Source organism: Streptomyces sp. NPDC027672 (assembly GCF_055566335.1).
Window position 1 is genome coordinate 723,932 of record NZ_JBVHSO010000001.1, and the last position, 53,439, is coordinate 777,370.

General features: G+C 71.4%; 63 protein-coding genes (2 of these 63 only partly in view). 12 read left to right on the plus strand and 51 right to left on the minus strand.

Features of this window, described 5'->3' with window-relative positions; translation table 11 throughout:
• A protein-coding gene (locus tag ACZ4SV_RS03180; protein WP_365880838.1) for a nucleotide sugar dehydrogenase crosses the window boundary here: on the plus strand, positions 1-88 show its end. The gene continues 1,121 nt to the left of window position 1, outside the view; only the last 88 of its 1,209 coding nucleotides appear in the window; its start codon lies off the left edge, out of view; its stop codon occupies positions 86-88.
• 461 nt (positions 89-549) lie between these two features.
• On the opposite strand, the gene ACZ4SV_RS03185 is transcribed toward ACZ4SV_RS03180, so the two are convergent.
• The 4 genes from ACZ4SV_RS03185 to ACZ4SV_RS03200 all read right to left on the minus strand — a co-directional run bounded on the left by ACZ4SV_RS03185 (position 550) and on the right by ACZ4SV_RS03200 (position 5,288).
• A complete protein-coding gene (locus tag ACZ4SV_RS03185) occupies positions 550-1,674 on the minus strand; it encodes a GuaB3 family IMP dehydrogenase-related protein (protein ID WP_365942249.1) in 1,125 nt (374 codons plus the stop codon).
• Positions 1,675-1,811: 137 nt separating this feature from the next.
• Positions 1,812-3,320, minus strand: coding sequence for an IMP dehydrogenase (gene guaB / locus ACZ4SV_RS03190; protein ID WP_365881246.1), 1,509 nt, complete (start codon positions 3,318-3,320; stop codon positions 1,812-1,814).
• A 162-nt stretch (positions 3,321-3,482) separates the two neighbouring features.
• Positions 3,483-4,070: a sigma-70 family RNA polymerase sigma factor gene (locus ACZ4SV_RS03195; protein WP_365881248.1), complete on the minus strand. Its 588-nt coding sequence runs from the start codon at positions 4,068-4,070 to the stop codon at positions 3,483-3,485.
• A gap of 606 nt (positions 4,071-4,676) precedes the next feature.
• A complete protein-coding gene (locus tag ACZ4SV_RS03200) occupies positions 4,677-5,288 on the minus strand; it encodes a response regulator transcription factor (RefSeq protein WP_003948568.1) in 612 nt (203 codons plus the stop codon).
• A gap of 381 nt (positions 5,289-5,669) precedes the next feature.
• On the opposite strand from ACZ4SV_RS03200, the gene ACZ4SV_RS03205 reads away from it, so the two are divergent.
• A complete protein-coding gene (locus ACZ4SV_RS03205; RefSeq protein WP_365881250.1) occupies positions 5,670-5,999 on the plus strand; it encodes a WhiB family transcriptional regulator in 330 nt (109 codons plus the stop codon).
• Positions 6,000-6,091: 92 nt separating this feature from the next.
• Here the strand turns inward: ACZ4SV_RS03205 and ACZ4SV_RS03210 are convergent, their stop codons facing one another.
• Positions 6,092-6,991 carry a LysR family transcriptional regulator gene (locus tag ACZ4SV_RS03210; protein WP_365881252.1) on the minus strand — a complete coding sequence of 300 codons (900 nt, stop codon included), beginning with the start codon at positions 6,989-6,991 and terminating at the stop codon, positions 6,092-6,094.
• Between the two features lie 80 nt (positions 6,992-7,071).
• On the opposite strand from ACZ4SV_RS03210, the gene ACZ4SV_RS03215 reads away from it, so the two are divergent.
• Positions 7,072-7,740 carry an MOSC domain-containing protein gene (locus tag ACZ4SV_RS03215; RefSeq protein ID WP_468000976.1) on the plus strand — a complete coding sequence of 223 codons (669 nt, stop codon included), beginning with the start codon at positions 7,072-7,074 and terminating at the stop codon, positions 7,738-7,740.
• A gap of 109 nt (positions 7,741-7,849) precedes the next feature.
• Positions 7,850-8,623 carry an SDR family NAD(P)-dependent oxidoreductase gene (locus ACZ4SV_RS03220; protein ID WP_468000978.1) on the plus strand — a complete coding sequence of 258 codons (774 nt, stop codon included), beginning with the start codon at positions 7,850-7,852 and terminating at the stop codon, positions 8,621-8,623.
• 114 nt (positions 8,624-8,737) lie between these two features.
• Here ACZ4SV_RS03220 and groL read toward each other — a convergent pair whose 3' ends face one another.
• From groL to ACZ4SV_RS03240, 4 genes are all read right to left on the minus strand, one after another.
• Positions 8,738-10,363 (minus strand): chaperonin GroEL, encoded by a 1,626-nt coding sequence (gene groL / locus ACZ4SV_RS03225; RefSeq protein WP_468000980.1) that lies wholly within the window; start codon positions 10,361-10,363, stop codon positions 8,738-8,740.
• 115 nt (positions 10,364-10,478) lie between these two features.
• Positions 10,479-10,787 carry a co-chaperone GroES gene (gene groES / locus ACZ4SV_RS03230; protein WP_004955293.1) on the minus strand — a complete coding sequence of 103 codons (309 nt, stop codon included), beginning with the start codon at positions 10,785-10,787 and terminating at the stop codon, positions 10,479-10,481.
• Positions 10,788-11,045: 258 nt separating this feature from the next.
• Positions 11,046-11,858 (minus strand): polysaccharide deacetylase family protein, encoded by an 813-nt coding sequence (locus ACZ4SV_RS03235; RefSeq protein WP_468000982.1) that lies wholly within the window; start codon positions 11,856-11,858, stop codon positions 11,046-11,048.
• Positions 11,855-12,754 carry a polysaccharide deacetylase family protein gene (locus ACZ4SV_RS03240; RefSeq protein WP_468000984.1) on the minus strand — a complete coding sequence of 300 codons (900 nt, stop codon included), beginning with the start codon at positions 12,752-12,754 and terminating at the stop codon, positions 11,855-11,857. The genes ACZ4SV_RS03235 and ACZ4SV_RS03240 overlap by 4 nt, the downstream gene beginning before the upstream one ends.
• 90 nt (positions 12,755-12,844) lie before the next feature.
• Between ACZ4SV_RS03240 and ACZ4SV_RS03245 the strand changes: the two genes are divergently transcribed.
• On the plus strand, positions 12,845-14,011 hold the full coding sequence (locus ACZ4SV_RS03245) for a THUMP-like domain-containing protein (RefSeq protein WP_468000986.1): 1,167 nt from the start codon (positions 12,845-12,847) through the stop codon (positions 14,009-14,011).
• 64 nt (positions 14,012-14,075) lie between these two features.
• Here ACZ4SV_RS03245 and ACZ4SV_RS03250 read toward each other — a convergent pair whose 3' ends face one another.
• From ACZ4SV_RS03250 to tsaB, 5 genes are all read right to left on the minus strand, one after another.
• A complete protein-coding gene (locus ACZ4SV_RS03250) occupies positions 14,076-15,113 on the minus strand; it encodes a LacI family DNA-binding transcriptional regulator (RefSeq protein ID WP_365880148.1) in 1,038 nt (345 codons plus the stop codon).
• A 309-nt stretch (positions 15,114-15,422) separates the two neighbouring features.
• Positions 15,423-15,680: a hypothetical protein gene (locus ACZ4SV_RS03255; RefSeq protein ID WP_365880146.1), complete on the minus strand. Its 258-nt coding sequence runs from the start codon at positions 15,678-15,680 to the stop codon at positions 15,423-15,425.
• A complete protein-coding gene (tsaD, locus tag ACZ4SV_RS03260) occupies positions 15,677-16,771 on the minus strand; it encodes a tRNA (adenosine(37)-N6)-threonylcarbamoyltransferase complex transferase subunit TsaD (RefSeq protein ID WP_365880144.1) in 1,095 nt (364 codons plus the stop codon). The genes ACZ4SV_RS03255 and tsaD overlap by 4 nt, the downstream gene beginning before the upstream one ends.
• Complete coding sequence (rimI, locus tag ACZ4SV_RS03265; RefSeq protein ID WP_365880152.1) at positions 16,764-17,264, minus strand: ribosomal protein S18-alanine N-acetyltransferase; 501 nt, start codon at positions 17,262-17,264, stop codon at positions 16,764-16,766. Before rimI ends, tsaD begins: the two co-directional genes overlap by 8 nt.
• Before the next feature lie 29 nt (positions 17,265-17,293).
• Complete coding sequence (gene tsaB / locus ACZ4SV_RS03270) at positions 17,294-17,950, minus strand: tRNA (adenosine(37)-N6)-threonylcarbamoyltransferase complex dimerization subunit type 1 TsaB (RefSeq protein WP_468000989.1); 657 nt, start codon at positions 17,948-17,950, stop codon at positions 17,294-17,296.
• Between the two features lie 113 nt (positions 17,951-18,063).
• Between tsaB and ACZ4SV_RS03275 the strand changes: the two genes are divergently transcribed.
• Positions 18,064-18,624 (plus strand): hypothetical protein, encoded by a 561-nt coding sequence (locus tag ACZ4SV_RS03275; RefSeq protein WP_468000991.1) that lies wholly within the window; start codon positions 18,064-18,066, stop codon positions 18,622-18,624.
• Between the two features lie 660 nt (positions 18,625-19,284).
• Here the strand turns inward: ACZ4SV_RS03275 and tsaE are convergent.
• The 5 genes from tsaE to ACZ4SV_RS03300 all read right to left on the minus strand — a co-directional run bounded on the left by tsaE (position 19,285) and on the right by ACZ4SV_RS03300 (position 24,499).
• Positions 19,285-19,803, minus strand: a complete 519-nt coding sequence (gene tsaE / locus ACZ4SV_RS03280; RefSeq protein WP_365880138.1) for a tRNA (adenosine(37)-N6)-threonylcarbamoyltransferase complex ATPase subunit type 1 TsaE — start codon at positions 19,801-19,803, stop codon at positions 19,285-19,287.
• Positions 19,763-21,028 (minus strand): alpha/beta fold hydrolase, encoded by a 1,266-nt coding sequence (locus tag ACZ4SV_RS03285; protein WP_397938252.1) that lies wholly within the window; start codon positions 21,026-21,028, stop codon positions 19,763-19,765. The genes tsaE and ACZ4SV_RS03285 overlap by 41 nt, the downstream gene beginning before the upstream one ends.
• 105 nt (positions 21,029-21,133) lie before the next feature.
• Positions 21,134-22,297, minus strand: a complete 1,164-nt coding sequence (gene alr, locus ACZ4SV_RS03290) for an alanine racemase (RefSeq protein WP_468000993.1) — start codon at positions 22,295-22,297, stop codon at positions 21,134-21,136.
• 343 nt (positions 22,298-22,640) lie between these two features.
• Positions 22,641-24,074 carry an NAD(P)H-hydrate dehydratase gene (locus ACZ4SV_RS03295; RefSeq protein WP_468000995.1) on the minus strand — a complete coding sequence of 478 codons (1,434 nt, stop codon included), beginning with the start codon at positions 24,072-24,074 and terminating at the stop codon, positions 22,641-22,643.
• 53 nt (positions 24,075-24,127) lie between these two features.
• Positions 24,128-24,499, minus strand: coding sequence for a holo-ACP synthase (locus ACZ4SV_RS03300; protein ID WP_365880130.1), 372 nt, complete (start codon positions 24,497-24,499; stop codon positions 24,128-24,130).
• Positions 24,500-24,566: 67 nt separating this feature from the next.
• On the opposite strand from ACZ4SV_RS03300, the gene ACZ4SV_RS03305 reads away from it, so the two are divergent.
• Entirely contained in the window at positions 24,567-25,349 is a 783-nt protein-coding gene (locus ACZ4SV_RS03305) for an SDR family NAD(P)-dependent oxidoreductase (protein WP_468000998.1), read from the plus strand.
• 111 nt (positions 25,350-25,460) lie between these two features.
• Entirely contained in the window at positions 25,461-25,811 is a 351-nt protein-coding gene (locus ACZ4SV_RS03310; RefSeq protein ID WP_468001000.1) for a hypothetical protein, read from the plus strand.
• A 63-nt stretch (positions 25,812-25,874) separates the two neighbouring features.
• Here the strand turns inward: ACZ4SV_RS03310 and glmS are convergent, their stop codons facing one another.
• Positions 25,875-27,722 carry a glutamine--fructose-6-phosphate transaminase (isomerizing) gene (gene glmS, locus ACZ4SV_RS03315; protein ID WP_468001002.1) on the minus strand — a complete coding sequence of 616 codons (1,848 nt, stop codon included), beginning with the start codon at positions 27,720-27,722 and terminating at the stop codon, positions 25,875-25,877.
• 163 nt (positions 27,723-27,885) lie between these two features.
• Between glmS and ACZ4SV_RS03320 the strand changes: the two genes are divergently transcribed.
• The 3 genes from ACZ4SV_RS03320 to ACZ4SV_RS03330 all read left to right on the plus strand — a co-directional run bounded on the left by ACZ4SV_RS03320 (position 27,886) and on the right by ACZ4SV_RS03330 (position 30,554).
• Positions 27,886-28,491 (plus strand): hypothetical protein, encoded by a 606-nt coding sequence (locus tag ACZ4SV_RS03320; protein ID WP_468001004.1) that lies wholly within the window; start codon positions 27,886-27,888, stop codon positions 28,489-28,491.
• A 142-nt stretch (positions 28,492-28,633) separates the two neighbouring features.
• Entirely contained in the window at positions 28,634-29,602 is a 969-nt protein-coding gene (gene coaA, locus ACZ4SV_RS03325) for a type I pantothenate kinase (protein ID WP_397938549.1), read from the plus strand.
• A gap of 22 nt (positions 29,603-29,624) precedes the next feature.
• The gene (locus ACZ4SV_RS03330) at positions 29,625-30,554 is read left to right on the plus strand and encodes a DUF389 domain-containing protein (RefSeq protein ID WP_397938262.1); all 930 of its coding nucleotides are present in this window, start codon (positions 29,625-29,627) and stop codon (positions 30,552-30,554) included.
• Positions 30,555-30,617: 63 nt separating this feature from the next.
• Here ACZ4SV_RS03330 and glmM read toward each other — a convergent pair whose 3' ends face one another.
• From glmM to rplM, 3 genes are all read right to left on the minus strand, one after another.
• A complete protein-coding gene (glmM, locus tag ACZ4SV_RS03335) occupies positions 30,618-31,976 on the minus strand; it encodes a phosphoglucosamine mutase (RefSeq protein ID WP_397938264.1) in 1,359 nt (452 codons plus the stop codon).
• A gap of 217 nt (positions 31,977-32,193) precedes the next feature.
• Positions 32,194-32,706 (minus strand): 30S ribosomal protein S9, encoded by a 513-nt coding sequence (gene rpsI, locus ACZ4SV_RS03340; protein WP_003998795.1) that lies wholly within the window; start codon positions 32,704-32,706, stop codon positions 32,194-32,196.
• Positions 32,707-32,748: 42 nt separating this feature from the next.
• Positions 32,749-33,192 carry a 50S ribosomal protein L13 gene (gene rplM / locus ACZ4SV_RS03345; protein WP_365873994.1) on the minus strand — a complete coding sequence of 148 codons (444 nt, stop codon included), beginning with the start codon at positions 33,190-33,192 and terminating at the stop codon, positions 32,749-32,751.
• 268 nt (positions 33,193-33,460) lie between these two features.
• Here rplM and ACZ4SV_RS03350 point away from each other — a divergent pair, with 268 nt between their 5' ends.
• A complete protein-coding gene (locus tag ACZ4SV_RS03350; protein WP_468001008.1) occupies positions 33,461-34,339 on the plus strand; it encodes a hypothetical protein in 879 nt (292 codons plus the stop codon).
• Between the two features lie 91 nt (positions 34,340-34,430).
• Here the strand turns inward: ACZ4SV_RS03350 and ACZ4SV_RS03355 are convergent, their stop codons facing one another.
• From ACZ4SV_RS03355 to rpsC, 28 genes are all read right to left on the minus strand, one after another.
• Positions 34,431-35,174, minus strand: a complete 744-nt coding sequence (locus ACZ4SV_RS03355) for a polyprenol monophosphomannose synthase (protein ID WP_365873990.1) — start codon at positions 35,172-35,174, stop codon at positions 34,431-34,433.
• Positions 35,175-35,211: 37 nt separating this feature from the next.
• Positions 35,212-37,236, minus strand: coding sequence for a glycosyltransferase family 39 protein (locus tag ACZ4SV_RS03360; RefSeq protein WP_468001010.1), 2,025 nt, complete (start codon positions 37,234-37,236; stop codon positions 35,212-35,214).
• A complete protein-coding gene (locus ACZ4SV_RS03365; RefSeq protein ID WP_468001012.1) occupies positions 37,236-38,252 on the minus strand; it encodes a glycoside hydrolase family 26 protein in 1,017 nt (338 codons plus the stop codon). Before ACZ4SV_RS03365 ends, ACZ4SV_RS03360 begins: the two co-directional genes overlap by 1 nt.
• Positions 38,252-39,670 carry a glycosyltransferase family 2 protein gene (locus ACZ4SV_RS03370; protein WP_397970111.1) on the minus strand — a complete coding sequence of 473 codons (1,419 nt, stop codon included), beginning with the start codon at positions 39,668-39,670 and terminating at the stop codon, positions 38,252-38,254. The genes ACZ4SV_RS03365 and ACZ4SV_RS03370 overlap by 1 nt, the downstream gene beginning before the upstream one ends.
• 385 nt (positions 39,671-40,055) lie before the next feature.
• Positions 40,056-40,919, minus strand: a complete 864-nt coding sequence (truA, locus tag ACZ4SV_RS03375; RefSeq protein ID WP_468001014.1) for a tRNA pseudouridine(38-40) synthase TruA — start codon at positions 40,917-40,919, stop codon at positions 40,056-40,058.
• Positions 40,920-40,991: 72 nt separating this feature from the next.
• Entirely contained in the window at positions 40,992-41,483 is a 492-nt protein-coding gene (gene rplQ / locus ACZ4SV_RS03380; RefSeq protein ID WP_365873982.1) for a 50S ribosomal protein L17, read from the minus strand.
• 128 nt (positions 41,484-41,611) lie between these two features.
• Positions 41,612-42,634: a DNA-directed RNA polymerase subunit alpha gene (locus tag ACZ4SV_RS03385; protein ID WP_003966937.1), complete on the minus strand. Its 1,023-nt coding sequence runs from the start codon at positions 42,632-42,634 to the stop codon at positions 41,612-41,614.
• 145 nt (positions 42,635-42,779) lie between these two features.
• Positions 42,780-43,184, minus strand: coding sequence for a 30S ribosomal protein S11 (gene rpsK, locus ACZ4SV_RS03390; protein WP_003956432.1), 405 nt, complete (start codon positions 43,182-43,184; stop codon positions 42,780-42,782).
• A 65-nt stretch (positions 43,185-43,249) separates the two neighbouring features.
• The gene (rpsM, locus tag ACZ4SV_RS03395; protein WP_067240336.1) at positions 43,250-43,630 is read right to left on the minus strand and encodes a 30S ribosomal protein S13; all 381 of its coding nucleotides are present in this window, start codon (positions 43,628-43,630) and stop codon (positions 43,250-43,252) included.
• Between the two features lie 192 nt (positions 43,631-43,822).
• On the minus strand, positions 43,823-43,936 hold the full coding sequence (rpmJ, locus tag ACZ4SV_RS03400) for a 50S ribosomal protein L36 (RefSeq protein ID WP_003998809.1): 114 nt from the start codon (positions 43,934-43,936) through the stop codon (positions 43,823-43,825).
• A 60-nt stretch (positions 43,937-43,996) separates the two neighbouring features.
• On the minus strand, positions 43,997-44,218 hold the full coding sequence (infA, locus tag ACZ4SV_RS03405; protein ID WP_003948620.1) for a translation initiation factor IF-1: 222 nt from the start codon (positions 44,216-44,218) through the stop codon (positions 43,997-43,999).
• Between the two features lie 151 nt (positions 44,219-44,369).
• Entirely contained in the window at positions 44,370-45,206 is an 837-nt protein-coding gene (map, locus tag ACZ4SV_RS03410; RefSeq protein WP_365873979.1) for a type I methionyl aminopeptidase, read from the minus strand.
• 100 nt (positions 45,207-45,306) lie between these two features.
• On the minus strand, positions 45,307-45,969 hold the full coding sequence (locus ACZ4SV_RS03415) for an adenylate kinase (protein WP_365873977.1): 663 nt from the start codon (positions 45,967-45,969) through the stop codon (positions 45,307-45,309).
• Positions 45,969-47,282, minus strand: a complete 1,314-nt coding sequence (gene secY, locus ACZ4SV_RS03420; RefSeq protein WP_365873975.1) for a preprotein translocase subunit SecY — start codon at positions 47,280-47,282, stop codon at positions 45,969-45,971. The genes ACZ4SV_RS03415 and secY overlap by 1 nt, the downstream gene beginning before the upstream one ends.
• A 189-nt stretch (positions 47,283-47,471) precedes the next feature.
• A complete protein-coding gene (gene rplO / locus ACZ4SV_RS03425) occupies positions 47,472-47,927 on the minus strand; it encodes a 50S ribosomal protein L15 (protein ID WP_301972792.1) in 456 nt (151 codons plus the stop codon).
• Positions 47,928-47,929: 2 nt separating this feature from the next.
• Complete coding sequence (gene rpmD, locus ACZ4SV_RS03430) at positions 47,930-48,112, minus strand: 50S ribosomal protein L30 (RefSeq protein ID WP_003998814.1); 183 nt, start codon at positions 48,110-48,112, stop codon at positions 47,930-47,932.
• Between the two features lie 2 nt (positions 48,113-48,114).
• Positions 48,115-48,720: a 30S ribosomal protein S5 gene (gene rpsE / locus ACZ4SV_RS03435; RefSeq protein WP_324936594.1), complete on the minus strand. Its 606-nt coding sequence runs from the start codon at positions 48,718-48,720 to the stop codon at positions 48,115-48,117.
• 36 nt (positions 48,721-48,756) lie between these two features.
• Positions 48,757-49,140, minus strand: a complete 384-nt coding sequence (gene rplR / locus ACZ4SV_RS03440) for a 50S ribosomal protein L18 (RefSeq protein WP_365873971.1) — start codon at positions 49,138-49,140, stop codon at positions 48,757-48,759.
• Between the two features lie 3 nt (positions 49,141-49,143).
• Positions 49,144-49,683 (minus strand): 50S ribosomal protein L6, encoded by a 540-nt coding sequence (gene rplF / locus ACZ4SV_RS03445; protein WP_397938279.1) that lies wholly within the window; start codon positions 49,681-49,683, stop codon positions 49,144-49,146.
• A gap of 24 nt (positions 49,684-49,707) precedes the next feature.
• Entirely contained in the window at positions 49,708-50,106 is a 399-nt protein-coding gene (gene rpsH, locus ACZ4SV_RS03450) for a 30S ribosomal protein S8 (protein WP_014674378.1), read from the minus strand.
• A 244-nt stretch (positions 50,107-50,350) separates the two neighbouring features.
• Positions 50,351-50,536 (minus strand): type Z 30S ribosomal protein S14, encoded by a 186-nt coding sequence (locus ACZ4SV_RS03455; RefSeq protein ID WP_003948630.1) that lies wholly within the window; start codon positions 50,534-50,536, stop codon positions 50,351-50,353.
• Between the two features lie 5 nt (positions 50,537-50,541).
• Positions 50,542-51,099, minus strand: a complete 558-nt coding sequence (gene rplE / locus ACZ4SV_RS03460) for a 50S ribosomal protein L5 (RefSeq protein ID WP_030345436.1) — start codon at positions 51,097-51,099, stop codon at positions 50,542-50,544.
• On the minus strand, positions 51,099-51,422 hold the full coding sequence (gene rplX / locus ACZ4SV_RS03465; RefSeq protein ID WP_365873966.1) for a 50S ribosomal protein L24: 324 nt from the start codon (positions 51,420-51,422) through the stop codon (positions 51,099-51,101). The genes rplE and rplX overlap by 1 nt, the downstream gene beginning before the upstream one ends.
• 2 nt (positions 51,423-51,424) lie before the next feature.
• Positions 51,425-51,793: a 50S ribosomal protein L14 gene (rplN, locus tag ACZ4SV_RS03470; protein ID WP_003998823.1), complete on the minus strand. Its 369-nt coding sequence runs from the start codon at positions 51,791-51,793 to the stop codon at positions 51,425-51,427.
• Positions 51,794-51,889: 96 nt separating this feature from the next.
• Complete coding sequence (gene rpsQ / locus ACZ4SV_RS03475) at positions 51,890-52,174, minus strand: 30S ribosomal protein S17 (RefSeq protein ID WP_365873964.1); 285 nt, start codon at positions 52,172-52,174, stop codon at positions 51,890-51,892.
• Positions 52,171-52,395 (minus strand): 50S ribosomal protein L29, encoded by a 225-nt coding sequence (gene rpmC / locus ACZ4SV_RS03480; protein ID WP_007494763.1) that lies wholly within the window; start codon positions 52,393-52,395, stop codon positions 52,171-52,173. The genes rpsQ and rpmC overlap by 4 nt, the downstream gene beginning before the upstream one ends.
• On the minus strand, positions 52,395-52,814 hold the full coding sequence (gene rplP / locus ACZ4SV_RS03485; protein WP_009190136.1) for a 50S ribosomal protein L16: 420 nt from the start codon (positions 52,812-52,814) through the stop codon (positions 52,395-52,397). Before rplP ends, rpmC begins: the two co-directional genes overlap by 1 nt.
• A 5-nt stretch (positions 52,815-52,819) precedes the next feature.
• Positions 52,820-53,439: the 3' portion of a 30S ribosomal protein S3 gene (rpsC, locus tag ACZ4SV_RS03490; protein ID WP_030839666.1), read on the minus strand. Its footprint extends 208 nt past the window's final position; the window shows 620 of its 828 coding nt (coding positions 209-828); its start codon lies beyond the right edge, outside the window; its stop codon occupies positions 52,820-52,822.

Consider the following 53,439-nt stretch of genomic DNA (forward strand, 5'->3'; position numbering starts at 1 on the left):
GTACGACTTGCAGGCCCTGTCGGTGAAGGCCCAACTGCTGCTGGACACCCGGGGCGCCACCCCGACGGGGGCGGCGCACCGGTTGTGACGGGGGGCGCGCGGGAGTGCGGGGGCCGCGAGGCGGTGGCACGAGAGGCCCGGCGCCGGTACGTTGGAATCAGGTGGAGCCCACCGCAGCGGGCACTGCGGCAGGCTCCTGGCCGGTTTCCGGGTGTCCGTCCCTAGTCTCTATAGGGACGGCCGCTCACCGGCCGTGGATCCGCAAGATCCACCTCCTCCGGAATTTCACCAGCCGAAGCCGAATGAGATCCCAGCGGTCGGGCTTGCGGTGACGGCCCATTGGCGCGCCCCCTTCCACGTTGCCGCCCAGTGGCCCCGGTAGACGGTCCGTTGGAGTTCGGGCCGGGCCCCGAGGGCGGGGTCCGGTCCGTGTCCTTGGAAGGGGGCGGCCCAGAGAGCTCCCCCCGCGGCGCCGGTCGCGGGCATGCGGAAGGCCGGCCGCCCGTGTGGGGCGGCCGGCCTTCCGGGTGCCGTGGGTGCCGGCGGCGGTCAGCGTCGGTGCTGGCTGTCCGCCACCGTGACCTCGACCCGCTGGAACTCCTTCAGCTCGCTGTAGCCGGTGGTGGCCATGGCGCGGCGCAGGGCGCCGAAGAAGTTCATCGAGCCGTCCGGGGTGCGGGACGGGCCGGTGAGGATCTCCTCGATCGTGCCGACCGTGCCCAGGTCGACCTTCTTGCCGCGGGGCAGCTCCTCGTTGACCGCCTCCATGCCCCAGTGGTGGCCCTTGCCGGGCGCGTCCGTGGCACGGGCCAGCGGGGAACCCATCATCACCGCGTCGGCACCGCAGGCGATCGCCTTGGCCAGGTCGCCGGACCAGCCGACACCGCCGTCCGCGATCACGTGCACGTACCGGCCGCCGGACTCGTCCATGTAGTCCCGGCGGGCCGCGGCCACGTCGGCGACGGCCGTGGCCATCGGGACCTGGATGCCGAGGACGTTGCGCGTGGTGTGCGCGGCGCCGCCGCCGAAGCCGACCAGGACGCCCGCGGCACCCGTGCGCATCAGGTGCAGCGCCGCCGTGTAGGTGGCGCAGCCGCCGACGATCACCGGGACGTCCAGCTCGTAGATGAACTGCTTCAGGTTCAGCGGCTCGTGCGAGGACGACACGTGCTCCGCCGAGACCGTCGTGCCCCGGATGACGAAGAGGTCCACGCCCGCGTCCACGACCGCCTTGGAGAACTGGGCGGTGCGCTGCGGGGAGAGCGCGGCGGCCGTGACCACGCCGGAGTCACGCACCTCCTTGAGGCGGGCGCCGATCAGCTCCTCCTTGATCGGCGCCGCGTAGATCTCCTGGAGGCGGCGGGTCGCCTGCTCGGCGGGCAGCCCGGCGATCTCGTCCAGCAGCGGCTGCGGGTCCTCGTGGCGCGTCCACAGGCCCTCCAGGTTCAGCACGCCGAGGCCGCCCAGCTCCCCGATGCGGATCGCGGTGGCCGGGGAGACCACCGAGTCCATGGGAGCGGCCAGGAACGGCAGCTCGAAGCGGTAGGCGTCGATCTGCCAGGCGATCGAGACCTCCTTCGGGTCCCGCGTACGGCGGCTGGGGACGACGGCGATGTCGTCGAAGGCGTACGCCCTGCGCCCGCGCTTGCCGCGCCCGATCTCGATCTCAGTCACGTCTTGGCCTTTCCCTGATGCGTTGCAGCGTCTTCCAGTATCGCCGACGGCTGCGACAGCGGACCTCCTCAGGCACGACGAGGGCGGCCCCGGATGCTCCGGGACCGCCCTCTGGGCACCTCAGGCGTGCGCGTGCGTCACTTCTTGCCGCTGTAGTTCGGCGCCTCGACCGTCATCTGGATGTCGTGCGGGTGGCTCTCCTTCAGGCCCGCCGAGGTGATCCGCACGAACCGGCCGCCCTCCTGCAGCTCGGGCACGGTCCTGCCGCCGACGTAGAACATCGACTGGCGCAGACCGCCGACGAGCTGGTGGACGACCGAGGACAGCGGGCCGCGGTAGGGCACCTGGCCCTCGATGCCCTCGGGGATCAGCTGCTCGTCGGAGGCGACGCCCTCCTGGAAGTAGCGGTCCTTGGAGAAGGACCTGCGGTCGCCACGGGTCTGCATGGCGCCGAGCGAGCCCATGCCGCGGTAGGACTTGAACTGCTTGCCGTTGATGAACAGCAGCTCGCCCGGGGACTCCTCGCAGCCCGCGAGCAGCGAGCCGAGCATCACCGTGTCGGCGCCCGCGACCAGGGCCTTGGCGATGTCGCCCGAGTACTGCAGACCGCCGTCGCCGATCACCGGGACACCGGCGGCCTTGGCGGCGAGCGCGGCCTCGTAGATCGCGGTGACCTGCGGGACGCCGACGCCGGCGACCACGCGGGTCGTACAGATGGAGCCCGGTCCGACACCGACCTTGATGCCGTCGGCGCCCGCGTCGACCAGGGCCTGGGCGCCGTCGCGCGTCGCCACGTTGCCACCGATGACGTCGACGCCGCCGGAGTTCGACTTGATCTTGGCGATCATGTCGCCGACCAGCCGGGAGTGGCCGTGCGCGGTGTCCACGACGATGAAGTCGACACCGGCCTCGATCAGGGCCTGGGCGCGCTCGAAGGCGTCACCGGCCACACCGACCGCGGCGCCGACCAGCAGGCGGCCCTCGGCGTCCTTGGCGGCGTTCGGGTACTTCTCCGCCTTGACGAAGTCCTTGACCGTGATCAGGCCCTTGAGGACGCCCTCGTCGTCGACCAGCGGCAGCTTCTCGATCTTGTGCTTGCGCAGCAGCTCCATGGCCTCCGGGCCGGAGATGCCGACCTTGCCGGTGACCAGCGGCATCGGCGTCATGACCTCGTGCACGCGGCGGCCGCGGTCGCTCTCGAAGGCCATGTCACGGTTGGTGACGATGCCGAGGAGCTTCTTGTCGCCGTCGGTCACCGGGACGCCGCTGATGCGGAACTTGGCACACAGCGCGTCGGCCTCGGCGAGCGTGGCCTCCGGGTGGATGGTGATCGGGTCGGTGACCATGCCGGACTCGGACCGCTTCACCAGGTCGACCTGGTTGGCCTGGTCCTCGATGGAGAGGTTGCGGTGCAGGACGCCGACACCGCCCTGGCGGGCCATCGCGATCGCCATGCGGGACTCGGTCACCTTGTCCATGGCGGCGGACAGCAGCGGGATGTTGACCCGCACGTTCTTGGAGACGTACGAGGCGGTGTCGATCTCGTCGGGTGCCATGTCCGACGGGCCCGGCAGCAGCAGCACGTCGTCGTAGGTCAGCCCGAGTGTCGCGAATTTACCGGGCACTCCGTCGACGTTGGCAGTCATGACACCTTCCCCAAATGGCCTTGATCGGTGCGGATGTCCATGCTAACGGGAAGTGTCGCTAGCAAATTCCACGGTACGGGGTCGCTTCAGGCTTCGTATGTTCGTACGGACACGGGAACGCGCCCGTTCAAGGGGCGGGCGGTGGGGCCGTCCCGCCCGGTGTTACTGCTCGGCGAGCGCCCGGAGACGGCTCAGCGCCCGGTGCTGGGCCACGCGGACCGCGCCGGGTGACATTCCCAACATCTGCCCGGTCTCCTCCGCGGTCAAGCCCACGGCGATGCGCAGCAGGAGCAGCTCGCGCTGGTTCTCCGGGAGGTTGGCCAGCAGTTTCTTGGCCCACTCGGCGTCGCTGCTGAGCAGGGCGCGCTCCTCCGGGCCGAGGGAGTCGTCGGGCCGCTCCGGCATCTCGTCGGAGGGCACCGCCGTCGATCCGGGATGGCGCATCGCGGCGCGCTGCAGGTCGGCGACCTTGTGGGAGGCGATGGCGAAGACGAACGCCTCGAAGGGCCGGCCGGTGTCGCGGTAGCGGGGCAGGGCGAGCAGCACCGCCACGCAGACCTCCTGGGCGAGGTCCTCCACGAAGTGGCGCGCGTCGCCGGGCAGCCGGGACAGCCGGGTGCGGCAGTAGCGCAGCGCCAGCGGGTGGACCCGGGCGAGCAGATCGTGCGTGGCCTGCTCGTCCCCGTCGACGGCACGATGCACGAGCGCACCGATCCCGCCGTGGGCCGTGCCCGCCTCGTCGTCGCGCATCGGTCCATGGTGCCCTGCGGCCGTCCGGTCCGTCGCATCGCGCCCGTGGTTGTGCACCGAAGCGTTATGAGCAGGTGCGCCGGCACTCATCCCCTGCGCCCTCCCCTTCCGCTCGACCGACTCGTCCCCGAGAGACTCCACATCACCAAGGATGCGGCATCCGCGCCGAAACGAGCAGCGCGCGTCCGGCGGGCCGCCTTGCGCACGCCCTGTGGGGCCGTGCCGGACCCCTCTCGTGCCGTGGTGCCCCGCGGACCACCACGGGGTCACGGCGCGCTGTCCGGGCGTACGGCGGACCGGGCGGCCGTCCGGAGCGTACGGCACCGCCGTCCCGCCCGCGGGAGTCCGCCGCGCTCGCGCGCTCGGGCCGCGCGGGAGCCGTGCGGCGGCCGCACGGGCCCGGCACGGCGCCAAGGCAGCCCGTCGGCGTCGGCGCGGCCGCACGCGCCCGCCGGGATAGCACCCGGCCTGGGCTCACCGGGACACCCCGGCGGCCGGGCCGGAGCGCGCCCGCTCCCCGGTGGGCTCCGGCGGGCTCCCGCCGTCCCGTCGGCCGGCCCGGCCGACGCCGCGCGCGGGACGGGACCGCAAGCCCGGCCGGACCGGTCAGCGGACCAGTCCCCAGCGGAAGCCGAGGGCCACCGCGTGGGCCCGGTCCGAGGCGCCCAGCTTCTTGAACAGGCGGCGCGCGTGCGTCTTGACGGTGTCCTCGGAGAGGAACAGCTCACGGCCGATCTCGGCGTTCGAGCGGCCGTGGCTCATGCCCTCCAGCACCTGGATCTCCCGCGCGGTGAGCGTGGGCGCGGCGCCCATCTCGGCCGAGCGCAGCCGGCGCGGGGCCAGCCGCCAGGTCGGGTCGGCGAGCGCCTGCGTCACCGTGGCCCGCAGCTCCGCGCGCGAGGCGTCCTTGTGCAGATAGCCGCGCGCGCCGGCGGCGACCGCGAGGGCCACTCCGTCCAGGTCCTCGGCGACGGTGAGCATGATGATCCGCGCGCCCGGGTCGGCGGAGAGCAGCCGGCGCACGGTTTCCACGCCGCCCAGGCCGGGCATGCGCACGTCCATCAGAATGAGGTCGGAGCGGTCGGCGCCCCAGCGGCGGAGGACTTCCTCGCCGTTGGCCGCCGTCGTCACACGCTCGACACCGGGCACGGTCGCGACCGCGCGGCGGAGCGCTTCTCGGGCAAGCGGGGAGTCGTCGCAGACGAGGACGGATGTCATGACCGCCCTCCGCAGCTGATGCGCGTCACCTTGAGCCTCCAGGCTGGTACGGAATCGTCACCTGTGCGGTCGACCGTCTCGGACGCCTGCCCGAGCGCTTCTGTCTTCAACCGCCTCCGCACTCTCAACGACGGTCACTCGAAAGAGTTACGGGCCCGCGTGCCGTCTTCGGCACTCTATGTGAGCGCACCGACACGGTGCAGACATGCTCAACGGACTCTCAACTTTTCATCACAACCTATGCCCCATTCGGCCCCTTTTCTTCCCGTTTCGTAGTGTCCGGGGCTAGATTCGCAATGAGTCATATTTTCATCTCCTTAGACCGGAGACGTACGGTCGTCGGCACCGTACCCGCCCAGATCGGCGACAAGGGGTCACGTAATGGCAGATTTCTCCCGCCTTCCCGGACCGAACGCGGACCTGTGGGACTGGCAGCTGCTGGCTGCCTGCCGCGGCGTGGACAGCTCGCTCTTCTTCCACCCGGAGGGCGAGCGCGGGGCGGCTCGGAGCGCTCGCGAGAACTCGGCCAAAGAGGTCTGCATGAGGTGCCCGGTCCGTGCGGAGTGCGCGGCGCACGCGCTGGCCGTGCGCGAACCGTACGGCGTCTGGGGCGGCCTGACCGAGGACGAGCGCGAGGAGCTGATGGGGCGGGCACGCAACCGCCTGGTGGTCGCCTCCACCACCAGCGGGGAGACCGCCCAGGATCACTGAAGGAACGTTTCTGCACTCACGGACCGCCGACCGGCCGTCCGTTCCGCCCCCTGGGCACGGGCGCGCGTGCCCCCGGGCGGGCGCCGTGCCCCTCAGCCGCGCCCGGCCGCCCGGGCCAGTTGCTCCAGCGTCGCCGACACGGCCGGCACCTGGGCCAGGTCGGGCAGGGTCAGGGCGACGATCTCCCGCCGTACCGCCGGTTCCAGCCGTACCGTGCGTACGCCGCGCGGCCGTACCGACTCCACGGCCAGCTGCGGCAGCACGGCGACCCCGAGGCCCGCGCCGACCAGGCCGACCACGGCCGGATAGTCGTCGGTGGCGAAGTCGATCCGCGGGGTGAACCCGGCTCCCTCGCACACCTCCACCAGCTGGCCGCGGCAGCGCGGACAGCCCGCGATCCAGGGCTCCTGGGCCAGCTCGCCGATGGCCACGGACTCCGCGCGCGCGAGCCGGTGCCGTTCGGGCACCAGGGCGACCAGCCGGTCGCGCAGCAGCGGGCGTACGACGAGGTCGTCCCAGTCCTCGGCGACCGCGGCGCCCTCGTAGCGGAAGGCCAGCGCCACGTCGCAGTCCCCTTCGCGCAGCAGTCCGACGGACCGCGGCGGCTCGGCCTCCTCCAGGGAGACGCGGGTGCCCGGATGGGCGGCGCGCAGGGCGGCCAGAGCGGTCGGGACCAGTGTGGAGCTGCCGCTCGGGAAGGAGACCAGCCGGACCCGGCCGGCGCGCAGGCCGGCGATGGCGGCGACCTCCTCCTCGGCCGCGGTGAGCCCGGCGAGGATGCCCGCGGCATGCCGGACCAGGGCCTCGCCGGCCTGGGTGAGGCGCAGCTCGCGGCCGTTGCGGACCAGCAGCGGGGTGCCGACCGAGGCTTCCAGGGCCTTCATCTGCTGGCTGACGGCGGGCTGCGTGCAGCCCAGTTCGCGGCCGGCCGCCGAGAAGGAACCGGTGGTGGCGACGGCGCGCAGGACACGGAGATGACGGGCCTCGATCACCCCTTGAGCATAAGGCAGCCTTGGATAACGCTGCTGTTAATGCGTCGCCGCTTTGGGCGCCGATCGCTTAGCGTGCTGGGATGAAGCTGCTCTCCGTCAATGTGGGCCGGCCCCGGCAGGTGCCCTATACGAACCAGCCGGACGGTGTGACCGGTATCGACAAGCAACCGGCCGAGGGCCCGGTCCGGGTCGCGGCGCCCGGGCCCAAGGGCGTCGGCGCGAGCGGACTGGCCGGGGACACGGTGTGCGACCTGCGCCATCACGGCGGCGACGACCAGGCGGTGTACGCCTTCGCCCGCGAGGACCTCGACGACTGGGAGCGGGAGCTGGGCCGGTCGCTGCCCAACGGCTGCTTCGGCGAGAACCTGACGACGGACGGCCTGGACGTCTCCGGGGCGCTGATCGGCGAGCGCTGGCGGATCGGTGCCGAGCTGGTGCTGGAGGTGACCTCCGGCCGCATCCCGTGCGCCACGTTCCAGGGCCACATGGGCGAGCGCGGCTGGGTCAGGAGGTTCACTCGGAAGGGCGCGACGGGTGCCTACCTCCGGGTGATCGAGCCGGGTGAGATCCGGGCGGGCGATCCGATCGAGGTGGTGTACCGGCCGGACCACGAGGTGACGGCGACGATGGAGTTCCGGGCGGCCACCACCGAGCACGAGCTGCTGCCCCGGCTGCTCGCGGCGGGCCCGGCGCTGCACCCGGAGGCGCTGGCCAAGGCCCGCAAATACGTGGCGGAGCACGGCGGCTGAGGGGGCGTCGGCGGCCGGGAGCGCGGGGGCGCGCCGGCCGCCGGCGGGCGCGGCCACGCGGGGCGCGCGGACAGCGGAGGCTGTCGGTCCGGGTCACTACCCTTGGGCCATGACAACGGCTCTGATTACGGGATCGACCGCGGGGATCGGTGCCGCGTTCGCGCGGCGGCTGGCGGCGGACGGGCAGGACCTGGTGCTGGTGGCCCGGGACACCGGGCGGCTGCGCGAACAGGCGACGGACCTGCACGACCGGCACGGCGTCGAGGTGGAGGTGCTGACCGCCGACCTCGCGCGGGACGAGGGCATCGAGGCGGTGGCCGGCCGCCTCGGCGACCGCAAGCACCCGGTCGACCTGCTGGTCAACAACGCCGGTTTCGGCAACAAGGGCCGCTATCTGGAAGTGTCGATGGCGGACGAGCTGCGGATGCTCAAGGTGCACTGCGAGGCGGTGCTCCGGCTGACGTCGGCGGCGGCCGGGGCGATGCGCGAGCGCGGCCGGGGCGGGGTGGTGAACGTCGCCTCGGTGGCCGCCTTCGTCCCGCGCGGCACGTACGGCGCTTCCAAGGCGTGGGTGGTGCAGTTCACCCAGGGCGCGGCGAAGGACCTGGCGGGCAGCGGGGTCCGGCTGATGGCGCTGTGCCCGGGGTTCGTGCGCACCGAGTTCCACCAGCGGGCCGGGATGGGCACGGACAACATCCCCGGCTGGATGTGGCTGGACGCCGACAAACTGGTCGCGGCGGCCCTGGCCGACCTCGCGCGCGGCAGGACGGTCTCCATCCCGGACCCGCGCTACAAGGCGCTGATGGGTCTGGCGAAGGTGGCGCCGCGCGGGCTGCTGGGCGGCATCAGCTCCCGCACGGGCCGCAAGTACGGGCCGCAGTAGCGGCCGTGGCGCAGGGGGTGCGGCGGTCCGGCGCGCCGGGCGCGCGGGAGCGGCGGACAGGGCGAAGGCCCGGCACCCCGAGGGGTGCCGGGCCTTCGCTCGGAAGCTGTCGCCTCAGTGGGCGTGGCCGTGGCTGTGACCACCGGCGGCCGGCTCCTCCTCTTCCTTCTTCTCGACGACCAGGGTCTCGGTCGTGAGCAGCAGGGAGGCGATGGAGGCGGCGTTCTCCAGGGCGGAGCGGGTGACCTTGACCGGGTCGATGACGCCGGCCTTGATCAGGTCGCCGTACTCGCCGGTGGCGGCGTTGTAGCCCTGTCCCTTGTCCAGGTCCTTGACCTTGGACACGATGACGTAGCCCTCCTGGCCGGCGTTCTCGCCGATCCAGCGCAGCGGCTCGACCACGGCGTTGCGGACCACGGCGACACCGGTGGCCTCGTCGCCGGTCTTGTCGAGGTTGCCCTCCAGGACCTTGGAGGCGTGGACCAGAGCGGAACCGCCACCGGAGACGATGCCCTCCTCGACCGCGGCGCGGGTCGCGGAGATGGCGTCCTCCAGGCGGTGCTTCTTCTCCTTCAGCTCCACCTCGGTGGCGGCGCCGACCTTGATCACGCACACGCCGCCGGCCAGCTTCGCGAGGCGCTCCTGGAGCTTCTCGCGGTCCCAGTCGGAGTCGGTGGACTCGATCTCGGCCTTGATCTGCGCGATGCGGCCCTGCACGTCCTCGGACTTGCCACCGCCGTCGACGATCGTGGTGTCGTCCTTGGTGACGGTGACGCGGCGGGCCGAGCCGAGCACGTCGGTGCCGACCTGGTCCAGCTTGAGGCCGACCTCTTCGGAGATGACGGTGGCGCCGGTGAGGACGGCCATGTCCTGGAGCATCGCCTTGCGGCGGTCGCCGAAGCCGGGGGCCTTCACCGCGACGGCGTTGAAGGTGCCGCGGATCTTGTTGACGACCAGGGTCGACAGGGCCTCGCCCTCGACGTCCTCGGCGATGATCAGCAGCGGCTTGGAGGAGCCGGCCTGGATGACCTTCTCCAGCAGCGGGAGCAGCTCGGTGATGGCCGAGATCTTGCCCTGGTTGATGAGGATGTACGGGTCCTCGAGGACGGCCTCCATGCGCTCCTGGTCCGTCACGAAGTACGGCGACAGGTAGCCCTTGTCGAAGGCCATGCCCTCGGTGAAGTCCAGCTCCAGACCGAAGGTGTTGGACTCCTCGACGGTGATGACACCGTCCTTGCCGACCTTGTCCATGGCCTCGGCGATCAGCTCGCCGACCTGCTGGTCCTGGGCGGACAGCGCGGCGACGGCGGCGATGTCGGACTTCTCGTCGATCGGGCGGGCCGAGGAGAGCAGCTCCTCGGAGATGGCCTTGACGGCGGCGTCGATGCCCTTCTTCAGGGCGGCCGGGGAGGCGCCGGCGGCGACGTTCTTCAGGCCCTCGCGGACCAGCGCCTGGGCGAGGACGGTGGCGGTGGTGGTGCCGTCACCCGCGATGTCGTTGGTCTTGGTCGCCACCTCCTTCACCAGCTGCGCGCCGAGGTTCTCGTACGGGTCCTCGATCTCCACCTCACGGGCGATCGTGACACCGTCGTTGGTGATGGTGGGGGCACCGAACTTCTTGTCGATGACGACGTTGCGGCCACGGGGGCCGATCGTCACCTTGACGGTGTCCGCCAGCTTGTTGACGCCGCGCTCAAGGGCGCGACGGGCGTCCTCGTCGAACTTCAGGATCTTCGCCATGACAGCGGGAGCCCTCTCGGGAATCTGTAGGTGAAAAGACGCTGCGCCCCGGGCGCCCGGCTTGTTATCGGGCTCGGGGGCCAGGGGCGCAGCTCAAGCGGATTGCTTGAGGTGATTACTTCTCGATGATCGCGAGCACGTCGCGAGCCGAGAGGACGAGGTACTCGTCACCGTTGTACTTCACCTCGGTGCCGCCGTACTTGCTGTAGAGGACGACGTCGCCCACCTTGACGTCGAGCGGGAGACGCTCGCCGTTCTCGAACCGGCCCGGGCCCACAGCGAGGACGGCGCCCTCCTGGGGCTTCTCCTTCGCGGTGTCCGGGATGACCAGGCCAGAGGCCGTGGTCTGCTCGGCGTCCAGCGGCTGGACCACGATGCGGTCCTCGAGCGGCTTGATGGCAACCTTGGAGCTGGCGGTCGTCACGATCCGACCTCCCCCTTCGGAGATCTCACGGGGTTAACTGTCTGAGGTGGCGACCAGGTCGATCCGTCGTCGCGGGTGCCGGACCTGCCCGTCGCTTTTGTTGGCACTCTCACCTGCTGAGTGCCAGAGCCGAGACTATGACCGCGATTAGCACTCGGTCAAGCGGAGTGCCAATGACGCGCGGCGCGTCGGCCGCGGAACAGCGCGTGGGGGTGGTTCCGCGGCCCGGAGTTGCCGGAAAAACCAGAAAAATCGGAGTTACAGATAGTCCTCTAGGCGGGCCGCCGTCAGGCCCCTGGCCTGAGCCTCCCTCAGCACCCGTGCCGTGCGCTCGCGCAGGGGCGCGTCCGCCGGTTCGCCGGGCTCCACCAGGACGATGTCGCCGGGGCCGAGGCGGCGGGGGCCGTGCGCGCAGACGAGGCCGTCCGGGGTGAGGGCCGCGCGCCACAGGACGATCGCGGAGATGCCGCAGTCGGCCGCGGCGCGCAGGGTGGCCGGGTCGGGGTAGCCGTAGGCCAGGCGGAAGAAGCGCGGGCGGACGCCGAGGCGGGTGCGCAGGCGGTCCTGCCGGCCGCAGATCTCGGCGCGCCGGCGGGCGTACGGCAGTCCGGCCGGGGCCCGCCGCCCGGCGGTACGGTTCCCGATGCCGGCGCCGAGCGCGCGCAGCCGGGCCAGCCGGCGGTCCCCGCGCGCGGCGAGGCGGTCGTCGGGGAACAGGGTGAGGGGCAGCCGCAGGTCGCGGACCATGTCGGCGAAGCGTGGATCGCGGTCGGCGCCGTCGTCGTAGGTGAGGAAGACGACCGGGTCGCGGGTGGGGACGCGGTCGACCACCACGGGCAGGCCGCGGGCCGCCGGGCGCGCGGCGAGCGGGCGGGCCGGGTGCGCCGGGAAGCGGGCGAGCGGGCGGGTCAGGCCCCAGCGCCGGTACGCGTGGCCGGGTGCGGCGGCGTGCGGGCGCACCCCTTCGGCGGCCTTCTTGCCGAGGCGTTCGATGGGGTCGACGGACTGGGCGCAGCCCGTCAGGAGCAGGGCCGCGGCGAGGACCGCGGCCGGGCCCCGCCCGCGCCTCACAGGTAGTCCTCCAGGCGGGCCACGGCGTAGCCCTCGCGGGTGACCTTGTCCAGGAAGCGGCGCATGTCGTCCACCATCGTGCCGTTCCAGTCGTCCCGGCCGCGGAAGTGGGTCAGGACGATGTCGCCGGGGTGCAGCCGGCGGTCCCAGTCGCGGTACTCCCAGTGGTCGACGAACACCTCCTCGTCCCAGATCGGCGCGTACTTGATCCCGCACGTCCGGGCGGCGCGCAGGGTGTCGCCGTTGTAGTTGCCGTACGGCGGCCGGAAGACGGTGGGCGCCTTGCCGAACTGCTTCTTGATGACGGCCTGCATGCCGCAGATCTCGTCCTTCTGCTCCTCGTAGGACAGGCCGGGCAGGTAGGGGTGGGTGAGGGTGTGGTTGTTCAGGGTGACGCCCTGGGCCTGCATCCGGCGGAAGTAGCCGTAGTCCTCCTTGACGAGGTAGTCGCTGAGGAAGGCCGTGTACGGCACCTTCAGCTCGCTCATCATGCGCAGGAACGCCGGGTCCTTCTCGGCGCCGTCGTCGATGGTGAGGAAGACGACCTTGTGCCGGGTGGGGATGGTGGTGAAGACCGGCGGGAGGCCGTCCTCCTCCTGGCCGTCCACCTCGAAGCCGTCGCGGGGCGTGATGACGGGCTTGTGGGCCGGCGGGGCCGGGGGCGTGAGCGGGGCGCGGGCGAGGCCCCAGCGCCGGGCGGCGGCGGCCAGCCGGGCGTGTTCGGCGGCCTGGCGGGCCCGGGCGTCCGGCGGACGGGCGGGGCCGCCGTGGCCCGGGACGGGTGCGGGATCGCCGGCGCAGCCGGACAGGAGGGCGGCCAGTGCGAGGGCGGTGGAGCCCGCCGCCACCCGCGCGACGCGTGTCGGAATTTTGTCATTTTGTCCTACTGCTCGCATGGTGCCGGATCCTCCCAGGCCGCGGCCCCCGGTCCGGGGCGACACCGCCGCCGCGGGCACGTCATCCACCGACTGGCCCACAATGAGCCGGTGAACGACCTCGCTCTGCTCCTCACCCCCGAAGGCCGCGCCCTCCTCGACGAGGTGCGCGACACCGAGCCCGCACGGGAACTCGCGGTGGCCACCCGGCTGCGCCGCGACCACCCCGCCGAACTGGTCTCGGCCGCGCTGGGCCAGGCCCGGCTGCGGCAGCGGGCGGCGGCGAAGTTCGGGGCCGGGGACGCCGGGCGGATGTTCTTCACCCCGAACGGGGTCGAGCAGTCGACCCGGGCGAGCGTGGCGGCGTACCGGGCCCGGCGGCTGACGGAGCTGGGCGTGACCTCCGTCGCCGACCTGTGCTGCGGCATCGGCGGGGACGCGATCGCGCTGGCGCGGGCGGGAATCCGGGTGCTGGCCGTGGACCGCGACCCGCTGACCGCCGCGACGGCCCGGGCGAACGCGGAGGCGCTGGGCCTGGCCGGGCTCATCGAGGTGCGCGAGGCCGATGTCACGGAGGTGGACACCGCCGGGTACGACGCGGTGTTCGTGGACCCGGCCCGGCGCGGCGGACGCGGCCGGGTGTTCGATCCGGAGGCGTACTCGCCGCCGCTGTCCTGGGCGGTCGAGGCCGCCCGCCGCGCGCCCCGCGCCGCGCTGAAGATCGCCCCCGGCATCCCGCACGAGACCGTCCCGGCCGAGGCCGAGGCCGAGTGGATCTCCGACGGCGGCGATGTGAAGGAGGCGGTGCTGTGGTTCGGGACCGGGGCGCCGGGCGCGGTGCGGGCCACGCTGCTGCCGGGCCCGCGGACGCTGCTCGGCCGCGGCCTGCCCGATCCCGCGGTGCGGCCGGTGGGCCGGTACCTGTACGAGCCGGACGGCGCGGTCATCCGCGCGCACCTGGTGGCGGAGGTGGCCGAGGAGGTCGGCGGCGGGCTCCTCGACCCGACGATCGCCTACGTCACCGCAGACGAGGCGCGGCCCACGCCGTACGCCGCCGCCTACGAGATCACCGACCGGCTGCCCTTCCACCTCAAGCGGCTCAGGGCCCTGCTGCGCGAGCGCGGGGTCGGCACGCTCACCGTGAAGAAGCGCGGCTCGGCGGTGGAGCCGGAGGAACTGCGCCGCAAGGTCAGGCCGGAGGGGCCGAACGCGGCCACCGTCTTCCTCACCCGGGTGGCCGGGGCGCCGACGATGCTGATCGGCCACCCGCTGCGGTGACGCCCGCGCCCGGCACCGGACGCGCGCGGATCTCCGCGTGCGCGTCACGAGCGGAACGCAGTCCTCACCCGGAGGCGGCCGCCGGTGCGGCGGTGCTGGAGCGCACCACCAGGCTCGTCGCCAGCTCCACCCGGGTCGTCGCCCGCTCGTCCTCGGCCCGTCCCAGCTCCAGCACCAGCCGGGCCGCGGCCTCGGCCATCTCGGTCAGCGGCTGCCGTACGGTCGTCAGCGGCGGGCCCACCCAGCGGGCCACCGGGAGATCGTCGAAGCCGACGACGCTGAGGTCCTCGGGGATGCGCAGGCCCAGCTCGCGGGCGGCCTCGTACAGGCCGAGGGCCTGGAGGTCGTTGCCCGCGAAGACGGCGGTGGGCCGGTCGGGGCGGCGCAGCAGTTCCAGGCCGAGCCGGTAGCCGGCGTCGTGGTGGAAGTCGCCGGCCACGACGAGCGCGGGATCGGCGGGCAGCCCGGCGGTCTCCAGGGCCGCCCGGTAGCCGTCGACCCGGGCCCGGCTGCACATCATCCGGGACGGGCCGCTGATGGCGCCGATCCGGGTGTGGCCGAGTTCCACCAGGTGCCGGGTGGCGGCGAGTCCGCCCTGCCAGTTGGTGGCGCCGATGGACGGCACGTCCGGGCCGGGGTCGCCGGCCGGGTCCATCACCACGAACGGGATGGAGCGGCTGGTCAGCAGCGCCCGCTGGGACTCGTCCAGCTCGGACAGCACCAGCACCACGCCGTGCGGGCGGCGGGCGGCCACCTGGTCGGCCCAGGTCCGGCCCGGGGTGAGCCGGCCCGCCGACTCCGACAGGACGACGCTCAGCCCGGCGTCCCTGGCCACGTTCTCCACGCCCCGGATGACCTCCATCGCCCAGGCGCTCTCCAGCTCGTGGAAGACCAGGTCGATCAGGGGCGAGCGGGAGGCCTCGGCGCGGCGCCGCCGGTAGCCGTAGGAGCGCAGCAGCTCCTCGACCCGGCTGCGGGTCGCCGGGGCGACGTCGGCACGGCCGTTGAGGACCTTCGAAACAGTCGGAGCGGAGACACCGGCCTCACGGGCGATCTCGGCGAGGGTCGCCGTCTGTGTTTCTGCGGGCTTCGAAGGCTTCATATCCGCGATCGTAGCGCCGCGGGTCCTCTCCACGAAGCACCGCGCACGCCAAGGGCCCGACGCAACATTCGGGAAACATTGCGAAAGATTCGATCCGCCGGGGGAACCGGACCGGGAACGCGAACACCCCGCCTCCCGGAATCCGGGAGGCGGGGTGACGAGTGGAGCGCCGGGCAGGCCTTGCACCTGCATCTCCCCGCAGGAAGCGGGACGTCTTTCCTTGGACCACCAACGCACGGCGTCCGGGCCGGTGTTCCGGCCGTTCGCTGTGTGATGATCATAGCGCAGACGAGGGGTGCCGGCGCAAGTTCAGCCGTCCGCCACCGCCTCGAACCGCCACCGGTGCACGGCCCGTGTCACCAGCTCCGGGTCCGGATCGGGCAGTTCCGGGAGCGGGGCGTCGTACGGCGCCTCCCACCAGGTGATGACCAGCACCCGGTCCTGCGGCGCGCGGAGGATCTCCCGGCGCAGCGGCTCCCGTTCCAGGCGCCGGCCGCGCACCCAGGCGAGCAGCTCCGCGCCCCGTCCCTCGGCCGCCCGCGCCTCCCACATCAGTGCCACGGTCACGAGTACAGGTTCTCCTTGCTCACCTCGTGCACATGGTCGTGGGCCGGCACGTGCGGGTCGGTCACCGGCAGCGAGGAGTCGGCGGACAGGTCCCAGCCGGAGGGGGCCCGGTTCCGGGCGACCATCTCGGCGCCCAGCGCGGCCACCATCGCGCCGTTGTCCGTGCACAGCTTGGGGCGCGGCACGCGCAGCCGGATGCCGGCCGCCTCGCAGCGCTCCTGGGCGAGGGCGCGCAGCCGGGAGTTGGCCGCCACCCCGCCGCCGATCATCAGGTGGTCGACGCCCTCGTCCTTGCAGGCGCGCACGGCCTTGCGGGTCAGCACGTCGACCACGGCCTCCTGGAAGGAGGCGGCCACATCGCGGACCGGTACCTCCTCGCCGGCCGCGCGCCGGGCCTCGATCCAGCGGGCCACGGCGGTCTTCAGACCGGAGAAGGAGAAGTCGTACGCCGGGTCGCGGGGGCCGGTCAGGCCGCGCGGGAAGGCGATCGCCCGCGGGTCGCCCTCCTTGGCGTACCGGTCGATGACCGGGCCGCCGGGGAAGCCCAGGTCGAGCACGCGGGCGATCTTGTCGAACGCCTCGCCGGCCGCGTCGTCGATGGTGGCGCCCATCGGGCGCACGTCGGAGGTGATGTCCGAGGACAGCAGCAGCGAGGAGTGGCCGCCGGACACCAGCAGGGCCATCGTCGGCTCGGGCAGCGGGCCGTGCTCCAGTTGGTCCACGCAGATGTGGGAGGCGAGGTGGTTGACGCCGTACAGGGGCTTGCCGAGGGCGTAGGCGTACGCCTTGGCCGCCGACACGCCGACGAGCAGGGCGCCCGCGAGGCCGGGGCCCGCGGTGACCGCGATGCCGTCCAGGTCCTTGGCGCTGACCCCGGCCTGCTTCAGCGCGCGGTCGATGGTCGGCACCATCGCCTCCAGGTGGGCCCGGGAGGCCACCTCGGGCACGACACCGCCGAAGCGCGCGTGCTCGTCGACGCTGGAGGCGACGGCGTCCGCCAGCAGGGTGGTGCCGCGCACGATGCCGACGCCGGTCTCGTCACAGGAGGTCTCGATGCCGAGTACGAGAGGCTCGTCGCGTGAGTCAGTCATTGATCTCGGTTCCTTGTACGGGGGCGGATCCCGCGGCCGGGCCGCTGTCGGATCCCGTGGTCAGACGCATCACCAGGGCGTCCACGTTGCCGGGCTGGTAGTAGCCGCGCCGGAAGCCGATGGGCACGAAGCCGAAGCGCTCGTAGAGCTTCTGGGCGCGGATGTTGTCGACCCGGCACTCGAGCATCACCTCGTGGCACTCGAACGCGGTCGCCGCGCGCAGCAGCTCGGTCAGCAGCCGCGCGCCGAGGCCGGTGCCCTGGTGGTCGCGGGCGACGGCGATGGTCTGGACGTCGGCCAGCTCGCCGGCCGAGGCCAGGCCCGCGTACCCGGCGATCCGGCCGCCGTCGCACTCGGCGACGAGATAGCACCGGGTGGCCTGCGGGCCCCGGGCGTGGGCCAGCTCGGACCAGAACATCCCCCGGGACCAGGCGTCCTCGGGGAACAGGTCCTTCTCCAGCTCCAGGACCGGGTCGATGTCCCACCAGCGCATCTCGCGCAGTCGGGGAGGGGCCGGCTGTGTCACTTGGGGGTGACCACCTTGTAGTTCTTGGGGACCTGGGCGTCCGGGCGGCGCAGGTACAGCGGCCGGGGCGCGGACAGTTCCCCGCCCGCGGCCAGCTTCCCGGCCGCGAGCGAGGCGAGGGCGGCGGCGGACACGTGCGCGGGCTCGTGGGCGACCGGGAACGTGTCCGGGTAGAGCAGCGCGCCCGCGCCGACGGCCGGCAGTCCCGCGACCCGCTCGGCGATGTCGGCGGGGCGGTCCACGGCCGGGCCGGTCAGCCGGGTCCGGGAGTCGGCGTAGGTCGCCCAGTAGACCTCCTTGCGCCGGGCGTCGGTCGCCACGACGAAGGGGCCCTCCTCGATGTCGGCGGCGTAGGCGAGGCCGTCCAGGGTGCACACGCCGTGCACCGGGACGCCGAGCGCCAGGCCGAAGGTGTCGGCGGTCATCAGGCCGACGCGCAGCCCGGTGTAGGGGCCGGGGCCGGTGCCGACGACGATGCCGGTGACGGCCTCCAGCTTCAGTCCGGCCTCGGCCAGGACCCGGTCGACGGCCGGCAGCAGCAGCTCCCCGTGCCGGCGCGCGTCCACCTGGCTCGACGAGGCGATGACGTCCGTGCCGTCGTGCAGCGCGACGGTGACGGCGGGTGTTGCGGTATCCAGAGCGAGCAAGAGCACGCGAACAGCCTACGGCTCCCGCGGCTCGCGCACGGCCGCCCGGGGCGAACGGTCACCGGCTGCTACGGTCTGTACGAAGTACGACATATCGCTCGACGCAGAGGTGGGCGCAGGTGGCAGGGACCAGCTCGGGGATCGTGGCCGGCCTCACCGCGGTGGCCCTGGGAACGGTCGGTTTCCTGGCGTACCGGGCGCAGGCGACCGCTCCCCTGGCTCTGCGCGGCGGGCCGGCGGCGAGCCCGTCCGCGGCGGCCGCGACGAAGGCGCCCCGGGACCGGCACAACCCGACGGCGCTGCCGGGCGGCTCCGGATCGGGTGAACGGGTGGTGTACTCGGTGGACGACGACCGGGTCTGGCTGGTCGCGCCCGGGAACCGGGTACGGCACACCTTCCCGGTGCGTCCGGGCACCGTCGACCCGGTGCCGGGCACGTACTGGGTCACGTCCCGGTCGAACGCGGCCACCGGAACGGACGGGCTGCCCGTGGAGCACGTGGTGCGGTTCACCAGCGTGGACGGGGTGGTGATCGGGTTCAGCGCGGCGGTGAACAGCGGCTCGGGCACGATGATGGCCGACCCGAGCGTGAAGACGGGCGGCATCCGGGAGAGCCGGGCGGACGGGGACGCGCTGTGGCAGTTCGCGACGATCGGCGTACCGGTGGTCGTGATCCGGTAGCCGACGGCGGCGATCGGCTACGGCCGGTGGCCCGTGGGCGGCCGGGCGCGGCGATCGGCGTGCCGGTGGTCGTGATCCGCCAGTCGGCTACGACGATCGGCGCGCCGGGGGCCGTCATGCGCCGGCTGGACGCGGCGACCGGCGTGCCGGCGGCCCGCGAGCAGCCGAGCGCGACACCCGGCGTGCCGAGGGCCGTCACCCGTCGGCCGGACGCGGCGACCGGCGTGCCGAGGACCGTCACCCGTCGGCCGGACGCGGCGACCGGCCGACGGCGGCCCGTGAGCAGCCGAGCGCAGCGCCCGGGTGCCGAGGACCGTCACCCGTCGGCCGGACGCGGCGACCGGCCGACGGCGGCCCGCGAGCAGCCGAGCGCGACATCCGGCGTGCCGAGGGCCGTCATCCGTCGGCCCGGCGCGACGCCCGGGGTGCCGGTCGTCCGTGTAGCCGAGCGCGGCACCCGGGGTGTCGAGGACCGTAACGCGTCAGCCGGGCGCGACCATCGGCACGCCGGTCGTCCGTGTAGCCGGGCGCGGCGACCGGCGCCCGGTGCGGCCGGCGTCCGTCAGCCGTTCCGTGGGTGCTCCGTAGGGGAGCCGCGCGGGGCGGCGGGCGGGTGTGGCGCCGGGGGTCCGGCGCCGTGCCGGTTTCGCGGGGTGTGGCTCAGGCTGTCAGCGACTCCAGGTCGGACCCGGTCCAGCGCTCGCCCAGTCCGGTCAGGGTCACGTGCCGTACCTCGTCCGTGGTGTCGCCCACGGCCCGGTGGATGACGACCTGGAGCCGGTCGTCGGTCAGCTCCTCCACCTTGCCCTCGCCCCACTCCACGACGATCACCGAGTCGGACAGCGAGACGTCGAGGTCCAGGTCCTCCATCTCGTCCAGACCGCCGCCGAGCCGGTAGGCGTCGACGTGCACCAGGGGCGGGCCGGCGCCGAGGGACGGGTGGACCCGGGCGATCACGAAGGTGGGCGAGGTGACCGCGCCGCGTACCCCGAGTCCTTCGCCGAGCCCGCGGGTCAGGGTGGTCTTGCCCGCGCCGAGTTCCCCGGAGAGCATCACCAGGTCACCCGCGCGCAGCAGCGTGGCCAGCCGCCGGCCCAGCTCCCGCATCCGCTCGGGCGAGGTGATGGTCAACCGGGTCTCAGCGGCCTCGTGTGCTGCTGGTGCTGCTGGTCGTTCCATAGCCACTTACGGTAGCCCCTGCCGGCACCGCGCCCGCACGGGTGAGCAGGTCGGCGAGGCGGTCGGTGACCACTTCCGGGTGCTCCAGCATCACCAGGTGCCCGGCGTCCGGCACGAGCACCAGCTCGGCGTCGGGCAGCAGACCGGCGATGGCCTCGCTGTGCTCGCTGGGCGTGACGAGGTCCCGCACCCCGGCCAGCACCAGCACCGGTATGCCCCGGAAGAAGGCGAGCGCCTCGGTCTTGTCGTGCTCGGTGAAGGCCGGGTAGAACTCGGCGACCACGTCGATCGGCGTGGACTCGATCATCCGCTCGGCGAACCGTTCCACCGCCGGGTCGACGTCCCGGCCCGCGAACGAGTACCGCTTGATGATCCCGGCGAACAGGTCGGCGGTGGCCCGGCGCCCCTTCTCCACCAGCTCCGCCTGCTGGCCGAGCGCCCGCAGCACCCCGGGCAGTATCCGGCGCACCGCGTTCACGCCGGCCACCGGGAGGCCGAAGTTGACCTCGCCGAGCCGCCCGGAGGAGGTGCCCACGAAGGCGGTGGCGACGACCCGGTCCCGGATCAGCTCGGGGTAGTGGGCGGCGAGGGCCATCATCGTCATTCCGCCCATCGAGTGACCGACCAGCACCAGCGGGCCGTCCGGCGCGGCGGCGTCGAGCACGGCCTTCAGATCGCGGCCGAGCTGGTCGATGGTGACGGGCTCGCGGTCCCGGCTCTGGGCCACGCCCCGCCCGGACCGGCCGTGGCTGCGCTGGTCCCAGTGCACGGTGCGCACCACCCCGCGCAGGGCCGCCCGCTGGAAGTGCCAGGAGTCCTGGTTGAGGCAGTAGCCGTGGCAGAAGACCACGGTGACCGGGGCGGGTGCCTTGCGGCCGAAGAGGCGGCGCCGGCGCGGCGAGACCTCGGGTCCCGGATCGGGCTCGGCCTCGTCGACCTCGTAGTACAGCTCGGTACCGTCGTCGGCGTACGCCTTGCCGGGCGTGCCGCGCAGGGTGCCGTACGGTCCCGTCGCGTCCAGTGCCAGCCGGGCCCTGCGGCGCATCCCGCGGCTCACCGTCATCCGCTCCAGGGCGACCCCGGCCGCCGCGCCGGCGGCGAGCACGCCCACCGCGGCGCCGGCGATGCCGGTCGCCCTGCGCCAGCTCCCGGCCGCCCCCGCGGCGGAGGCGGCGGCCGCCGCGGCGACGACGTCCGCCACGGCCTCCGCGCTGCTGTCGCTCACGTACCGCTCCTCTTCGCCTGCCGGAGTCCGTCTGGAGGGGCGGGGCGGACGGTTCCGCCGCGCACCCGGTTCACCCGCGCCGGTCCACCGGGACGCGGGACGCGCTCACGTGGACCCGTTCACATGGACGCGGGGAACACGGCTGCCGATGCGCGTGACGATCTCGTACGCGATGGTGCCGCAGGCCTGCGCCCAGTCCTCGGCGGTGGGCTCGCCGCGGTCGCCCGGCCCGAACAGCACCGCCTCCGTGCCCACCGGGGGTTCGTCGCCGCCGAGGTCCACCACGAACTGGTCCATCGCGACCCGCCCGGCCACCGTCCGCCACTTGCCGTCGACCAGCACCGGCCCGCTGCCGGAGGCGTGCCGCGGGATGCCGTCCGCGTACCCGACCGGCACCAGCCCGAGGGTGGTCTCGCCCGGGGTGACGTAGTGGTGGCCGTAGCTGACGCCGTGTCCGCCCGGGACGCGCTTGACGAGGGCCAGCGCGGCGCTGAGCGTCATCACCGGGCGCAGTCCGAAGTCCGCCGGGGTGCCCAGCTCCGGGCTGGGCGAGACGCCGTACACGGCGATGCCCGCGCGGACCAGGTCGAAGTGGGACTCGGGCAGGGTGAGCGCGGCCGGCGAGTTGGCGATGTGCCGCACCTCGGGCCGTACGCCGCGCTGTTCGGCGTACGCCACCATCTCCCGGAACCGGGTGAGCTGGGCGGCGATGGACGGGTGGCCCGGCTCGTCGCCGCACGCGAAGTGCGACCACAGTCCGGTGATCCGGACCAAGCCCTCGGCCTCGGCGCGCAGGGCGGCGGCGACCAGTTCGGCCCAGTCCGCGCCGGGCTGGCAGCCGTTGCGGCCGAGCCCGGTGTCGGCCTTGAGCTGGACGCGCGCGGGGCGGCCCGCCGCGCGGGCGGCGGCGGTGACCTCGCGCAGGGCCCACATCGCGCTCAGCGACACGTCGATGTCGGCCTCGATGGCCTGCCGCCAGGGACCGCCCGGCACCCACAGCCAGCACAGGACGCGCCCGGACAGGCCGGCCGCGCGCAGCGCGAGGGCTTCCTCGGCCGTGGCCGTGCCGAGCCAGGTGGCGCCGGCGGCGACGGCCTCCCGGGCGCACGCCACGGCTCCGTGGCCGTACGCGTCGGACTTGACCACGGCCATCACGGCGGCGTCCTTCGCCCGGGCGCGCAGGGTCTCCACGTTGGCGCGCAGGGCGCCCAGATCGATCTCGGCGCGGGCGCGCAGGGCGGCGGTCGGCACAGCTGCTGTCTCAGTCATGGCGCCCCCAGTCTCTCAGAGCCCGCCGGCCGCCCCCGGCGGCGGGCTCCGGCCGCGGACACCGGTCCGCCCGGCTCCACCGTGCCTCTTGCCCGGCCGTCACCGGACCCGGGCTTCTTGCGACCGGGGCGGTCCGTCCGGCTCCGCCGTGGGGCCCATGGTCGTCTCCGGGCCTCGGGTCCGTCGTGGCCGGTCGCGCAGTTCCCCGCGCCCCTTCGGGGGCGCTGCCCGGTCCTCCCCCCGGATGCCCGTCCGTTCGATCCCGCCGTGGGCCCCACGGCCGTCACCGGACCCCCGGACCGTCGTGGCCGGGCGCGCAGTTCCCCGCGCCCCTCCCCCGGGGTCAGGTGCGTACCTCTCGCCAGGCCTGGGGGATGTGTGCGGCCACGTCATGGGCGCCCGTGGGGGCGCCGGTCGCGGCGAAGCGGCCTGCCAGGCCGTGCAGGTACGCCGCCACACTGCCGGCGTCCACCGGGCCAAGACCGGCCGCCAGCAGGGACCCGGCGAGCCCGGACAGCACGTCGCCGCTGCCGGCCGTGGCCAGCCAGGGCGTGCCCGTGGCGTTGACCCGTACCGGCCCGCCGCCGGGCCCGGCGACCAGCGTCGTCGAGCCCTTCAGCAGGACCGCCGCCCGGTACGCCGACGCCAGTTCCCGCACCGCCGCCAGCCGGGCGCCCTCGACCTCCTCGCGCCGCACCCCGAGCAGCGCGGCGGCCTCTCCGGCGTGCGGGGTCATCAGCGTCGGCGCCGTACGCCGCCGTACCGCCTCCCGGTCGGCCAGCCGCAGCCCGTCCGCGTCGAGCAGCACCGGCACGTCGGCGGCCAGCACCTCGGCCACGGTCGCCGCGTCGTCCCCGGCGCCCGGCCCGGTCACCCACGCCTGCACCCGGCCGGCCTTGGCGGGCCCGGCGGCGGAGACCAGGGTCTCGGGGAACCGCGCGAGGACCGCGTCCGCGGCCGGGCCGACGTACCGTACGGCCCCGGCGCCGCCCCGCAGCGCCCCGGCCACGGCGAGCACGGCCGCGCCCGGGTACCGCCCGGACCCGGCGGCGATCCCGACGACGCCCCGCCGGTACTTGTCGCTCTCCGCCGACGGGGACGGCAACAGCCGTGCCACCTCGGCGTGTTGCAGGGCCTCCAGCTCCACGTCGGCGGGCGGCGGCCGCAGTCCGATGTCGACGAGCCGGACCACACCGGCGTACTCACGCGCGGGGTCCACCAGCAGTGCGGGCTTGTATGCGCCGAAGGTGACGGTGAGGTCCGCGCGCAGCACGGCGCCCCGCACCTCGCCCGTGCCGGCGTCGACACCGCTCGGCAGGTCCACGGCGACGACGGCGGCGCGGGACCGGGCCACCGCCCCGGCCAGCCGCTCGGCGTCCGGCCGCAGGCCGCCCCGGCCACCGATGCCGACGATCCCGTCCACGACCAGGCCGGCCCGCTCGATCAGCTCCTCGGCGCGGTCCGCCGGGACGACCCTGCCGCCCGCCCGGCGCAGCGCGGCGAGCCCGCCGGCGTGCGCGCGGCCGGGAGTGAGCGGCACCGCCGTCACACCGGCGCCGCGCCGGGCCAGCCGGGCCCCCGCGTACAGGGCGTCCCCGCCGTTGTCGCCGCTGCCGACGAGCAGCACCACCCGGCTGCCGTACACCCGGCCGAGCAGTTCGGCGCAGGCGGCGGCCAGCCCGGCGGCGGCCCGCTGCATCAGCGCGCCGTCCGGCAGCCGCGCCATCAGGGCCTGCTCGGCCGCCCGCACCGTCTCCACGCTGTACGCAGTACGCATGGCACCGAGTCTGCCCCGAAAACCCGGCCGTCCACACCCGGGCCGGCCGCCGGTCAGCCCTCGGCGACCACCACGGCCGAGGCCACGCCCGCGTCGTGACTGAGCGACACGTGCCAGGACCGGACGCCCAGCTCGGCGGCGCGCGCGGCCACCGTGCCGGTCACCCGCAGGCGGGGCTGCCCGCTGCCCTCCACGTACACCTCGGCGTCGGTCCAGCGCAGTCCCGGCGGCGCGCCCAGCGCCTTCGCCAGCGCCTCCTTGGCGGCGAACCGGGCCGCCAGCGAGGCGATGCCGCGCCGCTCGCCGCTGGGCAGCAGCAGTTCCCGGGCCACGAACAACCGGTCGGCCAGCCCGGGCGTCCGCTCCAGGGACGCCCGGAACCGGTCGATCTCGGCGACGTCGATGCCCACCCCGATAATGCTCATGCCCAGCACCCTACGGCGGCCCCGACGGGCGGCACCCGGGCGACACCACGTCGCCTACGCTGCGGGGATGACCTCGTCACACACATATCTCTCCGGTCTCTTCTCGCTGGACGGCCGGGTCGCCGTCGTGACCGGAGGCAGTTCCGGCATCGGGCGGGCCGTCGCGGGCGCGCTCGCACGGGCCGGCGCCCAGGTGGTGGTCGTCGCCCGACGCAAGGAGGAACTTGCCTCCACAGTCGAGGAGTTGACGGCGGACGGATGCCGGGCGGCCTGGGTGAGCGCGGATCTGGGCACGCGCGCGGGGGTGCGGGCGGCCGCCGAGGAGGCCGCGGCCGTCTTCGGGGAGCCGGACATCCTCGTCAACTCGGCCGGGATCAACCTGCGTCCGCCGCTGGACGAGCTGGGCGAGGACGTGTGGGACACCACCATGGCGGTGAACCTGGACGCGCCCTTCCTGCTGGGCCAGCGGTTCGGGCCCGGCATGGCGGAGCGGGGCTTCGGCCGGATCATCCACATCACCTCCCAGCAGGCGCACCGGGCGTTCGTGCAGAGCGGCGCGTACGGCGTGTCGAAGGGCGCGCTGGAGTCGCTGGCCCGTTCGCAGGCCGAGGCCTGGTCGCCGTACGGCGTCACCTGCAACACCCTGGTGCCGGGCTTCGTGATGACGCCGCTCAACGCGCGGCTGTCGTCCGATCCGGAGCGGGTGGCGGCGCTGGCCGCGCGCACGATGACCGGCCGCAACGGGCTCGCCGAGGACTTCGCGGGCGCGGCGGTGTTCCTGGCGAGCCGCGCCTCCGCCTACGTCACGGGCCAGTCGGTCCATGTCGACGGCGGCTTCTCCGTGCACTGACCTCCCGCCCACCCGAAGATCATCGCGAGCCGCGTGCCCAGTAGCCTTCCGGGTGACCGGCTTTCCGTCGAGCGACGGAACGCCCGTGCACCGCAAACGGGAGGAACCACTGTGAAGTTGAAGTCTCTGGGCACCGCGCTCACCACCGCCGCCCTCGTCGGCACCGCCCTCACCGGCAGCGTCGCCGTCGCCGGCACCGCCTCGGCCGCGTCGCTGCCGCGGGACTGCAGCAAGGCGATCATCAACGTCAAGGCCAAGGAGACCGTCAACGTCCGCACCTCCCCGAAGACGACCGCCACGGCCGTCGGCATCTGGGGCAAGGGCGCGAAGGGCGAGATCTGCAACGACGGCAAGGCGTCCAAGGGCGGTTCGTACACGGCCTGCGGGAAGAAGAGCAACCTGTGGTACTACGGCGGCGACAAGAAGACCGGCTGGGTGCCGAAGACCTGCATCAACTGGTAACCGTACGGCCGGACCCGGGGCGGACGGCCGGCCGTCCGCCCCGCCCCTCGCTACGGCGCCCCCTCACTCCACCGTGACGGACTTCGCCAGGTTCCTCGGCTGGTCCACCTCGTTGCCACGCGCCGTCGCCAGCTCGCACGCGAAGACCTGCAACGGCACGGTGGCCACCAGCGGCTGGAGCAGGGTCGGCGTGGCCGGGATGCGGATCAGGTGGTCGGCGTAGGGGACCACCGTCTCGTCGCCCTCCTCCGCGATCACGATGGTGCGGGCGCCGCGCGCGCGGATCTCCTGGATGTTGGACACGATCTTGTCGTGCAGCAGGGACCGGCCGCGCGGCGACGGTACGACCACCACCACCGGCAGGTCCTCCTCGATCAGTGCGATCGGGCCGTGCTTCAGCTCGCCCGCGGCGAAGCCCTCGGCGTGCATGTACGCCAGTTCCTTCAGTTTGAGCGCGCCTTCGAGGGCCACCGGGTAGCCCACGTGCCGGCCGAGGAAGAGCACCGTGTCCTTCGTCGCGAGGGTCCGCGCCAGCTCCCGTACCGGCTCCATGGTCTCCAGGACCCGCTCGACCTCCTCGGAGATGCGGGACAGGTCCCTGACGACCGCCGGGATCTCGTCGCCCCACTTGGTGCCGCGCACCTGGCCGAGGTACAGCGCGACGAGGTAGCAGGCGACCAGCTGGGTCAGGAACGCCTTGGTGGAGGCGACGGCGACCTCGGGGCCCGCGTGGGTGTACAGCACCGCGTCGGACTCGCGGGGGATCGTCGAGCCGTTGGTGTTGCAGATCGCCAGCACCTTGGAGCCCTGCTCGCGGGCGTGCCGCAGCGCCATCAGGGTGTCCATGGTCTCGCCGGACTGGGAGATGGCGATCACCAGGGAGCGGCCGTCCAGGATCGGGTCGCGGTAGCGGAACTCGCTGGCCAGCTCGACCTCGCAGGGGATGCGGGTCCAGTGTTCGATGGCGTACTTGGCGATCAGGCCGGCGTGGAAGGCCGTACCGCAGGCCACGATGACGACCTTGTCGATCTCGCGCAGTTCGGAGGGGCTGATGCGCACCTCGTCCAGGGTCAGCGAGCCGGCCGGGTCGATGCGTCCGAGCAGGGTGTCGGCGACGGCCTTGGGCTGCTCGGCGATCTCCTTGAGCATGAAGTAGTCGTAGCCGCCCTTCTCGGCGGCGGAGGCGTCCCAGTCCACGTGGTACGAGCGGACCTCGGCGGGCCGGCCGTCGAAGCCGGTCACCGTGACGCCGTCCCGGCGCAGCTCCACCACCTGGTCCTGGCCCAGTTCGACCGCGGAGCGGGTGTGGGCGATGAACGCGGCAACGTCGGAGGCGAGGAACGCCTCGCCCTCGCCGACACCCACCACCAGCGGCGAGTTGCGGCGGGCGCCGACCACCACGTCCGGCTCGTCGGCGACCACCGCGACCAGCGTGAACGCGCCCTCCAGCCGGCGGCACACCAGCCGCATGGCCTCGGCGAGGTCCGCGCAGGAGGAGAACTCCTCGGCCAGCAGGTGGGCGACGACCTCGGTGTCCGTCTCGGAGGTCAGCTCGTGCCCGCGCCCGGCGAGTTCCGCGCGCAGCAGCGCGAAGTTCTCGATGATGCCGTTGTGGACCACCGCGACCCGGCCGGCGTTGTCCAGGTGCGGGTGCGCGTTGCCGTCCGTGGGACCGCCGTGGGTGGCCCAGCGGGTGTGCCCGATCCCGGTGGAACCGGCCGGCAGCGGCCGTTCGGCCAGTTCCTTCTCCAGGTTGACCAGCTTCCCGGCCCGCTTCGCGGCGGCCAGCCCGCCGTCCGCGAGCACGGCGACACCGGCCGAGTCGTACCCGCGGTACTCCAGCCGCTTCAGCCCGGCCATCACGACATCGAGCGCCGACTGTGACCCTACGTATCCCACGATTCCGCACATGAGCGGCAGCCTAAGCGCCGGAACCGATCAGAAACGCCCTCATCCTGCCCGATTTCAGAATTTCCCACCGCCGCACGAAGACCCAGGCGGGCTCGTCTCACGCGACGGCGCGCACTCCGTCAAGCTGGTGCGAGCACCACACCGGAAGAGGAGAAGGGGGAAGGTGTCCCGTTTCACGCATTTCGACTTCGGTGTCTCGTGGGTGATGAGCCTGTTCCATCAGGACTGGACCCACGACGGGGACACGGCTGCCGAAGTCGTCGCCCGGGCTCTCGCGGAGTCGGCCGACGAGGAGGTCTTGGCGGTACGCCGGGACGCGCTGGTTCTGGGCGGCCTTCCCTCGGCGACGCTGGAGACGCTGTGGTGCGCCGGAGCGCAGTACATGCCCAGCTTCGAGCTCGCGGGGGGCAGTGCTGCCGAGTGGACGCGGTCGCTCGTCGGGCTGTGTGACGCGCGGCTGTCTGCGAGCGCGGGCGTGCGCCCGCTCACGAGGGCGGACACGGAGGACGGCCCGGCCTGCCTCGACGCGGTCGTCACCGAGATCGGGGCCGCACGGTTCCTGGCGCCCGAGGTGCGCGCGGCGCTCACCGACTGCGCCCGCCGCTGCACTCCGGACCTGGCACTCCGGTTGCTGCTGAGAGCGATCGAATGCGCCCCGGACGCCTCGCTGTCCCGCGAGCAGTACTCAAGACTGGAGGCCATCGGATCGGCCCTGCGCTACGGCGACCATGTCGTGGACTCCGTCAAGTACCGGGTCGAGCAGCCATAGCGGTACCGCCGGTGTTCCTCTCCGGGTCCACCTCGGGGCGGAACACCGTCCGGCGTCGCTGGTCAGAGCACGTGACACACCCCACCCCGCCACCCCGTTCAGACTCCGTTAACAATGGACTGTGATCTCACCGGTCTCCTCGATGCCCCGGAGCGCCCACCGGCACAGGCCGGAGGCGACTCCTTACGTCGATCTCACCCGCGCCGAGTGGAGCGCGCTGCGTGACAAGACGCCGCTGCCGCTCACCGCCGAGGAGGTGGAGAAGCTGCGCGGTCTGGGCGACGTGATCGACCTGGACGAGGTGCGGGACATCTACCTCCCGCTCTCCCGGCTCCTCAACCTCTACGTCGGCGCCACCGACGGCCTCCGCGGCGCGCTGAACACCTTCCTCGGGGAAAAGGGCTCCCAGTCCGGCACCCCGTTCGTCATAGGAGTCGCCGGTTCGGTGGCCGTGGGCAAGTCCACGGTGGCCCGGCTGCTCCAGGCCCTGCTGTCCCGCTGGCCCGAACACCCGCGGGTGGAGCTGGTGACGACGGACGGCTTCCTGCTGCCCACCCGGGAGCTGGAGGCACGCGGCCTGATGGCGCGCAAGGGATTCCCCGAGTCCTACGACCGCCGGGCCCTCACCCGGTTCGTCGCCGACATCAAGGCCGGCAAGGGCGAGGTGTCCGCGCCGGTCTACTCCCACCTCATCTACGACATCGTCCCGGACGAGCGGCTCACGGTCCGCCGCCCGGACATCCTGATCGTGGAGGGCCTGAACGTCCTCCAGCCCGCCCTGCCCGGCAAGGACGGCCGCACCCGGGTCGGACTCGCCGACTACTTCGACTTCAGCGTGTACGTCGACGCGAGCGCCGAGGACATCGAGCGCTGGTACCTCAGCCGCTTCAGGAAGCTGCGCCGGACGGCCTTCCAGGACCCGTCGTCGTACTTCCGCAAGTACACCCAGGTCTCCGAGGAGGAGGCCCTCGACTACGCGCGCATGCTCTGGCGGACCATCAACAAGCCGAACCTGGTGGAGAACATCGCGCCCACCCGCGGCCGGGCCACCCTCATCGTGCGCAAGGGCCCGGACCACAAGGTGCAGCGGCTGCGGCTGCGCAAGCTGTAACCGGTCCGGTTGGATGGGCGCCATGCTGCATCTGCGCCTGATCACCCCGGCGGACACGACCGACGACGTGGTCCGCCTGATCGAGAAGACGGTGGGCACGGCCCACCTGGTGGTGCTCCCCGGCGCCGCACGCGACCCCGCCGGGGACCTCGTGCTGTGCGACGTGGCGCGCGAGGCGGGGGACGGACTCATCGCCGGGCTGCGCCGGCTGGGCCTGGCCGAGACCGGCTCGGTCGCCGTGGACGACATCGGCCTGTCGCTGTCCCGGCGGGCCGAGGAGGCCGAGCGGGACGCACCCGGCGAGGGCGCGGACGCGGTGCTCTGGGAGGGCCTGGTCGAGGCCACCCACGAGGAGTCGACGCTGACGGTCACCTACCTCGCGTTCATCACGCTGGCCACGATGATCGCCGCCTGCGGTGTCGTCCTGGACAACGCGATCCTGATCGTGGGCGCGATGGCGGTGGGCCCGGAGTTCGGCCCGCTGGCCGGCATCTGCACGGCCCTGGTACGGCGTCACCCGCGCCTGGCCTGGCGCTCGTTGCTCGCGCTGCTGGCGGGCTTCGCCGCGGCCATGGCGCTGACCTTCGGGTTCAGCCTGCTGATGGACGCCGTCGGGCTGTTCAGCAAGGCGCGGCTGGAGGGCGACCGGCCCAACACCGGCTTCATCTACGCCCCCGACTGGTTCTCGTTCGTCGTGGCCGTGCTCGCCGGCATCGCCGGCACCCTCTCCCTGACCTCCGCCAAGTCGGGCGCCCTGGTGGGCGTGGCGATCTCGGTGACGACCGTCCCCGCGGCGGCCAACGCGGCCGTGGCCCTGGTCTACAGCGACACCCACCAGGCCCTGCGCTCCTCGGAACAGCTCCTGCTGAACCTGCTGGGCATCGTCGTCGCCGGAACGCTGACGCTGCTGGCCCAGAAGTTCTTCTGGCAGCGCCGGCGGCAACACGCCTGAGAGCGCGGGACGGTGTGGCGCGGGACTAGCCCGCGCCACACCGTCCCGCGCCCTGCCCCAGGACTAGCCCAGCGCCGCCTTCACCGCGTCGGCCAGGCGTCCGGCGACGGACCGGGCCTGCTCGATGTCCGCGGCCTCGACCATCACCCGCACCAGCGGCTCGGTACCGGAGGGGCGCAGCAACACCCGCCCGGTGGCACCGAGTTCGCGCTCGGCCTCGGCGACGGCGGCGGCCAGGTCGGCGGAGGTGCCCACCCGCGTCCTGTCCACGTCCGGCACGTTGATGAGGACCTGCGGCAGCCGCTCCATCACGGAGGCCAGCTCGCCGAGCCGGCGTCCGGTCTCCGCGACCCGCGCCGCCAGCAGCAGCCCGGTCAGCGTGCCGTCACCGGTGGTGGCGTGGTCGAGGATGATGACGTGCCCGGACTGCTCGCCGCCGAGGGCGTAGCCGTGCTCCTTCATCTCCTCCAGCACGTACCGGTCGCCGACGGCCGTCTGCACGAGCCGGATGCCCGCGCGTTCCATCGCCAGCTTGAAGCCGAGGTTGGACATCACGGTGGCCACGACGGTGTCGGCCCGCAGCACGGACTTCTCCCGCAGGGACAGCGCGAGCACGGCGAGGATCTGGTCGCCGTCGACCTCCTCGCCGGTGTGGTCCACGGCCAGGCAGCGGTCGGCGTCGCCGTCGTGCGCGATGCCGAGGTCCGCGCCGTGTGCGAGGACGGCGGCCTTGATCTTGTCCAGATGGGTCGAGCCGCAGCCGTCGTTGATGTTGAGGCCGTCCGGTTCGGCGCCGATCGTGACGACCTCGGCGCCCGCCCGGGAGAACGCCTCCGGCGAGACCCCCGAGGCCGCGCCGTGCGCTTCGTCCAGGACGATCTTCAGTCCGTCGAGCCGGTTGGGCAGCACCGACAGCAGATGGGCGATGTACTGCTCGGCGCCCTCGGCGTACGACCGTACGCGGCCGACGCCGGCGCCGGTCGGGCGCTGCCACGGCTCGCCGTGCCGGTGCGACTCGTACACCGCCTCGATCCGGTCCTCCAGCTCGTCGGCGAGTTTGTGGCCGCCGCGGGCGAAGAACTTGATGCCGTTGTCCGGCATGGCGTTGTGGCTGGCGGAGAGCATCACGCCGAGGTCGGCGCCGAGCGCGCCGGTCAGGTGCGCCACAGCGGGTGTCGGCAGCACGCCGACCCGCAGGACGTCCACGCCCGCGCTGGCCAGGCCGGCCACCACGGCCGCCTCCAGGAACTCCCCGGACGCGCGCGGGTCCCGTCCGACGACCGCCGTCGGCTTGTGGCCCTCGAAGGTGCCCGCCTCGGCCAGCACGTGCGCCGCGGCGACGGAGAGGCCGAGCGCCAGCTCGGCCGTGAGATCCGCGTTGGCGACACCGCGCACGCCGTCCGTGCCGAAGAGTCGTCCCACTTGTCCTCCTGAGGAAGCATCGATGTCGGAGGCGGACCGCGCCGCGTCGAGTGGCAGGCGCCCCGGCCTTCCGATCACACAAGCCTTTGAGCGTCTTGTGCCGTTATACGCCCTTGGCTGAGATAAGCGAACGCCCCGGGGGCACGTGTGGCGTGCCGCCGGGGCGTTCGGAGTACGCGGGGCCGAAGCCCGTACCACGTACGAGCAGGCAGCGAGCTTAGCGCTTGCTGTACTGCGGAGCCTTGCGGGCCTTCTTCAGACCGGCCTTCTTCCGCTCGACCGCGCGGTCGTCGCGGCGCAGGAAGCCGGCCTTCTTCAGCGGACCGCGGTTGTTGTCGACGTCCGCCTCGTTCAGCGCACGGGCGACACCGAGGCGGAGGGCACCGGCCTGGCCGGAGACACCGCCACCCGCGATGCGGGCGATGACGTCGTAACGGCCCTCGAGCTCCAGGACCTTGAACGGCTCGTTGACTTCCTGCTGGTGCACCTTGTTCGGGAAGTAGTCCTCGAGGGTGCGACCGTTGATCTTCCACTTGCCGGTGCCCGGGACGATCCGGACGCGGGCGATGGCGTTCTTCCGGCGGCCCAGGCCGGCGGCCGGCTGGGGCTCGCCGAAGCGGGAGGCCAGGGACTCCGAGGTGTACTCGCCCTCGACGGGAACCTCGGACTCGGTGGTGTAGCTGTCGATGTCAAGCTCTTCGAGCGGCTGCTCGGCAGTGGTCTCGGCCACGATTCTCCTCAGATTCTGTTCAGTCTTAGGGGGTGGCCGGACTTACTGCGCGACCTGGGTGATCTCGAACGGCACCGGCTGCTGGGCAGCGTGCGGGTGCTGGTCACCCTTGTAGACCTTCAGCTTCGAGAGCATCTGACGGCCCAGGGAGTTCTTGGGAAGCATGCCCTTGACGGCCTTTTCGATGGCCTTCTCGGGGTTCTTGTCGAGCAGCTCGTCGTAGCGGACGGAGCGCAGACCACCCGGGTAGCCGGAGTGGCGGTACGCCATCTTCTGGGTCCGCTTGTTGCCGGACAGGTGCACCTTGTCGGCGTTGATGATGATGACGAAGTCACCAGTGTCGACGTGCGGTGCGTAGATCGGCTTGTGCTTGCCCCGGAGGAGGGTGGCAGCAGTGGTGGCGAGACGGCCCAGGACAACGTCCTGAGCGTCGATGACGTGCCACTGGCGCGTCACATCGCCGGGCTTGGGGCTGTACGTACGCACGGTTCGTAGCCTTCGCTTCGAGTGAATGGTCCTAAACAAGGTCACCGAAACGATCACGACAGCCTTGACCCACGGCGGCGACGCAAACCGCGTGCGTGGGGTCGCTGGTCATCGGCCCGGTGGACCGGTGTAAGGGCCCGTCCCGTGAGAATGAGCAAGCCAATACACAACGAAGAAGTAGGTTACCTGTCGGCCCCCGGACGGGTCAAAACGAGGCGGGCCGGACGGCGGACCCCACACGGGTGGCCCCCCGTCTAAGATGCGCCCCATGAGTTACGGGCAGGGGGGACCCCAGTCTCAGTGGGATCCCTGGAAACCGCATTCCCAGCAGCCGTGGAACAGCGGAGCCGACGACGGGACGCCCGACTGGGCCGCGCTCGCCGAGGCCTCGGAGACACGGAACAAGCGCCGCAAGCTGCTCTTCATAGCCGGCGGCGTCCTCGCCACGGCCGCGATAGGCACGGCGGTCGCCATGGCGGTGGTCTCCGCGGACGGCGGTGACCCCCAGGCCGGTCCCGGCAGCCTGCCCCCCAGCGCCTCCATCCCCGGGGCCGCCGGCGGAACGCCGTCCTTCGCGCCGACCAGCGCGCCGCCGCCGCTGGATCCCAAGGACTTCATCTCCAGCGCGAAGAAGGACACGGCCCCGCTCGGCCCCGACACTCTCTTCCCGGGCAAGCAGCTCACCCTCGGGGACGCCGTGTACCGCAAGGGCGCCACGGCCGACACCACGAACTGCGCCTCCGCCGCCGGCGGCACCCTGCCGGGCATCCTCAGCGCCAACGGCTGCACCCGCCTGATGCGCGTCACCTACACCAAGGGCGGCATCTCGGTCACCGTGGGCGTCGCCGTCTTCGACGACGCGGCGCGGGCCGCGAAGGCCAAGGCCCAGACCGACGACCGCAGCATCGTCCGCTCGCTGTTCGGCACCGGCGGCGTCAAGCCGTTCTGCGACGGGGCCTTCTGCCGCTCCACGCGCAACGCCTACGGCCGCTACGCCTACTTCACGATCTCCGGCTTCACCAGCGGCAAGGACGTCACCAAGAAGGACACCGACGTCTTCGGCGCGGGCAACGCCCTGGCCCAGTTCACCGTGAACCAGGTCCACCGCCGCGGGCAGGCCGAAGCGGCGGCCGCCACCGGCCGGTAACGCCGGCGGCGACCGCTGGCCCTGGCGGTGGCCGGCAGCCTTCGTGGTGGCCGCCGAGCGGCCCGGAGCGCCGGCGGGCCCGGAGCGCCGGCTAGTAGCGCTTCATCCGCAGCCGCAGCGGCAGCACCGCCGACTCCAGCTGGGTGCGCAGCGTCATCTTGGAGGCACCCTCCGTCCGCTCGGTGAAGCGGATCGGGACCTCCACCGCCGTGTGCCCGGCCCGGACGGCCCGGTACTTCAGCTCCACCTGGAAGCTGTAGCCGGCGCTGTCCACGGACTCCAGGCCGACGTCCCGCAGGGTCGCCGCCGCCCACAGGTTGAATCCGGCCGTGATGTCCTGGATCTCGGTGCCCAGGATGGCGCGCGCGTAGCGGTTGGCGAACCGGGACAGCAGGACCCGGTGGGCGCCCCACCGCTCGTCCAGCGAACCGCCCTCGACGTACCGGCTGCCGACCACCAGACCGGCGCCGCGGCCGAGCGCCGCCTCCAGCATGCGGGGCACGGCCTCCACCGGGTGGCTGCCGTCGGCGTCCATCTGGACGACGTAGGCGGCGCCCTCCGCCAGCGCGGCGGACATCCCGGCCGTGTACGCCCGGCCCAGCCCGTCCTTCTCGGTGCGGTGCAGCACGCTCATCCGGTGCCGGCCGCCGGCGTTGTACTTTTCGGCCAGTTCCTCGGCGATCCGCCCGGTGCCGTCCGGGCTGGAGTCGTCGACGACCTTCAGCCGGAGGCCGTCCAGCGGCAGCCCGAGCACGGCCTCGGCCATGCCCGGCAGGTTCGCCGCCTCGTTGTACGTCGGCATCACCACGGTGACCCGTGTCTCGCCGTGATCCATCGCTGTCCCTCCCGCCTTTCTCGCTTCGGGCCCGCGCTCAGGCGGTCTTGATCCAGACGCGGTAGTGACCGGTACCGCTGGAGTTGCGGAAGGGCAGGTCGGCGAGGAGCCGGTAGTGCCGGTTGCCCTTGACCGCGTGCGCGACGATGTCGTCCACCCGGGGGTTGGTGAGGCCGTCCAGGACGACGAGGTCGAACTCGCCGTCGCGCAGCGCGGCGCGGTAGGCCGCGTCCCCCTGGTGGTACGTGCCCTTCTTGTCCGTGTACTCCAGGGCGAAGACGCCCTGCCACTGCCGGTGGCTGGTCTTGTCGCGCAGGTAGTAGACGGGCACCTCGGGCGTGGAGGCGAGGTAGTGGCCCTTGCCGTCCACGTGGGAGCCGATGACCTGGATCATCTTGGAGGAGTCGGGCCAGACGCCGTAGCGCCAGTCGGCCTGCGAGATGCCGAGGCAGAGGGTCGCCGTCCACAGCATGATGCCGAGCTGGGGGTAGCGGAAGTGGGCGCCGATCAGCCGGGTGACGCCCACGCCGGCCATCGGCGCGGCGAAGAGCAGGCCGAAGCCGACGTGCTTGAACAGCGAGACGACGGTCCCCAGGTGCACCTGGTAGGCGGGCGCGAGCAGGGCCGTGCCGCACAGCACCAGGCCGAGCAGGGCCCGCCGGCGGCGGCCGGGGCTGCCGAGCCGCAGGGCGGCCGGGGACTCGTTCATACGGCTGCGCCGCACGTAGGAGACCGCGCCGCCGACGGCGGTGAGGAACATCAGCCCGCCCCACTCCGCCGACCGCCGCAGCAGGAAGGCGGTGCCGTCGGAGCCGTGGTCGCGGTTGGTGGTGGTCTTGCGGACGCCGTCCATCAGGTCGGTGCCGTACATGCCGGCCGCGAGCAGCACGCCGACGCCGAGCGCGAGCAGCAGCATCCGCAGGAACGCCGTGCGGCCCTTGTGCGGCCGGCCGGTGAGCAGCGCGAGCACGATGATGGTCGGCACGTACAGGGCGGCCGCGTACTTCACGCCGACGGCGAGGGCGGCCACGGGCGCGGCGAGCAGCACGGCGGGCACGGGCGCCCGGTCGGTGCGGACGACGATCCAGGTGGCCAGGGCCAGCAGGAAGACCGCGGCGGCGTCGTAGGTGGCGAAGTAGCCCATGACGACGGTCGACTGCACCACGGCGAAGAGCGCCGCCCCGGCCAGCGCGGCCCGCTCGTTGAACAGCCGCCGGCTGAACGAGTACAGCAGGCCGGTGGTGCTGAGCATGAACGCCAGGCTCAGCAGGCGGGCGCCGGTCAGCCCGAGGGCGTCGTCGGCGACGGCGGCGAGCACCGGGTACAACTGCGGCGAGCCGGAGAAGTAGGCGCCGTAGTCGAGGGGCAGCGGGGTGCCGTGCAGCAGGTGCTGGAGTTCGGCGTGCCCGGCCGCCAGGTACAGGGCCTCGTCCTGGAACGCGGTGTTGGACAGGCGCAGCGAGAGCACCGCCTGGACGGCGAGGACGCACAGCAGCACGGCCCGGCTGACCCAGGCGCGGCGCCGGCTCGCGGCCATGTCCCAGCCGACCTCGGGCGTCTCGGGCACGTGGTAGCCGGGCCCGGCCGGCTCCTCGGACTCCGCCGGCGGGGCGGGCGCCGACTGGTCGTCCGCCTGCTGGTAGGGGTAGGTCCGCGGGTCGTACCCGTAGTCCTGCGGCACGTCGTACCCCTGGGGGACGCCGTGCACCTGCGGGTGCTCGTACCCCTGCGGCACGTCGAGGCCCGGCGCGTGGCCGTACTCCTGCGGCACCTCGTAACCCGGCGCGTGGCCGTAGCCCTGCGGGATGTCGTGGACCGGCGCGTGGGCGTAGCCCTGCGGGATGTCGAGGCCCGGCGCGTGGGCGTAGCCCTGCGGGACGTCATGGCCCTGCGGCTGCCCGTGCTCCGGCGGCTGCCGGTCGTGCTCCGGCGGTCGCGGGTCGTAGCCGTGCGGCTGGCGCGGGATGTAGCCGTCGGAGTTGAACCAGCCGCCCTGCTGCTGCTCCTCCTCCGCGTACGGGTCGAAGGGCTGCGGGGTGTAGTACTCGGGTCGAGAGCTCATCACGGCTTCCGTACGTCGAAGCCGAAACGGTCGTCGGCGGCCAGGCGCTTGAACTCCTCAAGCGCCAGCGGACTCGCCTCCAGCCGCCAGTCGGCGCGCTTTTTGTAGTCGAACCAGACGAAGCCGAGCATGTCGTCGTCGGCCTTGACGCCCGCGAACAGGTTGCGGACGTCGGCCCGCCGCCGCTCGCCGGGCATGGCCGCGGTCTCCAGCAGCAGCATCGGCTTCTTGGTGAAGGTGCGGATCTGGTCCCGGGTCGGTCCGAAGACGCCGTCGAAGGAGTTGTCCTCGCCGAGCGTGAAGTAGCCGATCAGGCCGATCCAGTCCACGTAGGCGTCACCCGGGTAGTACGGCTGGAGCCGCACGTTCCGGACCGGGTTGACGATGTTGGGCGCCCAGGCCCAGATGACGTTGGTGGCGCCGGCTTCGACGAAGGTCTGGTGGATGTGCCGCCAGGCGGCCACGTACTGGGCCGGGGTCACGTCGTCCGTGCCCCACTTCTCCCAGTGGCCGTTGAACTCGTCCGCGAAGTCGATCACCACGGGCAGGTTCAGCCGGCGGACCGAGGCCGCGTACGCCTTGATGTACCCGTCGGACCGTCCCGCCGCGATGTCGGTGAGCGGGGTGCGGAAGGGCTCCCAGGACATCAGGGTCAGCGCGCCCTCGGCCCAGGCCCGGCGCACCCCGCTGGCGTCGAAGCCGTCGCCCCAGCCGGCGTAGTACTCGACCAGGTTGGGCTGCCTGCCGGTCCGGCGCGCGTACACGTCGACGTTCTTCATCGAGGTCGGCGCGCCGGGCACCGCCACCCCGAGGTACTTCTTCGCGGGCTTCAGCAGCGGGGTGACGTCGTACGGGATGTCCTTGGCGGGGCTCTGCGCGGTGTGCGGGGCGGCGCCGGCGCCGGGCGAGCCGCCGGAGTCGTCGCCGAGCAGCCCGCAGCCGCCGAGCGCGAGGACACCGGCCAGGGCGCCGGCCAGGGCCGCGCGGACCCTGCGGAATCGTTGCCTCGGTCGCATCAGACGGCCTCCGCCCCGGACCGCGGCTGCACCAGGACCCGGCCGACGACCAGCGCGTAGAACAGCCCGGAGGACAGGATCAGGGCGAAGTCCGGGGCGTGCATGGTGAACGTCCGGTACACCGCCGCGGTGACCCAGACCAGCGCCGTGCCGCCGCTCCACGCCCACATGCCGATCCAGAACCGCCGGGTCTTGTTCTTCTTGGCGCCGGAGGAACCGGTCGGCTGCCAGCCCATGCGGTTCTTGCGCAGGATGTCCCAGATGGCGAAGACGTGCGCCCAGCCGTACATCATCCGGGCCGCCCACGCCTCCAGGCGGTACGGCGACCGGTGCCACATCGGGAAGACGATCGTGGTGTAGAGGATGCTGGGCAGCACCAGGAGCAGGTGCTCGGCCTTCAGCTTCTCCGGCATCACCAGCAGCAGCACGATCGGGATGACCGGGGCGGCGAAGGTGAACAGCGCGGTGTGGATGTAGTAGAAGAACCCGGACATGTAGCACAGCCGGCTGGACAGCTTGATCCTGCGCTGCCAGAACTTGCTGCTGCCGAGCAGGCTCATGGAGCCCGAGCACCAGCGGTACTGCTGGTTGAAGAAGGCGCCCGCGGTGTCCGGGCAGACGCCGGTGGACACCGCGACCGGCACGTACCGCAGGTCCCAGCCGAGCCCGCGCAGGTCGAAGCCGGTGTGCACGTCCTCGGAGTGCTCGATCAGCGTGGTGCCGCCGTTGGTCTCCAGGGCCGCCCGCCGGTAGACCGCGCAGGAGCCGACGCAGATGGCGCCGTCGCTGCCCTGCCGGGACACCTGCACGGAGCGGTAGAACAGCTCCTGCACCGCGCCCGCGCCGCGCTCGATCCAGTTCTGGGAGTCGAGCACGCGGAAGTACTGCGGGGACTGGACGATGCCGATCCGGGGATCGTCCTCCAGGTACGGCAGCAGCTCCTCCAGCAGGTCGGCGCGCGGGGTGAAGTCCGCGTCCAGGATGAGGATGAACTCGCCGTCGGACCGGGCGAAGCCGAAGTGCAGGTTGCCGGCCTTCTTGAACCAGCCCCGGTTCTCCCGGGTGCCGTAGCGGAACCCGAAGTCCCGTGCCATGGCCGCCAGTTCGGGGCTCGCGCCGTCGTCGAGCACGAACGGCACGCAGACCCCGGGATACCGGTCGGCCATCGCCCGCACATGCCGCCAGGTGTTGTGCAGCACCTCGATGGGCTCGCCGCACACCGGCAGGAACACGTCCACGGTGGGATACACCGCGGGCCGCCAGCCCTGCACGAGCCGCCGGTGGTGGGCGATGTCGAAGTCCCGGGTGAAGCCGTTCACGCGCAGCGACACCAGGTAGTAGACGACCGTGAACACGAGCAGCGGCGTGTAGATCCACAGCACCGGGGTGGACGCCGCCAGCTTGAACTGGCTCACCACCAGGCAGCAGAAGCTGATCAGCGAGCTGATCGTCAGGATCCACAGGTGCCGGTGCGCGTAGGAGTACTTCTCCTTGTCCGTCGGCGGGAGCGGGAGCAGTCCCAGCGCGGCGTTCCCGCCCCGCCCGGCCCGTCGCCGCCCGCCGCCCGGCCGCACCGCGCGACGCCCCCCGGTCCGCACGGGACCCACTGATGTCATTCCGTTGTCCCACCCCGGGCCGCATGCGACCCGTCGACCCCCCAGCCAACCCCGGCCACCCCTGTTCGAACCTCTGGCCGGGAGGCGCAACTGTATCCGAGAGGTATGAAACGCGTAAGGGCCGTTACGTCGGTTTACACCCGGTAAGTTCCGACATGGGGCATAAGCGGAGCGAAATGGAACGTAACTAACAGGTTTCGCAACCCGGGCTCCGGGGCAGGGATCGCCGGTTGCGTGCCTCCTTGCTCCGGGCCGCCAGCAGCTCGTCGGCCGGATAGCCGACCTCCTCCAGCGTCAGCCCGTGCGGCCGTACGACATGCACGGCGGAGTCCCGCACCCCCGCGGCCAGTACCTTCCCCGGCCACTCGGGCCCCCGGTGCCCGTCCCCGACGAACAGCAGCGCGCCGATCAGCGACCGCACCATGTTGTGGCAGAAGGCGTCGGCGCGCACGGTCGCGGTGATGACCCCGTCGCCGTCCCGGACCAGGCTCAGTTCCTGGAGCGTGCGGATCGTGGTCGCGCCGTCGCGCCGCTTGCAGTAGGCGGCGAAGTCGTGCTCGCCGAGCAGCGCCCGGGCGGCCTCGTTCATGGCGTCCACGTCGAGCGGCCAGTCGTGCCACAGGACATGGCCGCGCAGCAGCGGGTCGACCCCGCCCGGGTGGTCGGTGACCCGGTAGGCGTACCGCCGCCAGACGGCCGAGAACCGGGCGTTGAACCCGGCCGGCGCCTCGGCCAGCCGCCACACCCGCACGTCCTTCGGCAGCCGCCCGGCGAGCCGCTTCAGCAGCTTCTCGCGGTGCTCGGCCCACAGCCCGGCCGGCAGATCCACGTGCGCCACCTGCCCGCGGGCGTGCACCCCGGCGTCGGTCCGCCCGGCCACGGTCAGCTCGTACGTCTGCGTCGACCGCGTCACCGTACGCAGCGCGTCCTCGATCTCGCCCTGCACGGTCCGCTTGCCGCCGGCCTGCTTGGCCCAGCCGTGGAAGGCGGTGCCGTCATAGGAGAGGTCGAGACGGATGCGGACATGCCCGGGCTGTACTTCGTCACTCACAGAAACATCCTCTCAAGTACGCGAAAGCGGGCCCGCCCCGAAGGGCGGACCCGCTTCACGTCAGGCGGAGCCTCAGGCGTCCTTGGACTCCTCGGCCGGAGCCTCGGTCTCCTCGGCCTTGGTCTCCTCGACCTTGGCCTCCTCGGACTCCTTGACCGCGCGCTTGGTGGCGGCCTCGGCCTCGCCCACGGCGTTCTGCTGCACCGTCAGCGCCTCGACCAGCTCGATGACGGCCATGGGCGCGTTGTCGCCACGGCGGTTACCGATCTTGGTGATGCGGGTGTAGCCACCGGGACGGTTCTCGTAGCGCGGGCCGATCTCGGTGAAGAGCGTGTGGACGATGCTCTTGTCCGTGATGACCTGGAGCACCTGACGGCGGTTGTGAAGGTCGCCCTTCTTCGCCTTGGTGATCAGACGCTCGGCGTACGGCCGCAGGCGGCGGGCCTTCGCCTCGGTGGTGGTGATGCGGCCGTGCTCGAAGAGGCTCTTCGCCAGGTTCGCGAGGAGGAGCTTCTCGTGCGCGGCGCCGCCGCCCAGACGGGCACCCTTGGTGGGCTTCGGCATGTTCTTTCTCCTGTGTGTCTGCCCCGGCCGTATCAGGTACCGGAGTCAGTATCCGAGCAGACGGTTGTCTGTCGGAGATCCGGGAGCGGCCCGCGGGGGTCGCTCCCGGAAAACGCTCGGGGAGAGCCTCAGTACTGCTCGGTCTCCACGAACCCGGCGTCCGCGTCGTCGTCGGCGCCGAAGGCGTCCGCGGCGGCGGTCGGGTCGAATCCGGGCGGGCTGTCCTTCAGGGCCAGGCCCATGCCGGCCAGCTTCGCCTTGACCTCGTCGATGGACTTCGCACCGAAGTTGCGGATGTCCAGCAGGTCGGCCTCGGAGCGGGCGACCAGCTCGCCCACGGAGTGGATGCCCTCACGCTTGAGGCAGTTGTAGGAGCGGACGGTGAGTTCCAGCTCCTCGATCGGCAGCGCGAGGTCGGCGGCGAGCGCGGCGTCCGTCGGGGACGGACCCATGTCGATGCCCTCGGCGTCGATGTTCAGCTCGCGGGCGAGACCGAACAGCTCGACCAGCGTCTTGCCCGCGGAGGCCATGGCGTCACGCGGACGCATCGCCTGCTTGGTCTCGACGTCGACGATCAGCTTGTCGAAGTCGGTGCGCTGCTCGACACGCGTGGCCTCGACCTTGTAGGTGACCTTGAGAACCGGCGAGTAGATGGAGTCGACCGGGATACGGCCGATCTCCTGGCCCACCTGCTTGTTCTGCACGGCGGAGACGTAACCGCGACCGCGCTCGACGGTCAGCTCCATCTCCAGCTTGCCCTTGCCGTTGAGCGTGGCGAGGACGAGGTCGGGGTTGTGCACCTCGACACCGGCCGGCGGCGCGATGTCGGCGGCGGTGACCAGACCCGGGCCCTGCTTGCGCAGGTACATCACGACCGGCTCGTCGTGCTCCGAGGAGACGACCAGCTGCTTGATGTTCAGGATCAGGTCGGTGACGTCCTCCTTGACGCCCGGCACGGTGGTGAACTCGTGCAGCACGCCGTCGATCCGGATGCTGGTGACGGCGGCACCGGGGATCGAGGACAGGAGGGTACGGCGCAGGGAGTTGCCGAGGGTGTAGCCGAAGCCCGGCTCCAGCGGCTCGATCACGAACCGGGAGCGGAATTCGTCGACGACCTCTTCGGTCAACGAGGGACGCTGAGCGATCAGCATGTGTGGATCAGATCCTTCTTTCGTGGACGCCCGCTATTTGACGCCCGACGGAAACCGCACCCGGTGAAGAGCGCGGGTACTGCAAGGGTACGGGCGGCACGACCCGAAAGAGCCGTACCGCCCGGGACCACAGACAGCCGGAGCCTCAGACGCGGCGGCGCTTCGGCGGACGGCAGCCGTTGTGCGGGGTCGGGGTGACGTCCTGGATGGAGCCGACCTCGAGACCCGTGGCCTGGAGGGAGCGGATCGCGGTCTCGCGACCGGAGCCCGGGCCCTTCACGAACACGTCGACCTTGCGCATGCCGTGCTCCTGCGCGCGACGGGCGGCCGACTCGGCGGCCATCTGCGCGGCGAACGGCGTGGACTTCCGGGAGCCCTTGAAGCCGACGTGGCCGGCGGAGGCCCAGGAGATCACGTTGCCGGACGGGTCCGTGATCGAGACGATCGTGTTGTTGAACGTGCTCTTGATGTGCGCGTGGCCGTGAGCGACGTTCTTCTTTTCCTTGCGGCGCACCTTCTTGGCAGCGCCCTGACGACCCTTGGGGGGCATCTATTAACTCCTACGGGAGGTGGTCGGTCCTACAGCGAAGACCGTGGACAGGTGTCCGCTGCGGACTACTTCTTGCCCGGCTTCTTCTTGCCGGCGATGGCGCGACGCGGGCCCTTGCGGGTACGGGCGTTGGTGCTGGTGCGCTGACCGCGGACGGGCAGACCGCGACGGTGACGGAGACCCTGGTAGGTACCGATCTCGACCTTGCGGCGGATGTCGGCCTGGATCTCGCGACGGAGGTCACCCTCGGTCTTGATGTTGTTGTCGACGTACTCGCGGATCGCGACGAGCTGCTCTTCCGTCAGGTCGCGAACGCGGGTGTTCGGGTCGACGCCGGTCGCAGCCAGCGTCTCCTTGGAGAGGGTCCGGCCGATGCCGAACACGTAGGTGAGCGCGATCTCCACGCGCTTTTCGCGCGGGATGTCGACACCGGAAACGCGTGCCATTCAATGGCTCCTGGTGAATCTTCGGAGGTCTTCCACAGAACCGGCTCCCGGCCGCCGTACTAGGTACGAACCGGGTCCCCGGCCTCCGAACCGGGGGTGTCGAGCTGGACCGCTCGGGTTCTGCGTATGAACATATTCAGCTCGCGTCGCGCGAAACTCTGCGATAGCGGTGCAGAGGGTGCTGGTCGTGCGTCAGCCCTGGCGCTGCTTGTGGCGCGGGTTCTCGCAGATGACCATGACCCGGCCGTGACGGCGGATCACCCTGCACTTGTCGCAGATCTTCTTGACGCTCGGCTTGACCTTCATGGGGTGAGGTTCTCCGGGTCAGTGCCAGCGCTCCGGGCGGGCCCGGGGCTCGGGCAAGATCTACTTGTACCGGTAGACGATCCGGCCACGCGTCAGGTCGTACGGAGACAGCTCCACCACGACCCGGTCGTCAGGGAGGATGCGGATGTAGTGCATACGCATCTTGCCGCTGATGTGTGCCAGGACCTGGTGGCCGTTCTGGAGCTCGACCTTGAACATGGCGTTCGGCAGAGACTCGACGACAGTGCCCTCGATCTCGATGGCACCTTGCTTCTTGGCCACGCTTCGCCCTTCGAATCGACTACCTTGATCGACTCTGGCGTGCACCGTTTGTGAGCATGCAGGCATGCGGGTGCACAAGAGCCGACGAGTCAGTCTACGTCGGCGCACCCGGAAAGGCGAATCGAGGAAGTCTGCCCCAACGGGGTGATCCCTATGCGAGCGGGTCCGGAGCGGCCGTGACGCCGTACTCGGCCAGCTTGGCCCGGCCGCCGTCGGGAGCCGTCAGGACCAGCGGGCCCTGCTCGGTCAGGGCGACGGAGTGCTCCCAGTGCGAGGACCAGGTGCCGTCGGTCGTGATGACCGTCCAGTCGTCGGAGAGGACCTCGGTCTTCGGGGTGCCGAGCGAGACCATCGGCTCGATCGCCAGGCAGAAGCCGGGCACCAGCTTGGGGCCCTTGCCGCGGCGGCGGTCGACGTAGTTCAGCAGGTGCGGGTCCATGTGCATCTCGGTGCCGATGCCGTGGCCGCCGTAGTCCTCGATGATCCCGTACCGGCCGCCGCCCGGCTTGGGCTGGCGGCGGATGTACGTCTCGACCGCCCGGGAGATGTCGACCAGGCGGTTGCCCTGCTTCATGGCCGCGATGCCGGCCCACATCGATTCCTCGGTCACCCGGGACAGCTCGATCAGCTCCGGGGCGTGCCCGGAGCCCACGAACGCCGTGTAGGCCGCGTCGCCGTGCCAGCCGTCGACGATCGCGCCGCAGTCGACGGAGATGATGTCGCCGTCCTTGAGGACGACGTCGTCGGAGGGGATGCCGTGCACCACGACGTCGTTCACGGAGGTGCAGATGGTGGCCGGGAAGCCGCCGTAGCCGAGGAAGTTCGACTTGGCGCCGTGCTCGGCGAGCACCTTGCGGGCCACCTCGTCCAGGTCCCGGGTGGTCGCGCCGGGCACCGCGGCCTCACGCGTGGCCGCGTGGATGGCGGCTACGACCAGGCCCGCCGCCCGCATCTTCGCGATCTGCTCGGGGGTCTTGATCTGCACCATGGGGGCCTGCGCTCTCCGTCACTCACGTCGGCTGGGTGTACCTGTACAACAGTACGGCCGCGGCGCCCCGGGAGGGCACCGCGGCCGGGAGGGCCGGGAGCTACTTCTCGGCCTTCTCGCGCTTGAGGGCCTCCAGGGCCCGCTGCGTGATCTCGTCCACCGGGCCCAGGGAGGAGATCGTGACGACCAGGCCCTGCGCCTTGTAGTAGTCGATGATCGGCTCGGTCTGCGTGTGGTAGACCTCGAGCCGCTTGCGGACGGTGTCCTCGGAGTCGTCGTCGCGCTGGTACAGCTCGCCGCCGCACACGTCGCAGACGCCCTCCTGCTTCGGCGGGCTGTAGGTCACGTGGAAGACGTGCGCCGAGTCGTTGCGGCAGATGCGCCGGCCGGCGATCCGCTTGACGACCTCGTCCTCGGGGACCTCCAGGTCGAGCACGGCGTCCAGCGTGATGCGCTCCGTGCGCAGCAGCTCGTCCAGCGCGCCGGCCTGCTGCACGTTGCGCGGGAAGCCGTCCAGCAGGAAGCCCTGGGCCGCGTCCGGCTGCTCCATCCGGTCCTTGGCCATCGCGATGGTCACCTCGTCCGGGACGAGGTTTCCGGCGTCCATGTAGGACTTCGCCAGCCGGCCCAGCTCCGTCTGCCGGCTGATGTTGGCCCGGAACAGGTCTCCCGTGGAGATGTGCGGGATGGCCAGCTTCTCTGCGAGCCGGACGGCTTGCGTTCCCTTACCGGCACCCGGCGGCCCGACGAGGACGATACGCATCAGCGGAGGAACCCTTCGTAATTGCGCTGCTGGAGCTGGCTCTCGATCTGCTTCACCGTCTCGAGGCCGACACCCACGATGATGAGGATGCTGGTCCCGCCGAACGGGAAGTTCTGGCTTGCCCCGAAGCCCACCAACGCCATTGTCGGTACGAGAGCGATCAGACCCAGATACAGCGAACCCGGCCAGGTGATCCGGTTGAGCACGTAGCTCAGGTACTCAGCGGTCGGTCGGCCAGCCCGGATGCCCGGGATGAAGCCACCATACTTCTTCATGTTGTCGGCTACTTCCTCGGGGTTGAAGGAGATAGCGACGTAGAAGAACGCGAAGAAAACGATGAGCAAGAAGTACGTAGTGATGTAAATCGGGTGGTCGCCCTTGGTGAGGTTCTGCTCGATCCAGGTCTTCCAGCCCGACTTGCCTCCCGCGAACTGCGCCACGAGCGCCGGGATGTAGAGCAGCGAGGAGGCGAAGATGACCGGGATCACACCCGCCTGGTTCACCTTGAGCGGGATGTACGTGGACGTACCGCCATAGGAACGACGGCCGATCATCCGCTTGGCGTACTGCACCGGGATACGGCGCTGGGCCTGCTCGACGAAGACGACGAGCCCGACCATGACCAGGCCCACCGCGATGACCGTGCCGAACTCGATCCAGCCGCCGGCCAGCGTGCCCTGCTTCTTGATGGCCCACAGCGCGGACGGGAAGGTCGCGGCGATCGAGATGAACATCAGGATCGACATGCCGTTGCCGATGCCGCGGTCGGTGACCAGCTCGCCGAGCCACATCACGACGGCGGTGCCGGCGGTCATGCAGATGACCATGGTGATGGTCGTGAAGATCGCCTGGTCCGGGACGATGCTCGTGGCGACCGAGCAGCCGTTGAAGAGGGCGCCGCTGCGGGCGGTGGCGACCAGACCGGTGCCCTGGAGGATCGCGAGCGCCACGGTGAGGTAACGGGTGTACTGCGTGATCTTCGCCGTGCCCGCCTGGCCCTCCTTCTTCAGGGCTTCCAGGCGCGGGATGACCACGGTCAGCAGCTGAAGGATGATGCTGGCCGTGATGTACGGCATGATGCCGAGCGCGAAGACCGTGATCTGCAGCAGGGCGCCGCCACTGAACATGTTCACGAGGCCGAACAGGCCCTGGTTGCCCTGCGCCTCGGTCACACACTGCTGGACGGCCTGGTAGTTGACGCCGGGGATCGGGATGTGGGTACCGACGCGGTAGACCACGATGATGCCCAGCGTGAAGAGCAGCTTCTTGCGCAGGTCGGGCGTCCTGAACGCCCGGGCGAACGCGGTGAGCACGGTGCCTCCTGCGACCCCCGCGCAACTGCGTCAAGGGTGACGGTCTGAGGTTCGACGAATACGAAAAAGAACAGTGCAGGCCACCATACCGGCGACACTGCCCCCCTAGGAACGACCAACCGGGGATACCTCATTGTGAGGTATCCCCGGTTGGGATCGTCTACGTCATCGAGGCGTCGTCCGAAGGACTCAGACGAGCTCGGTGACCGTGCCGCCGGCAGCGGCGATCTTCTCCTTGGCGGAGCCGGAGACGGCGTCGACCGTCACCTGCAGCGCCACGGAGATCTCGCCCTGGCCGAGGACCTTGACGAGGCTGTTCTTGCGAACGGCACCCTTGGCCACCAGGCCCTCGACGGTGACCTCGCCACCCTCGGGGTAGAGCGCGGCCAGCTTGTCGAGGTTCACGACCTGGTACTCGGTCTTGAACGGGTTCTTGAAGCCCTTCAGCTTCGGGAGACGCATGTGGAGCGGCATCTGGCCACCCTCGAAGCTCTCCGGAACCTGGTAGCGGGCCTTCGTGCCCTTGGTACCACGACCGGCCGTCTTACCCTTCGACGCCTCACCACGACCGACACGGGTCTTGGCGGTCTTGGCGCCGGGGGCGGGACGGAGGTTGTGGATCTTGAGCGGGTTGTTCTCCGCCATGATCAGTCGACCTCCTCGACCGTCACGAGGTGGCGGACGGTGTGCACCATGCCGCGGAACTCGGGACGATCCTCCTTGACGACCACGGTGTTGATCCCCTTGAGACCAAGCGACCGCAGAGTGTCACGGTGGTTCTGCTTGCTGCCGATGTAGGACTTGACCTGCGTGATCTTGAGCTGCGCCATGATTACGCACCCGCCCCGGCACGCGCACGCAGCAGGGCCGCAGGAGCGACGTCCTCCAGGGGCAGACCGCGGCGGGCCGCGATCTCCTCGGGACGCTGCAGACCCTTGAGGGCCGCAACGGTCGCGTGCACGATGTTGATCGCGTTGTCGGAGCCGAGCGACTTCGACAGCACGTCGTGGATACCGGCGCACTCGAGCACGGCACGCACCGGACCACCGGCGATCACACCGGTACCCGGCGACGCCGGCTTGAGCAGCACGACACCGGCCGCCTTCTCACCCTGGATCGGGTGCGGGATGGTGCCCTGGATGCGGGGGACCTTGAAGAAGTGCTTCTTGGCCTCCTCAACGCCCTTGGCGATGGCGGCCGGCACCTCCTTGGCCTTGCCGTATCCGACACCCACGGTGCCGTCACCGTCGCCCACCACGACCAGCGCGGTGAAGCTGAAGCGACGACCACCCTTCACAACCTTGGCGACGCGGTTGATCGCGACGACGCGCTCGACGTACGCGGTCTTCTCGGCGGCAGCAGCGCCGCCGTCACGGCCCTTCCGGTCCCGCCGCTCGCCGCCACCGGCACCGCTTCCGCGGCGCTGGGGTCCAGCCATTGGATTACCTCTCTCTTTCCGCTAGCTACAAGCGGCTCAGAACTTGAGCCCGGCCTCGCGGGCGGCGTCCGCCAGGGCGGCGATGCGCCCGGCGTACTGGTTGCCACCTCGGTCGAACACGACGGCCTCGACACCGGCGGCCTTGGCACGCTCGGCGACCAGGGCGCCGACCTGCTTGGCCTGCGCGGACTTGTCGCCCTCGCCACCGCGGATCGACGCGTCCAGAGTGGACGCCGACGCCAGGGTGTGGCCCTTCAGGTCGTCGATCACCTGCGCCACGATGTGGCGGTTGGAGCGGGTCACGACCAGACGGGGGCGCTCCGCCGAACCGGACACCTTCTTGCGGATCCGGATGTGACGGCGCTTGATCGCGGCGCGCTTGTAGGCGTCGCCCTTGAGGATCTTCTGCCCGTATGCCATGGCTTACTTACCCGCCTTTCCGACCTTGCGGCGGATGACTTCGCCCTCGTACTTGACGCCCTTGGCCTTGTACGGGTCGGGCTTGCGCAGCTTGCGGATGTTGGCCGCAACCTCGCCGACCTTCTGCTTGTCGATGCCCTCGACCGAGAAACGGGTCGGGTTCTCCACCTTGAAGGTGATGCCCTCGGGGGCCTCGACGACGATCGGGTGGCTGTAACCGAGAGCGAACTCCAGGTTGGAACCCTTGGCGGTCACTCGGTAACCGACACCGCTGATCTCGAGCTTCTTCACGTAACCCTGGGTCACGCCGGTGATCATGTTCGCCACCAGCGTGCGCGAGAGGCCGTGCAGGGCCTTGCTCTGACGCTCGTCGTTCGGGCGCGTCACCTGGAGGGTGCCGTCCTCGCCCTTAGCGATGTCGATGGGCGCGGCAACGGTGTGGGTCAGCGAGCCCTTGGGGCCCTTGACCGAAACCGTCCGGCCGTCGATGGTGACGTCCACGCCGGCGGGAACCGCGATGGGGAGCTTGCCGATGCGCGACATAGCTGTTTCCTCCGTTCCCTTCTGCTACCAGACGTAGGCGAGGACTTCCCCACCCACGCCCTTCTTGCCGGCCTGCTTGTCGGTGAGGAGCCCGTGCGACGTGGAGATGATCGCCACGCCCAGGCCGCCGAGCACCTTCGGCAGGTTGGTGGACTTCGCGTACACCCGGAGACCGGGCTTGGAGATCCGCTTGATGCCCGCGATGGAGCGCTCACGGTTGGGGCCGAACTTCAGCTCCAGGACGAGGTTCTTGCCGACCTCGGCGTCCTCGACCTTCCAGCCCGTGATGAAGCCCTCCTGCTGGAGGATCTCCGCGATGTGAGACTTGATCTTGGAGTGCGGCATCGACACCGAGTCGTGGTACGCCGAGTTCGCGTTCCGCAGACGCGTCAGCATGTCTGCGATCGGATCAGTCATGGTCATGAATTGGCCTGTGGCCTTTCTCGCCGGGGTTTCCTATATGCGCCATCCCTCTCCCCGTACTTCTGCAGACGGGACGGGTGCGGCGCGGGGACCTACGGCGTAGTAAGCAATCTTTCAGCGGACGGATGTCCGCGGGCGATCCGGGGCGGCAGAGCCCAACCCCACAAGCCTAAGGCATGCGGGTGCCGGGCCCTGCCGGTCCGGTTTGCTTACCGAGAGGTCCCAGAATCCCTGTGGTCAGGGATTACCAGGAGCTCTTGGTCACGCCCGGCAGCTCGCCGCGGTGAGCCATCTCACGAAGGCACACGCGGCAGAGGCCGAACTTGCGGTAGACGGAGTGCGGACGACCGCAGCGCTGGCAGCGGGTGTAGCCACGCACACCGAACTTGGGCTTGCGAGCAGCCTTCGCGATGAGAGCCTTCTTCGCCATCTCGCTCACGCCTCCTTGAACGGGAAGCCGAGGTGACGGAGAAGGGCACGGCCCTCTTCGTCGTTGGTCGCCGTGGTCACCACGGTGATGTCCATACCCCGGACGCGGTCGATCTTGTCCTGGTCGATCTCGTGGAACATGACCTGCTCCGTGAGACCGAAGGTGTAGTTGCCACGGCCGTCGAACTGCTTCGGGGACAGGCCGCGGAAGTCGCGGATGCGCGGGAGCGCCAGCGACAGGGTGCGGTCCAGGAACTCCCACATGCGGTCGCCACGGAGCGTGACATGGGCACCGATCGGCTGACCCTCGCGCAGCTTGAACTGCGCGATGGACTTGCGGGCCTTGGTGACGGCCGGCTTCTGACCGGTGATGGTGGTCAGGTCGCGGATCGCGCCCTCGATCAGCTTCGAGTCACGGGCGGCGTCGCCGACACCCATGTTGACCACGATCTTGACGAGGCCGGGAACCTGCATGACGTTCTCGTACTTGAACTCGTCACGCAGCTTGCCCGCGATCTCCTCGCGGTACTTCTGCTTCAGGCGCGGAGTGGTGGTGGTAGCCATCAGATGTCCTCACCCGTCCGCTTGGCAACGCGGATCTTGTTGCCCTCTTCGTCGAAGCGGTAGCCGACACGCGTGACGACCTTGTTGCCGTCCTTCTCCACGACCAGCTGGACGTTGGAGACGTGGATCGGCGCCTCGGTGGTCACGATGCCGCCGGCCTGGGAGCCGCCGGCCGTCGGACCGGCCTTCGTGTGCTTCTTGACCCGGTTGACACCCTCGACCAGGACACGGTCCTCGCGCGGGTAAGCGGCAATGACCTTGCCCTGCTTGCCCTTGTCCTTGCCGGTGATGACCTGGACCAGGTCGCCCTTCTTGATCTTCATGCTTACAGCACCTCCGGCGCGAGCGAGATGATCTTCATGAACTTCTTCTCGCGCAGCTCCCGGCCCACCGGGCCGAAGATGCGGGTGCCGCGAGGGTCGCCGTCGTTCTTCAGAATGACGGCGGCGTTCTCGTCGAAGCGGATGTACGAGCCGTCCGGACGGCGGCGCTCCTTGACGGTGCGAACGATGACCGCCTTGACGACGTCACCCTTCTTCACGTTGCCACCGGGGATCGCGTCCTTGACGGTGGCGACGATGACGTCACCGATGCCCGCGTAGCGGCGACCGGAGCCACCGAGCACACGGATGCAAAGGATTTCCTTCGCACCAGTGTTGTCGGCGACACGCAGTCGCGACTCCTGCTGGATCACGTCTATCTCCTGATCGTCTGCCGGTTCCCCGGGGGCCGCCTCTCAGCGGCCCCCGGAGCCTGGCGGAACTGACCTGCGGGGTCTGCCCCGCAGGAATTACTTGGCCTTCTCGAGGATCTCTACGACGCGCCAGCGCTTCGTCGAGGACAGCGGCCGGGTCTCCATGAGGAGGACACGGTCGCCGACACCCGCGGCGTTCTGCTCGTCGTGCGCCTTGAGCTTGTTCGTACGGCGGATGACCTTGCCGTACAGCGCGTGCTTGACACGGTCCTCGACGGCGACGACGACGGTCTTGTCCATCTTGTCGCTGACGACCAGACCCTCGCGGGTCTTGCGGAAGCCGCGCGCTTCCTTGTTCTCAGTCACGTTGCTCTCGCTCATGCGTTCTCCACCGTTTCGATGCCCAGCTCACGCTCGCGCATCAGGGTGTAGATCCGCGCGATGTCCTTACGGACGGCCTTCAGCCGACCGTGGTTTTCGAGCTGACCCGTGGCCGCCTGGAAGCGGAGGTTGAACAGCTCTTCCTTGGCCTCGCGGAGCTTCGCCAGAAGCTCCTCGTTGCCCAGCTCGCGCAGCTCGGACGCCTTGGTACCGGCCGACATCACGCTTCACCTGCCTCGCGCTTGACGATCCGGCACTTCATCGGCAGCTTGTGGGCCGCACGAGTCAGCGCCTCACGGGCGATCTTCTCGTTGGGGTACGACAGCTCGAACATCACACGTCCGGGCTTGACGTTGGCGATCCACCACTCCGGCGAACCCTTACCGGAACCCATGCGGGTCTCGGCCGGCTTCTTGGTGAGGGGACGGTCCGGGTAGATGTTGATCCAGACCTTGCCGCCACGCTTGATGTGACGGGTCATCGCGATACGAGCCGCCTCGATCTGGCGGTTCGTGACGTAGGCCGGGGTCAGCGCCTGGATGCCGTACTCGCCGAACGCAACCTGCGTTCCACCCTTGGACATACCGTTGCGCTTCGGGTGGTGCTGCTTGCGGTGCTTGACCCTACGGGGGATCAGCATGACGGTCAGGCCTCCGTTCCGGTGCTCTCAGCCGGAGCGGCGGCGGGAGCCTCGGCCTTGGGGGCCTCGGCGCCGGCAGCCTGCTGCGGCTTGCGACCGCGCCCGCCACGCTCGCCGCCACGGCCACCACGGGCCGGGCGGTCGGCGCCACCACGGGCCGGGCGGTTACCCGCACGGGCCGCAGCGTTCTCGGCGCGGACCTCGGCGATGTTCTTGACGTCGCCCTTGTAGATCCAGACCTTCACACCGATGCGGCCGAAGGTCGTCTTGGCCTCGAAGAAGCCGTAGTCCACGTTCGCACGGAGCGTGTGCAGGGGCACACGGCCCTCGCGGTAGAACTCCGAGCGGGACATCTCGGCGCCGCCGAGGCGGCCACCGCACTGGATCTTGATGCCCTTGGCGCCGGCCTTCATGGCGGACTGCATGCTCTTGCGCATGGCCCGACGGAAGGAGACGCGGGAGGAGAGCTGCTCGGCGACGGCCTGGGCCACGAGCTGAGCGTCCGTCTCCGGGTTCTTGACCTCGAGGATGTTCAGCTGGACCTGCTTGCCGGTCAGCTTCTCCAGGTCACCGCGGATGCGGTCGGCCTCGGCGCCGCGGCGGCCGATGACGATGCCCGGGCGGG

Bases quoted from the DNA above. Each gene is read 5' to 3' on its own strand.
- ACZ4SV_RS03205 (WP_365881250.1), top strand. From the start codon at position 5,670: ATGGCAGATTTCTCCCGCCTTCCCGGACCGAACGCGGACCTGTGGGAC.
- tsaE (WP_365880138.1), bottom strand. From the start codon at position 19,803: ATGGAACGACCAGCAGCACCAGCAGCACACGAGGCCGCTGAGACCCGG.
- rplR (WP_365873971.1), bottom strand. From the start codon at position 49,140: ATGGCATACGGGCAGAAGATCCTCAAGGGCGACGCCTACAAGCGCGCC.
- ACZ4SV_RS03350 (WP_468001008.1), top strand. From the start codon at position 33,461: ATGAGTTACGGGCAGGGGGGACCCCAGTCTCAGTGGGATCCCTGGAAA.
- guaB (WP_365881246.1), bottom strand. From the start codon at position 3,320: ATGACTGCCAACGTCGACGGAGTGCCCGGTAAATTCGCGACACTCGGG.
- ACZ4SV_RS03330 (WP_397938262.1), top strand. From the start codon at position 29,625: ATGCTGCATCTGCGCCTGATCACCCCGGCGGACACGACCGACGACGTG.
- rplX (WP_365873966.1), bottom strand. From the start codon at position 51,422: ATGAAGATCAAGAAGGGCGACCTGGTCCAGGTCATCACCGGCAAGGAC.
- coaA (WP_397938549.1), top strand. From the start codon at position 28,634: ATGCCCCGGAGCGCCCACCGGCACAGGCCGGAGGCGACTCCTTACGTC.
- ACZ4SV_RS03215 (WP_468000976.1), top strand. From the start codon at position 7,072: ATGAAGCTGCTCTCCGTCAATGTGGGCCGGCCCCGGCAGGTGCCCTAT.
- rimI (WP_365880152.1), bottom strand. From the start codon at position 17,264: ATGCGCTGGTGGGACATCGACCCGGTCCTGGAGCTGGAGAAGGACCTG.
- ACZ4SV_RS03305 (WP_468000998.1), top strand. From the start codon at position 24,567: ATGACCTCGTCACACACATATCTCTCCGGTCTCTTCTCGCTGGACGGC.
- rplP (WP_009190136.1), bottom strand. From the start codon at position 52,814: ATGCTGATCCCCCGTAGGGTCAAGCACCGCAAGCAGCACCACCCGAAG.
- ACZ4SV_RS03415 (WP_365873977.1), bottom strand. From the start codon at position 45,969: ATGCGTATCGTCCTCGTCGGGCCGCCGGGTGCCGGTAAGGGAACGCAA.
- ACZ4SV_RS03355 (WP_365873990.1), bottom strand. From the start codon at position 35,174: ATGGATCACGGCGAGACACGGGTCACCGTGGTGATGCCGACGTACAAC.
- rpsE (WP_324936594.1), bottom strand. From the start codon at position 48,720: ATGGCTGGACCCCAGCGCCGCGGAAGCGGTGCCGGTGGCGGCGAGCGG.
- rplO (WP_301972792.1), bottom strand. From the start codon at position 47,927: ATGGCGGAGAACAACCCGCTCAAGATCCACAACCTCCGTCCCGCCCCC.
- ACZ4SV_RS03295 (WP_468000995.1), bottom strand. From the start codon at position 24,074: ATGCGTACTGCGTACAGCGTGGAGACGGTGCGGGCGGCCGAGCAGGCC.
- ACZ4SV_RS03240 (WP_468000984.1), bottom strand. From the start codon at position 12,754: ATGCGAGCAGTAGGACAAAATGACAAAATTCCGACACGCGTCGCGCGG.
- groL (WP_468000980.1), bottom strand. From the start codon at position 10,363: ATGGCGAAGATCCTGAAGTTCGACGAGGACGCCCGTCGCGCCCTTGAG.
- rplE (WP_030345436.1), bottom strand. From the start codon at position 51,099: ATGGCTACCACCACCACTCCGCGCCTGAAGCAGAAGTACCGCGAGGAG.
- ACZ4SV_RS03300 (WP_365880130.1), bottom strand. From the start codon at position 24,499: ATGAGCATTATCGGGGTGGGCATCGACGTCGCCGAGATCGACCGGTTC.
- rpmD (WP_003998814.1), bottom strand. From the start codon at position 48,112: ATGGCGCAGCTCAAGATCACGCAGGTCAAGTCCTACATCGGCAGCAAG.
- ACZ4SV_RS03200 (WP_003948568.1), bottom strand. From the start codon at position 5,288: ATGACATCCGTCCTCGTCTGCGACGACTCCCCGCTTGCCCGAGAAGCG.
- rpmJ (WP_003998809.1), bottom strand. From the start codon at position 43,936: ATGAAGGTCAAGCCGAGCGTCAAGAAGATCTGCGACAAGTGCAGGGTG.
- tsaD (WP_365880144.1), bottom strand. From the start codon at position 16,771: ATGACTGACTCACGCGACGAGCCTCTCGTACTCGGCATCGAGACCTCC.
- rplQ (WP_365873982.1), bottom strand. From the start codon at position 41,483: ATGCCGAAGCCCACCAAGGGTGCCCGTCTGGGCGGCGGCGCCGCGCAC.
- glmS (WP_468001002.1), bottom strand. From the start codon at position 27,722: ATGTGCGGAATCGTGGGATACGTAGGGTCACAGTCGGCGCTCGATGTC.
- alr (WP_468000993.1), bottom strand. From the start codon at position 22,297: ATGACTGAGACAGCAGCTGTGCCGACCGCCGCCCTGCGCGCCCGCGCC.
- rpsM (WP_067240336.1), bottom strand. From the start codon at position 43,630: ATGGCACGCGTTTCCGGTGTCGACATCCCGCGCGAAAAGCGCGTGGAG.
- rpsQ (WP_365873964.1), bottom strand. From the start codon at position 52,174: ATGAGCGAGAGCAACGTGACTGAGAACAAGGAAGCGCGCGGCTTCCGC.
- ACZ4SV_RS03455 (WP_003948630.1), bottom strand. From the start codon at position 50,536: ATGGCGAAGAAGGCTCTCATCGCGAAGGCTGCTCGCAAGCCCAAGTTC.
- rpmC (WP_007494763.1), bottom strand. From the start codon at position 52,395: ATGTCGGCCGGTACCAAGGCGTCCGAGCTGCGCGAGCTGGGCAACGAG.
- rpsH (WP_014674378.1), bottom strand. From the start codon at position 50,106: ATGACCATGACTGATCCGATCGCAGACATGCTGACGCGTCTGCGGAAC.
- rpsK (WP_003956432.1), bottom strand. From the start codon at position 43,184: ATGCCCCCCAAGGGTCGTCAGGGCGCTGCCAAGAAGGTGCGCCGCAAG.
- rplF (WP_397938279.1), bottom strand. From the start codon at position 49,683: ATGTCGCGCATCGGCAAGCTCCCCATCGCGGTTCCCGCCGGCGTGGAC.
- ACZ4SV_RS03385 (WP_003966937.1), bottom strand. From the start codon at position 42,634: ATGCTGATCGCTCAGCGTCCCTCGTTGACCGAAGAGGTCGTCGACGAA.
- ACZ4SV_RS03195 (WP_365881248.1), bottom strand. From the start codon at position 4,070: ATGCGCGACGACGAGGCGGGCACGGCCCACGGCGGGATCGGTGCGCTC.
- ACZ4SV_RS03360 (WP_468001010.1), bottom strand. From the start codon at position 37,236: ATGAGCTCTCGACCCGAGTACTACACCCCGCAGCCCTTCGACCCGTAC.
- map (WP_365873979.1), bottom strand. From the start codon at position 45,206: ATGGTGCAGATCAAGACCCCCGAGCAGATCGCGAAGATGCGGGCGGCG.
- ACZ4SV_RS03250 (WP_365880148.1), bottom strand. From the start codon at position 15,113: ATGAAGCCTTCGAAGCCCGCAGAAACACAGACGGCGACCCTCGCCGAG.
- ACZ4SV_RS03365 (WP_468001012.1), bottom strand. From the start codon at position 38,252: ATGCGACCGAGGCAACGATTCCGCAGGGTCCGCGCGGCCCTGGCCGGC.
- ACZ4SV_RS03220 (WP_468000978.1), top strand. From the start codon at position 7,850: ATGACAACGGCTCTGATTACGGGATCGACCGCGGGGATCGGTGCCGCG.